Source organism: Aquamicrobium sp. LC103, assembly GCF_001014615.2.
Classification (GTDB): domain Bacteria; phylum Pseudomonadota; class Alphaproteobacteria; order Rhizobiales; family Rhizobiaceae; genus LBCQ02.
On sequence record NZ_LBCQ02000007.1, the window covers coordinates 55,852 to 113,522 of the forward strand.

Annotated in this window: 47 protein-coding genes and 2 tRNA genes (2 of these 49 only partly in view); 32 read left to right on the forward strand and 17 right to left on the reverse strand. The window is 63.8% G+C overall.

Features of this window, described 5'->3' with window-relative positions:
• The 6 genes from XW59_RS14760 to XW59_RS14785 all read left to right on the forward strand — a co-directional run.
• Positions 1-250, forward strand: partial view of a hypothetical protein gene (locus tag XW59_RS14760; protein WP_052958194.1) — the 3' end only. The gene continues 1,418 nt to the left of window position 1, outside the view; only the last 250 of its 1,668 coding nucleotides appear in the window; the start codon falls outside the window, past its left edge; the stop codon is at positions 248-250.
• Entirely contained in the window at positions 247-1,218 is a 972-nt protein-coding gene (locus XW59_RS14765) for an FAD-dependent oxidoreductase (protein ID WP_170990158.1), read from the forward strand. The genes XW59_RS14760 and XW59_RS14765 overlap by 4 nt, the downstream gene beginning before the upstream one ends.
• Positions 1,215-1,907 carry a GntR family transcriptional regulator gene (locus XW59_RS14770; protein ID WP_047146302.1) on the forward strand — a complete coding sequence of 231 codons (693 nt, stop codon included), beginning with the start codon at positions 1,215-1,217 and terminating at the stop codon, positions 1,905-1,907. The genes XW59_RS14765 and XW59_RS14770 overlap by 4 nt, the downstream gene beginning before the upstream one ends.
• 166 nt (positions 1,908-2,073) lie before the next feature.
• A complete protein-coding gene (locus XW59_RS14775) occupies positions 2,074-3,120 on the forward strand; it encodes an extracellular solute-binding protein (RefSeq protein ID WP_082137626.1) in 1,047 nt (348 codons plus the stop codon).
• 110 nt (positions 3,121-3,230) lie between these two features.
• Positions 3,231-4,973 carry an iron ABC transporter permease gene (locus XW59_RS14780; RefSeq protein WP_047146300.1) on the forward strand — a complete coding sequence of 581 codons (1,743 nt, stop codon included), beginning with the start codon at positions 3,231-3,233 and terminating at the stop codon, positions 4,971-4,973.
• Positions 4,973-6,040, forward strand: a complete 1,068-nt coding sequence (locus XW59_RS14785; RefSeq protein WP_047146299.1) for an ABC transporter ATP-binding protein — start codon at positions 4,973-4,975, stop codon at positions 6,038-6,040. The genes XW59_RS14780 and XW59_RS14785 overlap by 1 nt, the downstream gene beginning before the upstream one ends.
• Positions 6,041-6,203: 163 nt before the next feature.
• Here XW59_RS14785 and XW59_RS14790 read toward each other — a convergent pair whose 3' ends face one another.
• Positions 6,204-8,057, reverse strand: a complete 1,854-nt coding sequence (locus tag XW59_RS14790) for a feruloyl-CoA synthase (RefSeq protein WP_047146298.1) — start codon at positions 8,055-8,057, stop codon at positions 6,204-6,206.
• 103 nt (positions 8,058-8,160) lie between these two features.
• Between XW59_RS14790 and XW59_RS14795 the strand changes: the two genes are divergently transcribed.
• Genes XW59_RS14795 through XW59_RS14805 form a run of 3 tightly spaced genes read left to right on the forward strand, consistent with a single transcriptional unit; the run spans position 8,161 to position 10,361 of the window.
• Positions 8,161-9,000: a crotonase/enoyl-CoA hydratase family protein gene (locus tag XW59_RS14795; RefSeq protein WP_246666101.1), complete on the forward strand. Its 840-nt coding sequence runs from the start codon at positions 8,161-8,163 to the stop codon at positions 8,998-9,000.
• A complete protein-coding gene (locus XW59_RS14800) occupies positions 9,001-9,492 on the forward strand; it encodes a MarR family transcriptional regulator (protein ID WP_047146297.1) in 492 nt (163 codons plus the stop codon).
• Positions 9,489-10,361 (forward strand): amidohydrolase family protein, encoded by an 873-nt coding sequence (locus XW59_RS14805; RefSeq protein ID WP_047146296.1) that lies wholly within the window; start codon positions 9,489-9,491, stop codon positions 10,359-10,361. Before XW59_RS14800 ends, XW59_RS14805 begins: the two co-directional genes overlap by 4 nt.
• A 145-nt stretch (positions 10,362-10,506) precedes the next feature.
• On the opposite strand, the gene XW59_RS14810 is transcribed toward XW59_RS14805, so the two are convergent.
• The 6 genes from XW59_RS14810 to XW59_RS14835 all read right to left on the reverse strand — a co-directional run bounded on the left by XW59_RS14810 (position 10,507) and on the right by XW59_RS14835 (position 17,690).
• Positions 10,507-12,567, reverse strand: coding sequence for a TRAP transporter fused permease subunit (locus XW59_RS14810; protein WP_137327032.1), 2,061 nt, complete (start codon positions 12,565-12,567; stop codon positions 10,507-10,509).
• A complete protein-coding gene (locus XW59_RS14815; protein WP_047146295.1) occupies positions 12,561-13,055 on the reverse strand; it encodes a DUF1850 domain-containing protein in 495 nt (164 codons plus the stop codon). Before XW59_RS14815 ends, XW59_RS14810 begins: the two co-directional genes overlap by 7 nt.
• A gap of 13 nt (positions 13,056-13,068) precedes the next feature.
• On the reverse strand, positions 13,069-14,034 hold the full coding sequence (locus XW59_RS14820; protein WP_047146294.1) for a TAXI family TRAP transporter solute-binding subunit: 966 nt from the start codon (positions 14,032-14,034) through the stop codon (positions 13,069-13,071).
• 247 nt (positions 14,035-14,281) lie between these two features.
• Entirely contained in the window at positions 14,282-15,658 is a 1,377-nt protein-coding gene (locus tag XW59_RS14825; protein ID WP_047146293.1) for a sigma-54 dependent transcriptional regulator, read from the reverse strand.
• Positions 15,655-17,466: an ATP-binding protein gene (locus tag XW59_RS14830; RefSeq protein ID WP_052958192.1), complete on the reverse strand. Its 1,812-nt coding sequence runs from the start codon at positions 17,464-17,466 to the stop codon at positions 15,655-15,657. Before XW59_RS14830 ends, XW59_RS14825 begins: the two co-directional genes overlap by 4 nt.
• A 149-nt stretch (positions 17,467-17,615) precedes the next feature.
• Positions 17,616-17,690 (reverse strand) — tRNA-Asn (locus tag XW59_RS14835).
• A 215-nt stretch (positions 17,691-17,905) separates the two neighbouring features.
• Between XW59_RS14835 and XW59_RS14840 the strand changes: the two genes are divergently transcribed.
• Entirely contained in the window at positions 17,906-18,244 is a 339-nt protein-coding gene (locus tag XW59_RS14840) for a hypothetical protein (RefSeq protein WP_246666102.1), read from the forward strand.
• Positions 18,245-18,303: 59 nt separating this feature from the next.
• On the opposite strand, the gene XW59_RS14845 is transcribed toward XW59_RS14840, so the two are convergent.
• The 6 genes from XW59_RS14845 to XW59_RS14870 form a co-directional block, all read right to left on the reverse strand.
• On the reverse strand, positions 18,304-19,809 hold the full coding sequence (locus XW59_RS14845; RefSeq protein ID WP_170990159.1) for an FkbM family methyltransferase: 1,506 nt from the start codon (positions 19,807-19,809) through the stop codon (positions 18,304-18,306).
• 301 nt (positions 19,810-20,110) lie between these two features.
• Positions 20,111-21,073: a polysaccharide pyruvyl transferase family protein gene (locus XW59_RS14850; protein WP_047146291.1), complete on the reverse strand. Its 963-nt coding sequence runs from the start codon at positions 21,071-21,073 to the stop codon at positions 20,111-20,113.
• A gap of 159 nt (positions 21,074-21,232) precedes the next feature.
• Positions 21,233-22,663: a hypothetical protein gene (locus tag XW59_RS14855; protein WP_052958191.1), complete on the reverse strand. Its 1,431-nt coding sequence runs from the start codon at positions 22,661-22,663 to the stop codon at positions 21,233-21,235.
• 10 nt (positions 22,664-22,673) lie between these two features.
• Positions 22,674-23,987 (reverse strand): HlyD family type I secretion periplasmic adaptor subunit, encoded by a 1,314-nt coding sequence (locus tag XW59_RS14860; protein ID WP_047146287.1) that lies wholly within the window; start codon positions 23,985-23,987, stop codon positions 22,674-22,676.
• Positions 23,984-25,708: a type I secretion system permease/ATPase gene (locus XW59_RS14865; protein WP_047146286.1), complete on the reverse strand. Its 1,725-nt coding sequence runs from the start codon at positions 25,706-25,708 to the stop codon at positions 23,984-23,986. Before XW59_RS14865 ends, XW59_RS14860 begins: the two co-directional genes overlap by 4 nt.
• Positions 25,709-25,845: 137 nt before the next feature.
• Positions 25,846-26,226: a hypothetical protein gene (locus tag XW59_RS14870; protein WP_136068263.1), complete on the reverse strand. Its 381-nt coding sequence runs from the start codon at positions 26,224-26,226 to the stop codon at positions 25,846-25,848.
• A gap of 626 nt (positions 26,227-26,852) precedes the next feature.
• On the opposite strand from XW59_RS14870, the gene XW59_RS14875 reads away from it, so the two are divergent.
• From XW59_RS14875 to XW59_RS14920, 10 genes are all read left to right on the forward strand, one after another.
• Positions 26,853-29,219: a hypothetical protein gene (locus tag XW59_RS14875; protein WP_136068261.1), complete on the forward strand. Its 2,367-nt coding sequence runs from the start codon at positions 26,853-26,855 to the stop codon at positions 29,217-29,219.
• A 118-nt stretch (positions 29,220-29,337) separates the two neighbouring features.
• Positions 29,338-29,411: transfer RNA gene (locus XW59_RS14880), tRNA-Cys, on the forward strand.
• 101 nt (positions 29,412-29,512) lie between these two features.
• Positions 29,513-30,187: a protein-L-isoaspartate O-methyltransferase gene (locus XW59_RS14885; protein WP_047146283.1), complete on the forward strand. Its 675-nt coding sequence runs from the start codon at positions 29,513-29,515 to the stop codon at positions 30,185-30,187.
• A gap of 209 nt (positions 30,188-30,396) precedes the next feature.
• Positions 30,397-31,788 carry a TolC family outer membrane protein gene (locus XW59_RS14890; RefSeq protein WP_047146392.1) on the forward strand — a complete coding sequence of 464 codons (1,392 nt, stop codon included), beginning with the start codon at positions 30,397-30,399 and terminating at the stop codon, positions 31,786-31,788.
• A 195-nt stretch (positions 31,789-31,983) separates the two neighbouring features.
• Positions 31,984-32,652, forward strand: a complete 669-nt coding sequence (locus tag XW59_RS14895; protein WP_047146391.1) for a DUF2497 domain-containing protein — start codon at positions 31,984-31,986, stop codon at positions 32,650-32,652.
• Between the two features lie 249 nt (positions 32,653-32,901).
• Positions 32,902-35,685, forward strand: a complete 2,784-nt coding sequence (locus XW59_RS14900; protein WP_047146390.1) for a valine--tRNA ligase — start codon at positions 32,902-32,904, stop codon at positions 35,683-35,685.
• Positions 35,686-36,032: 347 nt separating this feature from the next.
• Positions 36,033-37,175: an outer membrane protein transport protein gene (locus XW59_RS14905; protein ID WP_047146282.1), complete on the forward strand. Its 1,143-nt coding sequence runs from the start codon at positions 36,033-36,035 to the stop codon at positions 37,173-37,175.
• A 285-nt stretch (positions 37,176-37,460) separates the two neighbouring features.
• The gene (locus XW59_RS14910) at positions 37,461-38,432 is read left to right on the forward strand and encodes a TerC family protein (RefSeq protein ID WP_047146281.1); all 972 of its coding nucleotides are present in this window, start codon (positions 37,461-37,463) and stop codon (positions 38,430-38,432) included.
• Between the two features lie 236 nt (positions 38,433-38,668).
• Positions 38,669-40,393: a dihydroxy-acid dehydratase gene (ilvD, locus tag XW59_RS14915; protein ID WP_047146280.1), complete on the forward strand. Its 1,725-nt coding sequence runs from the start codon at positions 38,669-38,671 to the stop codon at positions 40,391-40,393.
• Positions 40,380-41,192, forward strand: coding sequence for a tetratricopeptide repeat protein (locus tag XW59_RS14920; protein WP_047146279.1), 813 nt, complete (start codon positions 40,380-40,382; stop codon positions 41,190-41,192). The genes ilvD and XW59_RS14920 overlap by 14 nt, the downstream gene beginning before the upstream one ends.
• Positions 41,193-41,216: 24 nt before the next feature.
• On the opposite strand, the gene XW59_RS14925 is transcribed toward XW59_RS14920, so the two are convergent.
• The 4 genes from XW59_RS14925 to erpA all read right to left on the reverse strand — a co-directional run bounded on the left by XW59_RS14925 (position 41,217) and on the right by erpA (position 43,764).
• Positions 41,217-41,627, reverse strand: coding sequence for a GFA family protein (locus XW59_RS14925; RefSeq protein ID WP_047146278.1), 411 nt, complete (start codon positions 41,625-41,627; stop codon positions 41,217-41,219).
• Positions 41,627-42,406 carry an exodeoxyribonuclease III gene (gene xth, locus XW59_RS14930; RefSeq protein ID WP_047146277.1) on the reverse strand — a complete coding sequence of 260 codons (780 nt, stop codon included), beginning with the start codon at positions 42,404-42,406 and terminating at the stop codon, positions 41,627-41,629. The genes XW59_RS14925 and xth overlap by 1 nt, the downstream gene beginning before the upstream one ends.
• A gap of 164 nt (positions 42,407-42,570) precedes the next feature.
• Positions 42,571-43,269 (reverse strand): SH3 domain-containing protein, encoded by a 699-nt coding sequence (locus XW59_RS14935; RefSeq protein WP_047146276.1) that lies wholly within the window; start codon positions 43,267-43,269, stop codon positions 42,571-42,573.
• Positions 43,270-43,413: 144 nt separating this feature from the next.
• A complete protein-coding gene (erpA, locus tag XW59_RS14940; RefSeq protein ID WP_047146275.1) occupies positions 43,414-43,764 on the reverse strand; it encodes an iron-sulfur cluster insertion protein ErpA in 351 nt (116 codons plus the stop codon).
• Positions 43,765-43,851: 87 nt separating this feature from the next.
• Between erpA and XW59_RS14945 the strand changes: the two genes are divergently transcribed.
• The 12 genes from XW59_RS14945 to surE form a co-directional block, all read left to right on the forward strand.
• Positions 43,852-45,075, forward strand: a complete 1,224-nt coding sequence (locus XW59_RS14945) for a deoxyguanosinetriphosphate triphosphohydrolase (protein ID WP_047146274.1) — start codon at positions 43,852-43,854, stop codon at positions 45,073-45,075.
• A gap of 62 nt (positions 45,076-45,137) precedes the next feature.
• Positions 45,138-46,895, forward strand: coding sequence for an arginine--tRNA ligase (gene argS, locus XW59_RS14950; RefSeq protein WP_047146273.1), 1,758 nt, complete (start codon positions 45,138-45,140; stop codon positions 46,893-46,895).
• Positions 46,896-46,999: 104 nt separating this feature from the next.
• The gene (locus XW59_RS14955; RefSeq protein ID WP_047146272.1) at positions 47,000-50,275 is read left to right on the forward strand and encodes an SPOR domain-containing protein; all 3,276 of its coding nucleotides are present in this window, start codon (positions 47,000-47,002) and stop codon (positions 50,273-50,275) included.
• A 105-nt stretch (positions 50,276-50,380) separates the two neighbouring features.
• The gene (gene nagZ / locus XW59_RS14960) at positions 50,381-51,400 is read left to right on the forward strand and encodes a beta-N-acetylhexosaminidase (protein WP_047146389.1); all 1,020 of its coding nucleotides are present in this window, start codon (positions 50,381-50,383) and stop codon (positions 51,398-51,400) included.
• 69 nt (positions 51,401-51,469) lie between these two features.
• Positions 51,470-52,282: a ScpA family protein gene (locus XW59_RS14965; RefSeq protein WP_170990163.1), complete on the forward strand. Its 813-nt coding sequence runs from the start codon at positions 51,470-51,472 to the stop codon at positions 52,280-52,282.
• The gene (scpB, locus tag XW59_RS14970) at positions 52,275-53,003 is read left to right on the forward strand and encodes an SMC-Scp complex subunit ScpB (RefSeq protein WP_047146271.1); all 729 of its coding nucleotides are present in this window, start codon (positions 52,275-52,277) and stop codon (positions 53,001-53,003) included. The genes XW59_RS14965 and scpB overlap by 8 nt, the downstream gene beginning before the upstream one ends.
• A gap of 60 nt (positions 53,004-53,063) precedes the next feature.
• On the forward strand, positions 53,064-54,167 hold the full coding sequence (locus tag XW59_RS14975) for an ABC transporter ATP-binding protein (protein WP_047146270.1): 1,104 nt from the start codon (positions 53,064-53,066) through the stop codon (positions 54,165-54,167).
• 50 nt (positions 54,168-54,217) lie between these two features.
• Entirely contained in the window at positions 54,218-54,442 is a 225-nt protein-coding gene (locus XW59_RS14980; protein ID WP_047146269.1) for a twin-arginine translocase TatA/TatE family subunit, read from the forward strand.
• Positions 54,443-54,498: 56 nt separating this feature from the next.
• Positions 54,499-55,140, forward strand: coding sequence for a Sec-independent protein translocase protein TatB (gene tatB, locus XW59_RS14985; RefSeq protein WP_047146268.1), 642 nt, complete (start codon positions 54,499-54,501; stop codon positions 55,138-55,140).
• Entirely contained in the window at positions 55,137-56,015 is an 879-nt protein-coding gene (gene tatC, locus XW59_RS14990; RefSeq protein ID WP_047146267.1) for a twin-arginine translocase subunit TatC, read from the forward strand. Before tatB ends, tatC begins: the two co-directional genes overlap by 4 nt.
• 68 nt (positions 56,016-56,083) lie before the next feature.
• Positions 56,084-57,388, forward strand: coding sequence for a serine--tRNA ligase (gene serS, locus XW59_RS14995; protein ID WP_047146266.1), 1,305 nt, complete (start codon positions 56,084-56,086; stop codon positions 57,386-57,388).
• A 9-nt stretch (positions 57,389-57,397) separates the two neighbouring features.
• Positions 57,398-57,671 carry the beginning of a 5'/3'-nucleotidase SurE gene (gene surE, locus XW59_RS15000; RefSeq protein ID WP_047146265.1) on the forward strand. Its footprint extends 485 nt past the window's final position, so the window shows 274 of its 759 coding nt (coding positions 1-274); the start codon lies at positions 57,398-57,400; the stop codon falls past the right edge of the window.

A 57,671-nucleotide genomic window follows, 5' to 3' on the forward strand; every position in this document is an offset into this window, starting at 1 on the left:
ATTCGAGACGGCTCGGATGCCGGCGGGCCGCTTCTGGGACCTCCAACTGGTCCAGAACTACATCTATCCGCGCGCGACGTTCGGCGAAGAGCCCTTGGCCACGAAGCTGAAGGCGGCACCGGACGAGCTTATCCCGATCTTCCAGGAGAAGGACATCAACGTCGTGGTGGTCGGCGGCGAGACGAACGGCTACTGGCAGATCATGGGCGCGCATTATCGGACGACCGTGTCGGTCGACGAATGGCGATGAGCATGCGGGAATTCGACGTCGTCGTGATCGGAGCGGGGGTCGCGGGGCTCAACGCGGCGACCACCGCCGCCCGGCACGGACTGTCGACGCTGCTTGTCGACAGTCTCGGCGCCGGCGGCCAGATCGGCACGGTCGATCGTATCGAGAATTTCCCGGGTCCCTCCGAAGGCGTCGCCGGATACGAGCTGGGCCCGATGCTGCAGATTCAGGCCGACGAGGCAGGGGTCGAACTCATGCTCGACACGGTCGAGCGGGTCGCCGCGGATGGCGACGGTTTCATCGTCACCGCCAGCGAGGGTGAATTCCATGCCCGCGCCGTGATCGTGGCCGCCGGGTCCGTGCGGCGCAAGCTCGGTGTCGAGGGTGAGGAAGCATTCGAGGGCAAGGGCGTGTCGCATTGCGCGTCCTGCGATGGGCCGATACTGCGCGGGCGGCAAGTGTGCGTCGTCGGCGGCGGGGATTCCGCGCTCGACGAGGCGCTGTCGCTGGCGGCTCACGTCGCGAAGGTCGTGATCGTTCATCGAGGCGCGGAACCGACCGCGCGCCGCTCCTTGGTCGACAAATGCCAGGCGGAAGAAGCGATCGGGTTTCTGGCCCATACCGAGGTCGAAGCGATCTGCGGCGACGTCGGGGTGAGCCATGTGCGGCTGCGTTCGGCCGCTGGCGACGTCCGCGACCTGCCTTGCCACGCGGTCTTCGTCTATGTCGGGCTTGAGCCTGCCGCCGGCTTTCTCGGCGAGCTCGTGCGGCGCGACGGCGACGGGCGCATCGCGGTCGATCTCGGCATGAACGCCTCGCGGCCCGGGATATTCGCGGCCGGCGACATCCGCTCGCAATCAGTCGCACATCTGGCCGCGTCCGCGGGCGACGGCGTCACGGCCGCGATCTCGGCAGCCCGCTATCTGCGACTAGGCGTCAAGGGCGACTCGACGGCCGCCGGTTCGCAATTGCAGAAAGACGCGATATGAACGTCGGAACGAAGGCCCTGAAACAGGCGAAGGTCAACGTCCGCGACGCAATCGAACAGGACATCGTGACGGGCCACCATGTGCCGGGCGACAGGCTGGACGAAGTCAAGCTGGCGACCCGTTACGGCGTTTCGCGCACTCCGGTTCGCGAGGCCATCAATCAGCTTTCGGCGATGGGGCTGGTCGAGATAGCGCCGCATCGGGGGGCTTTCGTGACACGGCGAAACATCGGCGAACTCGTTGAGATGTTCGAGGTGGCGAGCGAACTCGAGGCGATGTGCGTCCGCCTGGCAAGCCGGCGTATTCAGCCTGATCAGCTTGAGGAACTGGAAGACGCGCAGGCGGCCTGCATACGCGCCGAGGAGGAGGGCGCGCCCGACGACTATTATTATGCCAATGAGCGCTTCCACCAGCTTATCTACGAAGCAAGCGGCAACAGCTTTCTCGCCGGGCAGGCTTTCGCGCTCCAGCGCATGCTGAAGCCGTATCGGCGCCTCCAGCTTCGCGTTCCCGGACGGATCGGGCGCTCGCGCGCCGAGCATGGCGCCGTGCTGGAGGCAATCCGCAATCGTGACGCTACGGCGGCGCAGCATGCGATGCGGGCGCACGTCGTGATTCAGGGCGAGTCCTTCGGAGATTTTCTCGCCGCGATACGCCGCGTGGATACCGCGCTGAAAACGAAAACCTAGCGCGAAAGGCATGCAAGCGCACTCGCGCTGTGTGGGGAGGTCGGTTCTAGTTCGGTCGGGAGGCCGCCGAACCTGGTGAGGAAGGATCGGATTGGAGCGGCCGGTCCTATCGAGCGACGGTGAATAGGGCGCCAAGAAGGGGCCCGGTTTTTGGGAGGAGACTGAAATGACTTGTTTGAAGTCGATCGCTGCCGCAGCGCTGATAGTTGCGCTGCCGCTCGGAGGGGCCGCCGCCGGCGAAATGACGGCTGCCGAGACCGAGCTCTACGAAGCAGCCAAGGGCGAGGGTACGATAACCTGGTACGTGTCGCAGACCACCACGGAATTCGCCGACGGTATCTGCGCGCAATTCATCGAGCGATATCCGGGTGTGGGCTGCAATGCGGTGCGTGCCTCGGGCCAGGTCGTCTTCCAACGCATCCAGCAGGAACTGCAGGCCGGCGCGTTGCAGGCCGACGTGATGTCGACGAATGACGACGGCCAGATGTACAGGCTCAAGGAACAGAACGCCCTTGCGCAATACGCGCCGGAGAACCTCGAGCACATGGTTCCGGCGATGCGCGAAATGGCGGACCCGGAAAACTACTGGATCACGTCGGGCGTGTCGCCGCTCGTCATTGCCTACAACACCAGGCTGGTGTCGGAAGAGGAAGCGCCGAAGAACTGGACCGATCTCTACGATCCGAAATGGAAGAACCAGGTCGCGATCGGCCATCCCGGCTTCTCCGGCAGCGTCGGGCTGTGGACAGTCATGATCGAGGATCTCTATGGCTGGGAGTTCTTCGAGAAGCTCGAAGAAAACGCACCGCAGATCGGGCGGTCCGTCGCCGATGGACACAATCTCGTCGTGACGGGCGAACGCAAGGTCGCCCTGGCGCCGCTCTCGCTCATCGAAGCCGATGCACGCGGCAAAAACTCGCCGATCGCAGCGGTTTTTCCGGAGGATGGCGCGCTGATGCCGCCATCGGTAACCGGCGTGATGTCTGATGCGCCGCACCCCAATGCCGCCCGCCTCTTCGTCAACTTCATCCTCGGGCCGGAGATTTCGGAGTATCTGGCGTCGGACTATCGCTACCCGCTGCGCGAAGGGGTGCCGCTGGCGGAAGGCATGCGGCCGCTCGACAGCTACCGCACCAATGTCATTCCGATCGAGGAAGGCATGGCGCGCGTGCCCGAAATCCAGACGAAGTTCCGCAACACGTTCGGCATCTGAGCCGCCGCTCTTTGGCAATCCGTCCTTTCCGGCGATGCCGGCAGCATCGCGCCGAGCGGTCGGATTGGCCCGGCGCGTCCCGTCGCGGCGAAAACATGTGAGTTCATGCGATGACGTCCTTTCAAAGCACATCGGTGGAGTGGAGCGGCGAAACGCCCGTGCCGCAGAAGCTATCCTGGTTCCAGCGTCTTCAACCTTCGAGCCTGCTGTGGCTGTTTCTCGCCGCCATATTGGTGGTACTCGTCGTGGCTCCGATGTCCATGTTGCTGGTCACGAGCTTCACCGACGGCGCTACCGGGGGATGGACGCTCGGCAACTATGTCGAAGCCTATGGCCACGAGCGCCACGTCACCGCCTTGACCAACACGCTCAAGATGGGCGCGGCGGTGGTGGTGCTGAAACTTCTGTTCGGTGTTCCGCTGGCCTGGGCGTGCACGCGCACCGACATGCCCGGCAAGAACTTCGTCCGCTACGGCGTCTTCGGTGCCTTCATTCTGCCGCCCTATCTGGGCGCGGTCGGATGGATATTGCTGGCTGGCCCGAACACGGGATGGATCAATCGTGCCTGGTACGCGCTGAGCCAATCGAGCGAGCCGCTGGTCAATGTCTTCAGCTTCTGGGGCCTGGTCCTGGTCACGTCGATCGGCGGCTTCTTCCTGGTCTTCGTTTTCGTCAGCACCGCATTCGAGATGATCTCCTCCGAGATGGAGGACGCCGCCAACATGCTCGGCGCGGGGCCGGTGAAGACGGCGATGAAGGTGACCTTTCCCCTGGTGCTGCCGGCAATCATCGGCAGCGCGATGATCTCGTTCCTCGGGGCGATCGCGCTCTACGGCGTGCCCGCGCTGATTTCCATTCCGGCGCGTTATCCGGTGGTCGTGATCCAACTCGCCGAGTTCTTCAGCTTTCCGCTGCGCGTGGAAGTCGCGGCCGCCTATTCGATTCCGCTGCTCCTGATCACGATGAGCCTGCTCGGCCTCCAGCGCCTCGTTCTCAACCGCAAGGGTTATACGTCGATCAGCGGCAAGGGTGGTGAGCGGCGTCTGGTCAAGCTCGGCAAATGGCGATGGGCGATGTTCGGCTATTGCTTCGTCGTGGTGGCGCTCGCGGTGCTGATGCCGCTGATCGTTCTGTTGATGGCCGCTTTCAGCAAGAATTGGACGTCCTTTTCGTTCGACGGGCTGACGCTGTCGAATTTCTATTATGTGCTCTTCCAGCATTCGAGTTCGCAGAAGGCGCTGATCACCAGCGTTTCGGTCGGCGCGGTCGCGGCCACTGCGGCGATCCTGCTGGCGCTGTGCATCGGCTATATCGTCCAGCGCAAGCTCCTGCCTTTCTCGAGCGCGCTCGCCTTCATCGCGGTATCGCCCTTCGTCATTCCCGGCATCGTTTTGGCGATCGGCTTCTATGCGGCCTACGCTTTTCCGCCGCTGGCACTCTACGGCACCTATACGATCCTCGTTCTGGCCTTCGTAACCCGGTTTCTCCCCATCGCCTTCACGACGAGCGCCGCCGGGATCCGTGCGATCCATCCCGAGATGGAAGACGCGGTGCGCATCCTCGGCGGCGGCCGACTCGAAGCGGTGCGCAGCGTGGTGGCGCCGCTGCTCAAGCGCACGCTGGCCGGTGGCTGGCTTCTGATTTTCGTGCCCGCCGCCCAGGAATTGTCGACCGCGATCTTTCTCGTCGGGCCGACGACGCGGGTGGTCTCGGTGGTGCTGCTCGATCTGAGCGAGGAAGGTCAACTCGAAACACTTGCGGCGCTCGGAACGCTGCTTCTGCTGATCATCGTCGCGGTCGTCGCGGTCGGCTTCCGCTATCTCGGACGCGATTTCATGCTGAGGAGGCAATAATGGAAGGTCTTGTCCTGAGAAAACTCGGACGCCGGTTCGGAACGTTCGACGCGGTGCGTGATGTCAATCTGCATATAAAGCCGGGAGAATTCGTCTCGCTGCTCGGCCCGTCGGGCTGCGGAAAGACGACGACGCTGCGCATGATCGCCGGTTTCATCGATCCGAATGCGGGCTCGATCGAGCTCGACGGCAAGGTGTTGTCCGATCCGTCGGGCTCGCTCCCGCCGGAAAAGCGCGGCATGTCGATGATCTTCCAGAGCTACGCGATCTGGCCCAACATGACGGTTGCGCAGAATGTCGGCTTCGGGCTCAAGCTACGCAAGCTGCCCGGTCACGAGGTGAAGCAGCGTGCCGGCGAAATGCTGGAGGTGGTGCGCATGAGCCATCTGGCCGATCGCTATCCTTCGGAGCTGTCGGGCGGCCAGCAGCAGCGCGTGGCACTCGCCCGCGCGATCGTCATCCGTCCCGCGGTTCTGCTGCTCGACGAGCCGCTCTCCAATCTCGACGCCAATCTGCGCGAGGAGATGCGTTTCGAGATCAAGCGGATGCACGACGAGTTCCGCATTACCTCCGTCTATGTAACGCACGATCAGGCCGAAGCCATGGTGACGTCGGATCGCATCGCCGTCATGAACAATGGCCGCATGGAACAGGTCGACACGCCTTACGCACTCTATACGCGGCCCAAAACCCGCTTTGTCGCCAGCTTCATCGGTCGCACCAACTTTGTTTCCGGCACGCGCACCGGCGACATCGTCGACTTCAACGGGTTCAGCGTTCCGGTCGGTCAATTGCCCGAGCAGGTGACGGCCGGTCCGGTCACCGCGTCTATCCGTCCCCAGGCCATGCGGCTATCGGCAAGCGAGCCGCACGACGGTTCCGGCATCAAGCTGCCGGGCTCGGTCAAGCAGTCGGCCTTCCTGGGCGAGACCTGGGACTACGTCTTCCAGGCAAGCAACAGCGATGCGGAATTCAAGGTGGCGGCACCTCCGGCGGATGTGCATGAAGTCGGAGCGCCTGCCTGGCTGGAGATCGACCCCAAGCAAATCGTCGCGATCCAGGAATGAAGTCGACCGGGGCGGCCGGTCACGGCGTTGCGCGTCCCGCCCGTCGTCGGGGCGCGGCATCCTGTTCCCGCTCTCGTTCCTCTGGTTGCCAAGCCACGATGTGAAAGTATTGGCCGGCATCGGGCGATCGCGGCGGGATTCTCGCACGGTCAGGGCGGGGCCCTTACCTTCGAATGTCGATGACCCGCGGATCATCGCCGTATAACGCTTCGACGAGGTCCATCCGGTTGGTGCGCACGGCGCGCTGGTTGACCGACCCCTTGTCGGTCACTTCGCCTTTGTCGAAGCTGAGCGGCCTATCCAGGAACAGCGCCTTGACGATCCGGCTTGCCGACCCGGTCGCCGCCGTGGCGTGCTCATTCAGTCGTTCGGCGATCCTGTCGCGCACGACGGGCAGCCGTGCCAGGGCATCGATCCCCGCGTCGGCGGGAGCGTCGGCCAATGTCCGCAACGCGGGAAGAAACGGGATCAGGATGGCGCCCAGCTTCTCGCGGTCCTCGCCCACGATGACCGCGTCGGAGACGAGCCCCTCCATCCTGTTGACCAGTTCCTCGCGCAACGGGCCCACGGCCACCCAGACGCCGGTCTGCAGCTTGAAGTTCTCCGCGATGCGGCCGTCGAAGACGAATCCTCCGGCGGCGTCGCCGGGCACCGCGTAGCGCAGGGCGTCGCCCAGCCGGTAGAAACCTTCCTCGTCGAACGCCTTCGCCGTCAATTCCGGATCGCGCCAGTAGCCCGGCGTCACCAGCGGCCCCTTGATGCGGGCCTCCAGCCGTCCGTCGGACGGGACGAGCTTGAGCGTGACGCCGCGCGCGGGCACGCCGATATTGCCCGGCATGTCCTGTGGTTCCATGCACATCATCGCGAAGGGCGAGGTTTCCGTGGCGCCGAGCCCTGAGCCCAGAAGCACCGTTTTTCCGGTTTCGGCGAAGGACATCTCCTTCAGACGATCCCATACCGGCTTCGACATTCCGGCGCCCGCATAGAGCATCATGCGAAGCCGCCGGAAGAAGCTGCGCCGCAATTCCGGATCCGATTCCATGGATTCGACGAGCGCCTCGTAGCCGGCGGGCACGTTGAAATACCAGGTCGGCGAAATCTCGCGCAGGTTGCGGATCGTCTCGCCGATCGCCGCCGGCCGGCCTTCGTCGATGTAATAGGTGCCGCCGTTGAACAGCGCCATGTTGAAGACCTTCGTCCCGCTGGCGGTGTGGTTCCATGGCGCCCAATCGACGATCACCGGCGGTTCGCGGCGCAGGAAGGCGTAACAATCGGCGATCATTTCCTGATTTGCGCAAAGCATTCCGTGCGTCTGGATCACCGCCTTTGGCGCACCCGTCGTGCCGGACGTGAACAGGAATTTGGCCGGCATGTCCGGCGTTATCGCCTCATGGGCCGCATCGACGCGAGGCCCGGCCGGCTTTGCCGCGAGATCCTCGAATTTGAGCGAGAGCCGGTCCTCCACTTCGCTGCGTGTCGAGACCAGGGGGACGTCGTTGCCGAAGACGGTGTTGATCGCGCGGGCGTAGCGAGCGCCGTCGGCGGCGAACAGGAGGCCTGGCGTCAGTTGATCCCTGACGAGGCGCAGCTTGGCGAAGTCGTCGGAGACCAGCGAATAGGCGGGCGCGATCGCCGCGGAAGGTATGCCGACATGCTGCGCGGCCAGCGCCAGAAGCGCATGCTCGATGTCGTTCTCGGACAGGATCAGCAATGGGCGTTCGGCCGAAAGGTCGAGATCGATCAAAGCCTGCGCCAGATTTCTGATGCGGGCGAGCGCCTCGGCATAGGTCACCTTGCGCCACGGTCCACCGTCGACGCGCTGCGCCATCCAAACGCGATCCGGCGCGGCTTCGGCCCAATGCAGCATCGGCGTCGTCACCCGGTCGGGATAAGGGCCGAGCGGATCGATCTGCCGGATGATGATGCTCCGATCGGCCCGCGTTTCGCTTTCGATGCGCGGCGACCAGAACAGGTTTTCTTGCTCCCGATCGACGGCGTCATGCCGGTTGATGGACATTCGAGCTCCTCCCGGCCATCGAACGAAATTTCATTTCGGCCCAAGCCATCTTGATGGCGGGATGGAAATTTGTCTACATGGAAACAAATTACGGGAGTGGATTTTGTCGAAGAGTGAAAAACCCGCCGGGGCGCGCCCCGAAAATCCGGCCGATGACGAGCGCGAGCCGGTCGGTTACGTGCTGGACGGCGACGTCGCGATCGTAACCCTCCAGAGATCGCAGAAACGCAACGCCATCAGCGACCGGATGGTCGAAGCCCTTGCCGTGACCGTGCAGCGGGCAGACGGGGAAGCGAAGGCGGCGGTCATTCGCGGCGCGGGCGATCATTTCTGCGCCGGTCTCGATCTCGCCGAACATGTCGACAAGACGCCGATCGAAGGGGTCCGCGGATCGCGTCGCTGGCATGCGATCTTCGATATGATCGAACATGGATCGATCCCCTGGATATCGGCGCTGCACGGCGCGGTGATCGGCGGCGGGCTGGAACTGGCCGCTTCCACCCACATACGCGTCGCCGACCGCGGCGCCTTTTTCGCCCTGCCGGAAGGACAGCGCGGTATTTTCGTCGGCGGAGGCGGGTCCGTGCGGATTGCACGGCTGATGGGTGTCGCGAGGATGACCGATCTCATGCTCACGGGGCGGGTGGCGAGCGCCGACGAAGCCGCAAGCTGGAACCTCGCGCAGTATGTCGTGGACGAGGGCGCGGCGCTGGCGAAAGCCTGCGAGCTGGCACGCAAGGCGGCTGGAAACGCCGAGTTGTCGAATTACGCCGTGATAAACGCCCTGCCACGCATTCAGGACATGTCGCGGGCGGATGGGCTTTTCGTGGAATCGTTCATTTCATCCTTCACGGCCGCTTCTCCCGAGGCGGAAGCCCGGCTGCGCGCGTTTCTGGAGAAGCGGGCGGTTCGGCTGGACGTTCCTCGAGGCGGAGACAAGTGAATGGCCGCGCCGCGAGGTCGGCCGTCCGAGGGCGCGCTCGTCGATGACGGGGTCGATCTGGGACGGCTTCCCGAAACTCTCGGATTCCTCCTGCGGATCGCGCAGATCCGGGAGTATGAGGTATTTTTCGGGAAATTCGGTGACATCGGCCTGAAGCCCGGCGAGTTTTCCGTCCTGTGGGTCATCCATCTCAATCCGGGGATCAGGCAGGGCGTCGTCGCGCGTCGGCTTTCCATCAAGCGCGCGCACATGACCAAGCTGGTCCGCAATCTCCATGCCCGTGGCGTGGTCGAGAGGACGGTGCCCGACGACGACCGGCGCGGCCTTGCGCTGACCCTGACACCTGCCGGCGCGAAGCTCGTCAAGGTGAACGCATCCGCGTTTTTCGATCCTGCGCCCGAAGCGACGGGAAAGCTGTCGCGAAGCGAGCAGGCCGAGCTCATCAGCTTGCTGCGCAAACATATCGGACTTGAAACGGAGGAAGACCAGTGAACGTCGACGATCTCGTTGCCATCGACTTTCATACCCATGCGGAAGAGCCTTGCTGCGGTCCTCGCGATGACGGCTATGACGAATTCCAGGCCGGAATGGCCAGGTATTTTCGCAATCCGGCGGGCGGCGATCATCTGCCGACGGTGCAGCAGACGGCCGACTACTATCGGCAGCGCAAGATCGGCGCGGTGATCTTTCCGGTGGATGCCGAGCGCGAAACCGGCTTTCGCCGCTACGACAACGAAGAGGTCGCGCGTATCGCGGCCGAGAACTCGGACGTCCTGATTCCCTTCGCCTCGATCGATCCCGCCAAGGGGCGGGTGGGTGCGAGGGAGGCGCGCCGGTTGGTGCGCGAATTCGGCGTGCGCGGTTTCAAATTTCATCCGACGATGCAGGCATTCTATCCCAACGATCGTTTCGCCTATCCGCTTTATGAGGCGATCGCGGAGGAGGGCGCCATCGCCTTGTTCCATACCGGGCAGACCGGGGTCGGCGCGGGGATGAAAGGAGGCATGGGCATGCGCCTCAAATATTCCAACCCCATTCATCTCGACGATGTGGCCGCCGATTTTCCCGACATGCCGATCGTCGCCGCGCATCCCTCCTTTCCGTGGCAGGAGGAAGCGCTGTCGGTCGCCACCCACAAGCCCAACGTCTATATCGACCTGTCGGGATGGTCGCCGAAATACTTTCCGCCGATCCTGGTTCAATACGTCAACACCATCCTGAGGAAGAAGATGCTTTTCGGCTCGGACTGGCCGGCGATAACGCCCGATCGATGGCTGGCCGACTTCGAGAAGCTCGATATCCGCGACGAGGTCCGGCCGCTCGTCCTCAAGGATAATGCCAGACGCCTGCTGAACATCTGACATCGGGAATGTGAGTGGGTGGCCTGAAGCTTGCGATCAGCCATCAGGCAAGTGCGGGCACAAATGCCCGCACCATGATCGCGATGTGGCTACAACCGACCGCATCCCGGCGCCGATGGCACGCCGGGCATATGGCGGTGCCGGGTCAGGCCGGGGCGAGCGCGCCGGTCCGGCGCGCCGTCATGTAGTTCCTGCCGAGGATAGCAAGGATGGCGATGACGCTGACGATCTCGGCCGGAACGCTCGGCCACAGGCAGCCGATGCCGGCGGCGGCGAGGATCGCGCGCTCCACCCAGCCGATGCGCTCGAACAGGTAGCCTTCGAGCAACGCCACGAAGGCGACCAGCGCGATCAGGGCCACGAAGCCGTTCCAGATGACCAGCGGCACCGGCCCGCCGACGATGATCTCCGGATTGAAGACCATGAAGAGCGGGATGATGTAGAGGCCCTTGGCGAATTTCCACGCCTGGAAGCTCGTCTCGACCGGTTTCGACCCCGCTATCGCCGAGGCCGCGAAGGCGGCGAGCGCTATCGGCGGGGTGACGTTGGAATCCTGCGAGTACCAGAACACGACGAGGTGCACGATCAGGAGCGGGATGCCGAACTCTGCGCTCATGGCCGGGCCGACGAGGATGATCAGCACGATGTAGCTCGCCGTCACCGGCAGGCCGAAGCCGATCACCAGGCTCGCGATCAGCACCAAAAGGAGCGCCAGCACGATGTTGCCCTGCGAGAAGCTCATCATCAGCGACGAGAACTTCAGGCCGAGCCCGGTGAGGCCGATGACGCCGACGATGATGCCGCCCACCGCGCAGGCGAGCGACACGGTCAGCGCCGAGCGGACTCCCACCTCGCACGCCTCGACCAGCTTGGAGGCGGTGCCGCGCGTCACGCCGAGCGTTCCGCCATATTCGGCGAGCTTTTCGGCCGGCGTCGAGCCGTGCCGGCGTGCCGTCGCGACCTCGACCACGAAGCGAAGGGCGGTGACCGCCAGGATCGCGACGATGGCGTAGAAACCGACGCGCATCGGCGACAGGCCGAGCACCAGCAGCCAGATCAGCAGCGCAAGCGGCGCGAGGAAATGCCAGCCCTCGCGCATGACCTGCGGCACGGAAGGCAGTTCGCTCGCCGGCAGGCCTTTCATGCCCTGTTTGATGGCGATGATGTGGACGAAGAGATAAACGGTCAGGAAGTAGAGCATCGCCGGATAGATCGAGACCATGACGATCTCGATGTAGGGGATGCCGGTATATTCGGCGATCAGGAACGCGCCCGCGCCCATCAGCGGCGGCGTGATCTGGCCGCCGGTGGAGGCGGCGGCTTCCACGCCCGCGGCCTGCGACGGCTTGTAGCCGAGGCGCTTCATCAGCGGGATCGTGAAGGGGCCGGTCGTCGCGACATTGGCGATGGCCGAGCCGGTGATCGAACCCATGCCGCAGGAGGCGACGACGGCGGCCTTGGCCGGTCCGCCGCGCTTGCGGCCGGTGGCGGCATAGGCGAGGTCGATGAAGAATTTGCCCGCGCCCGTCACCTCCAGCACCGCGCCGAACAGCACGAAGATGAAGACATAGGTTGCCGCCACGCCCAGCGGCAGGCCGAATATGCCTTCCTGGCCGAGATAGAGCTGGGCGACCAGCCTTTCGACATTGTAGCCGCGATGCGAGAGGATGCCCGGCAGGAATTCGCCCAGCCAGGGCAGGGAGCCGCGCGGCCCCGCCAGCGCGTAGAGGATGAAGACGAGGCCGATGATGGTGATGCCGAGACCGACCACGCGGCGGCTCGCCTCCAGCAGCGTCACGACCGCGAGCACGCCCACCGCTATGTCGGTCTGCGTCCAGAAGCCCGCGCGCGCGAAGATCGCGTCGAGATTGACGGTGATGTGGAAGCCGGAGACGATCGCGGCCGCAAAGAAGGCGATGTCGATCAGCGCGCCCGAGATGCCGCGTTCCCTGTGCCGGCCATAGGCCGGGAACATCAGGAAGGCGATCATCATGATGAAGGCCAGATGGATCGAGCGCTGGTAGAAGAGGCTCAGCGGCTGGATGCCCGCGCCGTAGAGCTGGAAGAGGCAGAGGCCGACCGAAAGGACGATGATCAATTTGGCGACGAGCCAGGGCTGCGCGAGCGCGGGCGGCTCGACGAGGCCGGCACCCGCGTCGCCCGCCGCGGCTTTCGGCGTCGCCGGTTTCAGAAACCTGTTCAGCATGTTCGATTTCCCGTTTGGGCACTTCCGGCGCGTATGGCGACGCTTTCGCCCGCTGCCAGTGCCGTGAGGCTGATATTCGTGTCGCCCGCGACGAGCCGGTGATCGACGGAGGCCGAGCCGACGCGCAGGCGGTAGCAATTTCCGGGGACGGCTTCGCCGATACCCTCTATCCGGTATCCGCCGGCGCCATCCGAGCGCTGGGTTCCCCGGCCGGGAATGTGGCCGAGGCCTGCCGCGAAATCCGGCTGGTGGCTATGTTCCAGCACCATCCTGCCGTCGCGGAGCGCGTAGCAGTCGCGCACTTCGAAGCCCGCGACCGAATGGTTCCAGGCGATGCACCATTCGTCGGCCTCGACGCGCGCGATCGGCGCGCCCGATGCACCGACGACCTCGACGATGCCGGCAGCGGCGGCCTGACCCGCCCAGGCGCAAAGGGCGAGGGCGGGCATGAGCCCGCCGCCCGCACGGCGTGATATGCGCTTCCGCATGACCGAGAAGGTCTCAGGGACGCAGATGGTCGGGAATGTCCGCGCCGATCTCCTCGTAGTAGCGCAGCGCGCCGGGATGCAGCGGGACGGGGCTTGACGCCATGGTGAACTCGACCGTCGTGTCGTTGGCCGCCGGATGGATGGCGACCAGGTCGGCATGCCGGTCGTAGATCAGCTTGGTGATCTCATAGGCGAGGTCGTCGTCCATCTCTTCGCTGACGAACCAGACGTTCGGGATGCCGACGGTGCCGACATCCTCGCTCACGCCGTCATAGATGCCGGAAGGCAGCGTATAGGGCGCGAAGATCGGCTCGATCTCGCGCGCGGCCGCCACCTGCTCCTCGGAAACCGGGATCAGACGGATGTTGCGCGTCGCGGCGAGGTTCATGATCGACGAGGTGGGTGGACCGACGCTCCAGATGCCGGCGTCGATGTCGTTGTCGCGCAGCGCGTCGGCGGTCTCGTTGAAGTTGAGGCGCTGCGCGGCGGCGAGGTCCTCGTAGCTCATGCCCACGGCCTGGAGCAGGGCGCGGGAATTCAGCTCCGTGCCCGAGCCCGGCGCGCCGACCGAGACGCGCTTGCCGCGCAGATCCTCGATCGACTGGATGGCCGAGTCGGCCGGAACGACGATCTGCACCGCGTTCGGATAGACCGAGGCCAGAACGCGCATCGAGGCGGCCTGGCGGCCCTCGAACTGGCCGGTGCCGGTGTAGCCCTGATAGACGCTGTCGCCCAGCCCGATGGCGATGTCGCTATCGCCGCGATGGACCAGGGCGACGTTCTCGACCGAGGCTCCGGTGACTTCCGCGACGGCCGAATAGCCGTCGAGATGCCGGTTGATGAGTTCGGCGAGACCGCCGCCGATCGGATAGTAGACGCCACCCGTTCCACCGGTCGCAACCGACAATTGCTGCTGCGCGAAGGCAGGAGCGGCAAGTGCGACAGATGCGGCGACAAGCGCCGCTTTCACGATTTTCATTCGGAACCCTCCCTGGGTTTTTCTTTGACGGCGTACGGACGGACATGGAGGGGGCGCTCGGAGAAATCCGACCTGACCGGCACCTGCCGGTCTCCTCCCATGTCGTGCCGCGACGCGCGCCGGCAAGATCGAAGGCCGCGGATGGCCCTCGCCGAACCTCGCAGCAAGGGGCGTGCCAAACGGAAAAGCCAATGGATTCCGGGCAGGGCGAGTGAAGGAGGAGCAGGTTTCCGCCGATCGCGGCGTATCAGTCGGCGGAATCTTGCCGAGTATCGTCGGGCTGCCCAGGCCGCGACAGGCCATGGCGGGCCATCTTCTCGTTGAGGGTCCGGCGCGGAATCTGCAGCTCTTCCATGACGGTCATGATCGAGCCGCCCGCGCGGGCGAGGCTGCGCTCGATGACGGAGCGTTCGAACGTTTCCACGCGTTCGGCAAGAGAGCGGCCGGGGCGCCCGCCTTCCGGCGGGGCGAGGGGGTCGACCGCTATCGATTTCGAGAAGCCCAGCGCGTAACGCTCCGCGGCGTTGCGCAGCTCGCGCACGTTGCCCGGCCAGTCATTGGCCATCAGCGTCGCGGCGACCGGCGCCGTGATCTGCTTGGGTTCCCGCCCATGGGCCTCGGCGGCGCGGGCGACGAAATGCTCGAACAGGAGCAAGAGGTCGTCCTTGCGCTCGCGCAGCGGGGGGATGCGCAGTTCGACCACGGCGAGACGGTAGAAAAGGTCGCTGCGAAACGTCCCCGCCCGACCCGCCTCGACCAGGTCGGTCTTGCTGGCGGCGATGGTGCGCAGGTCCACCGGCACGATACGGTTGGAGCCGAGCCGCTCCACCTCGTGGTCCTGAAGCGCGCGCAGCAGCTTGGCCTGCATGGCCAGCGGCATGGATTCAACCTCGTCCAGGAACAGCGTTCCGCCGTCGGCATGCTCGATCTTGCCCATGCGCGCGCGAACGGCGCCCGTGAACGCGCCCTGCTCGTGGCCGAACAGCTCGCTTTCCACCATCGTCTCGGGAATGGCAGCGCAGTTGATCGCGACGAAATTGCCGTCGGCGCGTCCGCTCGCCTCGTGGATGGCGCGGGCGACGAGATCCTTGCCCACACCGGTTTCCCCGTGCAGGACGACGCTGACGTCCGTCGCGGCGATCTCGGCCACCGCATCACGCAGATCCTGCGCGGCGCGCGAGGTGCCGAGGATGCGCCCGGCCAGCGCCCCGTCCGAAGCGGCCTGCCGGAGCCTGCGGTTTTCCAGCACCAGCCGCCGCTTCTCCGCCGCGCGGGACAGCGTTTCGGAGAAGCGGGCCGGATCGAATGGTTTTTCGATGAAGTCGTAGGCGCCGCGCCGCATCATCTCGACGGCCGTCTCGATGTCGCCATGGCCGGTGATGACGACGACGGGCAGTTCCGGATCGATCGCCTGCGCCTGCTCGAGGAGCTCGGCACCCGTCATTCCCGGCATTCTCAAGTCGGTTGCGACGATGCCCGGATAATCCGCCGACAGATGCGACAGCGCCTCCTTTCCCGACGCGACGATGGTGAGGGTGAAGCCGGCCAGCCGCAGGAACTGCTCGACCGATTCGCGCATGGCGGGATCGTCGTCCACGAACAGCACCCTTGCCTTCCGGTTCATAGCCTCTCCTCCGCGCGTGCCGCGTCGAGCCTGACGGTTACCCGCGCTCCTCCGCCCGGCAGGTTTTCCGCGCGAATGGAGCCCGAGAACTCGCTGATGATCCCATACGAGATGGAAAGGCCCAGTCCCATCCCCTCATTGACCTCCTTCGTGGTGAAGAACGGATCGAACACCTTGTCGAGGTCGGCCTCCGGGAAGCCGGGTCCGTTGTCGGCAACCGTCACGACCACGTGCCGGCCGTCATGCGCCGCCGTGACCTGGATCCGGGGATCGGTGATGCCCTTGACGGCGTCGATGGAATTGCGGACCAGATTCGCCGCCACCTGCTCGAACGGCACCGCGCTTCCTAGCGCGGTGATCGCCGGGGCGTTCACCGCCAGCGTCAGCCCCGCCTCCCGGATCGCGTTGCGGGAGAGATCGATCGCGCGCTCGAGAGCGATGTCCACGCGGAAGGGCCGGCGTGCCGCCTGCCCGCCCTTGCGCGCGAAGGCGCGCAGATGGCCGGTGATGGCGGCGGCGCGGGCGGCGAGCTGGCCGATGCGGTCCAGCGTGGCGGTGACCTCGCCTTGTTCCCCGCGCGCCACCAGCATGGCCGCGCTCGCCGCCGAGGTCCGGATCGCACCCAGCGGCTGGTTGACTTCGTGCGCGATCGCGGCCGACATGCGCCCGAGGGCGGCGAGCTTCTCGGCCTGAAGCAATTCCGCCTGCGCGGCGCGAAGCCCGGCCTCGGCACGCTCGCGTTCGCCGATCTCCGTCATGAGCTGCCGGTTGGCGTCGGTCAGCTCGCGTGTGCGCAGGTTCACGCGGTCTTCCAGGAGCACGCGCGCGTTGCGCTCGTCGGTCAGGATGCGCTGGCGTTGCATGAAGGCGAGAACGAGCGCGAGCATCAGGGCGGATGCGCTGGCGCCGATGATCATGCCGTCGCGCCGCGCCGCGCGCACCGGTTCCGTTCCGGTCATGTGGTGCACCACCCAGCCGAGCTCCGGCAGGCGCGCGGACTGGGAGAGGAACACGCGTTCATTCCCATCGACGCGCAGATGCGGATTGTCCGCGTCGCCGCCCACGGTCTCCAGGGGCAGGGGAGGCGGCGGCCGCCCCGCATATTGCTGGGTCCGCGCGATTTCGTCCTGGGCGTCTTCCGAAAGCGGCGAGAGCGCCCGATACTTCCACGCCGCGTCGCTCGCCAGGAACACGATATCGTTCGCGTCGGTCACCAGCACGGATTCGTCGGCATCGGCCCAGACGGCTTCGACTTCATCGAATTCGACCTTGACCACCGCGACGCCGACGACCCTGCCATCGGCCTCCACGGCCTGCGAGAGGAAATATCCCGGGCGGCTGGTCGTCGCGCCGATGGCGTAGAAGGCGCCGTGCTTTTGCTCCATCGCCAGCGTGAAGTAGGATCGGAAACTATAGTTCTGGCCAAGGAACGATGTCGGCTCGTTCCAGTTGCTGGCCGCAATGGTCAGCCCGTTGGCGTCCATGACGTAAAGGGCGGCCGCGCTCGAGGCATTGCTCAGGAGATCGAGCTTGCCGTTAAGTTTGTCGATGATCCGCGGATCACGGGGCGACAGCAACGCATCGCGCGAATCCGGGTCGAGCGCCACGGCGAGCGGCAGATGGCTGTTCTGCAGGACGGTCGACCGCACCGAGGCGGCAACCAGACTGAGGCGTTGCTCGCCGGCCTGGCGCAGCGCGTGTTCCGCCGCTCTCTCCCAGAAGAGACCGGTTACGATGGAGGATCCGACAATGAGGCCCAGCCCGGCCGGAAGGAGCGCCGCACGCCCGGCCCTGAAGATGTTTAGCACGGGGCGAGTATAGGGTGGGCGAGCATTCCGTGGCAATTGAACATGCGAACCAGCTCCCGCCGCCCTTCATTTCGCCGATGAGATTTGTCCGTCCGTGCGGAGCCGCATGGAGACAGCGAGGCTGGAAATTCGTGATTGTTGAACCAAAGTGGCTCCCCGGGCCGGATTCGAACCAGCGACCAACCGGTTAACAGCCGGTTGCTCTACCGCTGAGCTACCGGGGAACAGCCTGCTCGCGAGAACGAGGCTGCCTATAGCAAACAGTTTTCCGCTTTGCAAAGCTCCAATCTTCAATTTGCCGACATAAATTGCCGGGCAGGGCGTTTTGGCCGCATCCTCCCAAGATTCCGGGCTGGTAACGCCACAATTCAATGTGCATATCGATGTCGTGCGGACGCATGGCGGCGGCACGCTTCGAAACATCGTAGAAACGACGGCAATGCAGGATCAGGAAACCAGTCCAAAGCGCAAGATATCGGTGTTAGGCCGCGATTTCTCGATGCCGCGGTCGCGCCGCGGCCGCATCGCGATCGGGGCGGCGCTCGTCGTCCTCGGCTGTTTCGGCTTCCTGCCCGTGCTCGGCTTCTGGATGATTCCGCTCGGCATCCTGGTGCTTTCCTATGAATTCGCCATGATCAGGCGCGCGCGCAGGCGCTCCGTCGTCTGGTGGGCGAACCAGCGCGGCCGCCGCAACGGCGAAAATTCGCGTGCCTCCGCCGGCAAGGCGCGAGGCGGAACGGCGCGCGATGCCCGTTCCGAGGGAAACCTCCCGGAATGATTCGGTGGCTCGAACAACCGGACGTTTCGCGTCGCGCGCGGATGCCGTGGGCTAGGCACTCAGTGAGGAATCGGGCGCCAATCCGATCCGCCGGACCTGCTTTCCCAACGTTGCTGCAATTCGGGTTGCGCCTGCGGCTTCGGTTTGTTCCACCGGAGGTCCGCTGTCGCTTTCCATGTGTCCTCCGTAGCCGTTTCCGAACGACGGAATGCAAGGAAAATTCCAGATGAATGTGCGGGTTCGTAGACGAGTCCGTTGGTGTGCATCGCATCGAACACGGTGCGAATGCCGGCTGCATGAATGATGGGCGGGTGAATTTCGATCAAGGCGAAATCGAACATCGAGAGGTCGGCTCCGCGCAACAACTCCACTTCAGCGCCCTCTATATCGCAGAGAAGCACATTGGGTCGCGCTAGCTGGACCATCTTTTCGAGCGAAACGACCGGAACTTCTACCTCGCTGCGCCCGATGCCGACGGTTTTTGTAGAGTTCGCGGTGTAGTTGGGAGCCAGGGCAAAACGTACCGAACCTTGCTCGATTTGTTGGGGGTCCGAGGTAACAATGCAATTGTGGACTTCGATGTTGGAAACGCCGTTCAGTCGATGTGTTTCCTTCATCACGGGAATTAGCCTCGCGTCGGCTTCAACCACGTGATGCGCCGCGATCCTGTGCGCTTTGTTGATGGCTGAAGAAACCACCCCAACACCGCCTCCAAGTTCAAGAATGCGCTCGCCGCCGGTCAGCATCGCAATCATCGCTTTTGCTTCATTGACCTCGTAGTTACCGGCCTTGAAGGAATTCTTCAGTCGGTCCGAAATCAACGGGGAATCGGCAATTACGACGTCGAGCGCCGTGTGATGGTGACTGGATTTCTCGTTCGGCGTGTCCTCGATTTTTTCGGCGGGGGTTTTCGCGTTTCGACTAAAAATCTTCACTTCGCTTCTCCCGGTTCTTTCCCGAAGTTTTAAATCGTCCTTTTCGAGAATGAAGAAAGTATTGCTGTCTAGTTTGCTTGCTGACCCTTCTGGAATATTATGGCGAGCCATCTTTTCCAGCATTGCGCCGTGCAATTTGTAGGGTCTCAAATTAAAAGCCATCCCCAGCACTCTGTCGAAATCCTTGGGGCCATATCTGCGCACATGATCGAACTGCCCAAAACGCGCGGTGCGCTCCTCCCTCGACAAGCTTCCGAAGTCAGCGGCATAGTTTCCGGGCATGATCGGCACGCAGAAGATATGCTTGCCTTCGGGTTTCAAAGCACGATGAAGATGCCACATCACCGACGTTATGTCGCAAGGAACGTGCTCCATGACGTGGCAATGAAGGATGAGATCAAAATTCTCAGTTGGAAGTTTTTCTGCATCGGTTACAAGGTCGAATGATTGGACATTTAGGTCGTCTGGGTACATCTTTGGATTGAGATCGTACGCGTTATAACCGCTTCCGACGATCTTCTTTATGTTTCTTCCGAGACCTGCCTCCGGTGCCAGATGAAAAACCTGCTGACCTCGCCGTAGAATATTTTCTTCATCGAGAATAAGCTGAAAAATTCGGGTTCTTTCCATCGAAAGACATTCCGAGCATCTTGCATTTGGCCGCGTCCTGAATCTCTCGAAGCGGGTGCTTCCACACACATTGCACATCGGCGTCAAGGCGCGGGCACTCTCGGGCATGTGTACCTCCCAACGAAACAACCCAATAGGTGATCGTGGCTACCTTCTGGAAAGTCAATTCACTAATCAAGACCGTCTGATCGGTTTTGAGACCGGCGAGTTATTGCCATAAAAGATAGATTTTCTTAGTTGGCTCTATTTTTACACAACCGAAGGGTGTTCGTTGCATTGCAGAACGGAGGTTCATCTCCCCTTACCGGCGCGCCGTCGCGATTTTTTGTCTGGCCGCCTGCAGGAAGTCCGCTCGCACCGCACTCACATCGACAGCGGGCGGATACCAATCGATCTGTTCAAATTTGTCAGGCGTGTAGATAGGCGCCCATTTTTCTATCAGGCTGAAACGCGCATCGTTGCGCACCCTGCAGATGATGGTCGGGATGCCAAACGCCATGCACGGTGTCGCGACGTGGTGAAGCGACGTCAAGACCAGCGTCGCCTCCCGCCGATATCGGGCGAACAGCGCCTCCTCATGGCGTTCCGCTTCTCGCTGCATTTCCGCGTCGAGCGGAAAGCGGCTTTCGTGGAAACGGTGGTAGATAAGGTCCGCGTCGGCGAGAAGACGTTCGGGTATGCTCCTGAACACCACCGGCGGCAGGCGACCGGCATTGCGCCCGTAGACGATCAGCAGCTTCGGCGTCTTCGGCTCCTCCTCTCGACGCGGAAGGGTCAAGGTCGCGCAACCCGTCGTGAAAGCGTCGATACCGTGCTTTTTCATCCGTGCGGTCGTCGCCTCGTCGCGGCAGCCGATGGGTTGGTGCTTTCTAAGCAGTTCCTGTTGTTCCTTGATCACCTGTTCTGAAGCGTGGAACCCTATGAAAACGGGCGTGATCGCGGCCGGCAACGGGAAACACGACGAATAAAACACGCCATTCATCAGCAGAATGGCAGGTTCGCCGTCATACTGAGGCAGCGCGTCGCGATTGATGTCGACCATCTGATCGTCGTGAATGCCGAGCTGCCGGTAGACATGGCGGACGGCGATCGACTGGGCGTTGTCGCCGAGATTTGTCTCGTAATAGCCCTGGCTGGAAAGTTCTTCGCGGAAATTGGCGAAGCTGTCGTAGCCGAAGGTGAGAACTCCGAATTTCACTTCGGCTCGCACGTCGCCCCGTTTGCTGCCGTCGATATCTCGGAACCACTTCTTCCAGAAATTCATCTCTCTTCACATGCGCATAAGTAGCGGTCTCAATACCAGCGGCGCGGGGAGGGGCAGCGAGCCAGACCGAATCGCGAGGCCGCCCGCGCGTGGCTTGGCGCGCATCCTGCCCTTCGCGCGCCGAAGCGGCAATGCCGCTCCGTGGGCGAAACGGTAAATCTAGGTTAGTCCGTGTAACAGGGAGCCGTGGGAATTGCCGAGATCGGGATGCTCGGCCGCATCGAAGTTCGGCTGGCCTATGAACGTCAGCAATGGAGCGAGCGTCCCCAGCAGCCCTTCCGTAAGCTGCAAGGCCTGATGGGCCGCCTCGAATATATCCGGTTGGTCCCCGGCCGATGCCGAAACGGAGGCTTCCGTCGTGGTCAGGCTCGGTTGCGCCGTCTGGTCGCTCGAATCCGCACCAAACCCGTCAGTCACCGACGATATGCCCTTGGTCAGGGCGTCCACGGTTCCTCCCAGGAGATTTCCCAGTCCGGAGACGGTGGAAACGAGCGTGTCGCCGACCTTGCCGGCCGTGTCCGCGACGGATCCGACCAGATTGGGCAGAAGTCCGTCCTTGCCGGCCACGACGTCGACCACGCCCGGCAGGAGGCCGTTCTCGCCGGCAACGGCGTCGACAACGCCGGGCAGGAGCCCCTCTTCGCTGGTCACCGCGCCGACCACGTTGGAAAGCAGGCCATCGTCGCCGGCCACGATATCCACCACACCGGGGAGAAGGCCATTCTCGCCGGCAACGGCGTCCACCACTCCCGGGAGAAGTCCGTCTTCGCCGGCCACGATGTCGACCACGCCGGGAAGCAGGCCGTCTTCGCCGGCGACGATATCGACCACACCGGGGAGGAGACCGTCTTCGCCGGCCACGGCGTCAATTACACCCGGGAGAAGACCCTCTTCTCCGGCTACGACGTCGATCACTCCGGGCAGGAGGCCCGACTGACCGTCCGAACCGTCGTTTCCGCCGATGATATCCGTTATCGGATCGATAATCTCCGACCCCGATCCGACGGGCTCGGTGACCTGGGTCACGGGAGCCGCCACATCCGGCAGCAACGCGCTGCCGCTGCCGCCTCCGGCGCTCGCTGCCGGGCCGGACTCGGTCCCGACCGCCGCGACGAGCTGGGCCGCGTCCTGCGAGCTCTGGGCCGGCATGCCGTTGCCTCCATCCTCCTGCTGGATCGGAGGCGTTGCGGCTTGCGCATCGCTCGCAGCCGTTTCCGCCGCCGCGACATCCGCCGGCTGCGGCATGTTCAGGGCCGCCATGTCGACGCCTGCATTCATCGCCGCTTGGTCGGGGTCCGCCGCGGTCATGCTGACGGCGATCTCCTGCCCGTCATATGTCGCATGTCCGACGATCGTCGGTTGAGCTTCGGCTCGCAGCGATTCGTCGGGCGAGCTCGCGTTTTGATGGTCGTCCTGGCTCAGATTGGCGGCTGCCGCCCTTTCCTGCTCGAGGAGACTGATTCCGAGGCCGAGGGCGCCAGCCGTCAGGGTGAAGGCCAGGGTACCGTCTGATTTCGCGGGAGCGGATTTGCCGGCTTCCGATTTGGAGTCCGCCCGACGCCCCTTGTGATTGCTCGCCTTGCTCGACATTTGATGAACCTCACTGTTCCCGAAATGCGTATCCTATTTCGTCAAGCAGTGGTCCGAGCAGATAGGCCGCGAGCGTTCGCGACTTTGTCGTCACCACCACTTCCGCCGGCATTCCCGGCTGCAGTCTCACTTTCGATTTCTCGGCATCTTCCACATTGAGCTTGGTCCGCACGGAGAAATAGCTCGCCCCGGACGTCGAATCGGTGAGCTTGTCCGCCGATACGCTGATGATCTCGCCCCTTAGTTGCGGGCGGTCGTTCCTGGGAATGCCGATCAGCCTTATGTCCGCCTCCAAGCCCGGTTGGACATAATTGATGTCGGACAGGGGCAGCCGCGCCTCGACGATCATCGGGTTGTCGTCCGGCACGATATCCATCAGGCGGGCGCCGGCCTGAATGACGCCGCCTTCGGTGAAGACGGACAGGCCGACGATAGAGCCGCTCACGGGGGCCTTGAGCACCGTTCGGTTCATGACGTCCTGCGCGGCGTCGAACCTCGGCCGCGCCTCGGCCAGGGAAGATTGCGTCCTCCGAATCTGGTCGGTGATATCGCTTATCCATCCGCGGTCGAGCTTGGCGACCGCCAGTTCAGCCTCGCTGATGGCTTCCTTGGCGCTGGCTATCTCGGCCATCTGCGAGCCTTTGTCGGCGAGCATCTGCGCCGAGGCTCTTTCCAGCTCCAATATGCGCGTTCTCGGCGTATATCCGGAGACAAGCAGTTCCCGCGCGCCGGCGATCTCCTCGTCCAGCGACGCACCCCGCCTCGAAAGACCTTCCACCTGGGCGCTCAGTCCGGAGATCTTCTCCCGAAGCTGCACGACCTTCGAGCTGAGCATTCCCTTCTCGGCATCGTATTGCTGCTCGCGTGCGAGCATGACGGCGCGCTCGTTGGCGATCGCTTCCTCCATGCCGGGGCGCGGCTGGTTTTCCTTCTCGAAATCCTCCAGGCACGCAGGCCCGGCGCTGTCGCGCTCGCATATCAGTCGGGCCTGTTCCGCGAGCAGCGCCACAACCTCTGCATTGGCGATATCGAATTTCGCCCGCGCCTCCGTGACATCGAGCTCGATCAAGGCTTGCCCGCGTTCGACATGCTGGCCTTCCGCGACCAGCAGCCGCGAGATCACGCCGCCGTAGGGATGCTCGACCGACTGCCTCTGCCCTTGCACCTGAAGGCTGCCTTCGGCGATCGCGGCGCTCGAGAGGGGCGCCATATAACCCCAGGTGAGGAACAGGATCGCGAAGGCGAGCAGAGCCGCCAGTCCCCACAGCGCCGGTCGCAGCGGGTCGCGGTATGAGGCGATATCGGCGCGCGCTGCGATGCTCATTGGGGCACCGGCAATTCCATGGCCTTGGACCTGAATGTCTCCGGTGGACCGATCTGGTCGACCTTTCCGGATTTCAGAACAAGCACGTTGTCGACGATGTTGAGAACGGCGGGCTGATGCGTGATCACCACGATCGCCGTGCCCTGCGCCTTCATGACGAACAGCGCCTTGCTCAGCGCGCTTTCGCCCGCCACGTCCAGATGCGCGTTGGGCTCGTCCAGAACGAGCAGCTTCGGCCGGCCGAGCAGCGCCCTTGCCAGGCCGATGCGCTGGCGCTGGCCGCCTGAAAGGCCGAGGCCTCCCGGTCCGAGCATCGTGTCGTACTGTTTCGGCAGTTCCAGTATCATCTCATGGATGCCCGCGAGGGTCGCCGCTTCGATCACCTGGTCGATGGAGGTCTCGCCGAAGCGCGAGATGTTTTCGCGAACGGTGCCGGCAAACAGTCCGACGTCCTGGGGCAGATAGCCCGTGATGCGGCCGAATTCAGCCGGTTCCCAATGCGCGTAGTTCAGCCCGCCGAACCAGATTTCGCCCTCGGAGGGCTGCAGGGCGCCGATCAGCAGCTTGGCGAGCGTGCTTTTGCCGGAGCCGCTCGGACCGACGATCCCGAGCGCCTCGCCTTCGCCGATCTTGAACGATATTTCGTCGAGCACGGGCTTGGACCGTCCCGACACGTTGTAGGAAAGCTCCTTCACGTCCAGCGCGGTCTGGGTGACGGGAACGATGGTCTTCAGATCGGCCGCCGGATTCTCGTTGAGGATATCCCTGACCCGCCTGTAGCCGATGCGCGCCGCTGCCGCCTGCTTCCAGGCCGCCACCGATTGCTCGACGGGCACGAGCGCCCGGCCCATGATGATGCTGGCCGCGAAGATCGTTGCCGGCATGATGATGTGATCGATGGCCAGCCACGCGCCGGCGCCCAGCATCAGCGACTGGAGCAGCAGCCTGGCAAACCTGATGCCGGCGGAGACGAGCGCGTTGCGATCGCTCGCGAAAGCCTGCCGCAGAAGCATGCCGGCGCGGCTGCCTTGCCAGTGACGTTCGACCGCGGACTGCATGCCCATGGCCCGGATGACGTCCGCATGCTGCATGATGTTCTCCGTAAAGGCGAACGATCGTCGTGCAGCGGTCTGCGCATCCTCCATCGGCTTTCTGGTTATGAACTCGTTTATGAAGGCGAGCCCCAGCAGGATCGCGGCGCCGATCGTCGCCACGATGCCCAGAACCGGATGGATGAAATAGAGAATGGCGAGATAGATCGGGATCCAGGGCAGATCGAACGCGAAATAGATGCCGGGTCCCGTGATGAAGGTGCGAAACTCGTCCAGTTCCCGCAAGGGCTGGGCCCCGAGGGAATAGCCCTGCCTCGACGATTTCTGGACCAGCGCGGAAAAGAGCCGGCCGGCCAGCTTCTGGTCGAGCAGGATCCCGCACCGTATCAGCATTTGCGTGCGCGCCGCGTCCAGCACGGCCATGACGAGCAGCGCGACGACAAGGATGAGGGTGAGCAGGGCGAGCGTGGGAACGCTCTCGCTCACAAGCACGCGATTGTAGACCTGCATCAGATACAGCGGCGAGCTGAGATAGAGCAGGTTGATGGCGCTCGAAAAGACGCCGACGATGAGGAAATGCAGGCGAAGGGATCTTATCGCCGTGCTGATCTCGCTCTCCGCCTTCCTTTGAGCGGGACGAAACAATGCGGTCGCGTCAGCCACGGACATCAGGCAGCCCAGCCTGTCTTGATTGAATGCAAATCGAGGAAGCCCGCCAGAACCCGTTCTTTCCACCGACTTGATTTGCTTCGATTAGCGCCTCGGGAATGCGCGTGCGTCATCCCCGAGGCGTATGGTCTGTGAAGTTAGCCGAGCAGGCCACCCTCGCCACCGAGAACGCCGCCGAGCAGGCCGCCATCGGTGCCGAGCAGGCCGTCGGCGGTTCCGAGAACGTTGTCGACGAGGCCTTCGAGGCCCAGGCCTCTGCCTTCACCGAGATTATGGATCAGGCTGCCAGGACCGACGATGTCGTCATAGACGTCTCTGACGGCGCCGGTGAGGTCGCCGCTTTCCAGTCCGGTGATGAGATCGTCGGTCAGGCCTTTTCCGCCGATCAAATTACCGATTGCCGTGTGGCCATCGGTCGAACCCGGCGAAAGCGCCTCCGCTACGCCGTTAACGGCATCGTTGGCGCCCCTAAGGATGGAGCCCACTCCTCCAAGCAATCCAGTCAATCCACCAAGCATTTGAGTCTCTCCTCATTTCCGATGGTCATGGTCGACCATCTTTACCAGCAGTTGAGCGCGTTAATAATTACATGCAAAACGATCAAGCGCAATATTGACAAACAAGAGAATGAGAAAGAGATTTCTTCCACATGATAGACAACAATAAAATTGTAATTTAGTTTCATCTAATATTAATTTTGCTAATGAATTTAAAGCGTGCATATTAAGGTTCAGCAGATTTTGAACTGTGCTTTTCTGAAACATGATTCTGGAAGGGACGAGGAGGAATCCACGAATATTTTACGTAGCCGCGGATCGCCTTTTATCCTGGACGAGGCGGGATAGGGCCATCGCCGGCGGAGTGCTGGGCCGGCATATCGGACAGGAGTGCGCGGCCGGCGAGAACAATCGCCGACCATGGGAATTCGACCGATCCCGGGGGTGGGATTCCGAGGCCTGATGTGTATGTGTGCGCTTGGGCCCATCGCTTCCGGCGAAGGGGAAGCCGCCGGAAAGGTACGCACCCGTCGCCAACCCGCTCCGTATAAGCCGATCAGAGAGCTATGAAGATCATAATAGCAAATGATACGACGGATGAGGAACGCTACGGTTCCTTTGCGGCGATGAATGCGCTTCGAATAGGTTTGAGCGAGCACGCCATAGTCGGCGTTTTACACAAAGCCCAACTTAACTACGATCAGTTGGGCAACAGGCTGGTGGACGGCGAACATCTCGCCCGCCTGTTGAAGGGTTCGGACATTCTGCTGATCAACGGCGAGGATGCTTTTCTTTCGGCGCGATCGCCCGAGCTGGAATGCCTTGTCGACCTGGCGATCGAGAACTCCGTTCCGTTTGCGCTCATAAATTCGGTCTTTCGAGACTATGCGTTTTTTGCCGATCGACTGAAGCGGGCGGAATTCCTGACGCTTCGCGACGACCGATCCGTTGACGAGGCGAAGGCGGCGGGCCTGCCCGCCATGCGTTGTGCCGACGCCGCCTTGTATGCCGCCTTCGATCCTCCCGCGCCGCCGGCAAGGCCCTCCGGTACCGTGGTGGCCGACTGGCATCGGCAGGCTCGTGGCGAACGCAGGCTTGTGCGGGAAGTGCTTGCCAAGGGCGGAGCATTCCTGCCTTTCACGGGCAGGCACACGCTCACCGAATGGCCGGCCTTGCTCAATCTGCTTGGCCAGTACGAATATTCCGTTTGCGGAGGCAGCCGCGGAATTCTCTTTTCGGTGCTGGCGGGCAACAATGTCCGCTTCCTCGATTGCGATGAAGACGAGATCGCGCAACTGGCGATCGAGCTCGGCCTCGCCCATCGCCGTCTTGAGCCCGATATGCCGTTCGAAGACGCCGGGCTATCGGCGGTTCGCGATATCGAGCAGGCGAGGGAGATTCTGCTGTCCTGGCAAAATGATCCCCGCCTCCATCCGCTCGCGCCGCTCGGGCAGGCGGTCGTAAGCGCCGTTACTGCGGGCAAGGTCGATGGCGACGACGAGGCAACGGGTAATTCGGGCGTCGAACATCTTCCACGAGAGAAAAACGTTTCGCTGTCCAGGATTGCCGCCGACGAAGTCGTCCTCGCGGTTAAAAGCAAGAAAAGCCCAAAATACATCAGGAGCTTGATTTCGAGCCTTGATAACAGCCGTATCAATCAGGCCTTCGAACTGTGCTTGCAGGAAAGCGCGTTTGACGCGTGCCTGTACTTTATAAGAGTGCTTTTTGAAAAGGATGAGCTGCACGACGCCAATTCGTTGATCGTGCGGCTGCTTCGAAAGAAGCCCGATCTGCCCGGCGGCAATGCACTCGCCGGCGCCATTGCGTTCCATCTCGGCGATTCTGCCCTGGCGGCGACATATTATGAAATGGCCGATGCGGTGGGCGAACTCGACGGGCGTTCCCTCGCGAACTTTGCCCGCGCGGCCGGGCGCATGGGGCTTCATCATGAGAAGTCTACAATTTTCGAGAGATCGATTCATCTCCGCGGCCGGACGAAACCGATGCTCGTGGAACTGGTCAGATCAATGGCGGCGGCCGGGAACCCGATGGAGGCGCGGTCGCTGGCCGAGGAGGTTGCCGCCGCCGACACGTCGGATCTCGCTCCTCAGCAGGAGGTGGATCTGGGGAACCTGCTCACCGCGACGGGAAGTTTCGCGGACGGATTCAGGCTGATGGCCGCCGGGTGGCGGCGCGGCAGCACCCAGTTCCAGACCGTTCTCGAACAGCGGCACGTCACTTCCGCGCCCGAGGAATACCTGTTCGTTCCCGAGGAGATCGGGGTCGGCTCGGCCGTTCTGTCGAGCTGCTTTCTCGATTCGCGGGAAACCGGAAGGCCGACCACCCTCGTGATCGATCGCCGGCTCCACGGCATTTTCGGGCGTTCCTTCCCGGAACTGCGCACCATCGACATGCATGCGTTTTTGGAAAGTGACGAGCGGGGTGTCTGCACCGACCTCTTCACCTGGATCGGATCGCGCGCGACCGTCGCGGATATCGGATCGAAGAGCGCGAGGCTCATTCCGGATCCAGTGAAGGTCGAGCTTGTCAGGGAAAAATATAGGAGGCGCTTTCCCGGCAGGAAACTCACAGGTTTTACCTGGTTTACGCCTAACCCCAGGAGCGGGCCGTCGCGGAACATTCCAATCAGCGAGATCAGGCGGATAATCGACGAGAAGCCTGATGCGACATGGATAAGCTTGCAGCCCGTGCTGGCTTATGCGGGCCGCGCCATCGCGACCTTCGACCGGCCGAACGTCTTCGTGGATACCGAAATCGATCCGATCGGCGACATCGAAATGCAGATCGCGCAGATCGCCGCGCTGGACGAGGTTCGTTCGATTGATTGTTCGGCGGCTCTCTTCGCGGGCGCCATAGGGAAGAGCACCGAGTGCTATTTGAATTATCCGCCAATATGGCAATGGCCGCGGATGGCCTCGTGGCACGAAACGGTAAATTGCGTTCCGCCCTCCAGTGCGCGCTCGCCGTACAGGGAAGATCCCCGTACGGCATGAACATTTTGAAAGCGGCGATTCAGAATGCGCAGAGGATATTTTTCGGAATGGCATCACACCGCTTGACCAAAAAATTCCGCTAACCTATTGAGGCCCCGTAGAACGCCGCCTGCGGCGAGGCCTCGTGGCGGAGTGGTTACGCAGAGGACTGCAAATCCTTGCACCCCGGTTCGATTCCGGGCGAGGCCTCCAATCTGCCGCGCCATGGGCGTCGTGTTCTACCCGGCTTTGGACCGCGCACATGCGCCCGTCCGGCCCGGCCTTGGATCGCGCACGCACCATCGGGTTGAGACATGACCGCAGATTTCCAGCAACTCCGCATCAAGATGGTCGATGGCCAATTGCGCACGACCGACGTGACCAACATCGCGCTGCAGGACGCCATGCTGGCGGTGCCGCGCGAGGAGTTCGTCTCGGCCGGCAAGCGCGACCTCGCCTATATCGACGAGGATCTGGAAATCCTGCCGGCGCGCGACGGCATGCCGCCGCGTTTCCTGATGGAACCTTCTCCGTTTGCCCGTCTCGTCCAGCTCGCGGACGTCACCTCCGCCGATTTCGTGCTCGATGTGGGCTGCGGCACCGGATATTCCTCAGCCGTTCTGTCGCGGCTGGCGGGCTCCGTGGTGGCTCTCGAAAGCGAGGCCGCGCTCGCCGAATCGGCCGCCGCCACGCTGGAGCGGCTCGGCTGCGACAATGTTGCGGTCACGCAGGGCGCGCTTTCCGCCGGATACCCCGGCGAGGCGCCTTTCGACGTGATTCTCATAAACGGGGCGGTGGACCAGGTCCCCCAGGAGCTTCTTGCGCAGCTCAAGGACGGCGGGCGCCTCGTCGCGATCGTCGGCACGGGCAATGCCGGTCGCGCCATGATCTTCGTGCGCGAGGGCGAACTCTTTTCCAGCCGCACGGTCTTCAACGCGGCGGTGAAGCCGCTCGCGGAATTCCGTCGCCAGCCCGAATTCGAATTCTAGCGTCGGAGTGCCGGGGCGGGGCGCGCAAAAAATTCTGAAATGTTACCAATGTGTAACTCCCTCGGCGCGACTTTTGATGTAACGTCCCCCTCGATTTGTCAGGCTTAAGTGTGCATTCGTGCGGCATTGAGCCTTCGCCGTTGATTCGGCTAGATTTTCAATTCGGCGCGCCGCGAGAGGCGGTGCGGCCGAAAGTAGAGAGGTGGATCGTGTCGCTTGTTCGCAAGAATCTTCTGGCAGCGGTGGTTTTGGCAGCGACGGTGTCCATCCCGGCCCTCGCTTCCGCCGAGACCATTCAAGGCGCGATGGCCAAGGCGTATTCCAACAATGCCAGCCTGAACGCCGAGCGCGCCGGCGTGCGCGCCACCGACGAAGGCGTGCCGCTGGCGAAGTCGGGCTGGAGGCCGATAATCGCCGGCTCGGGGAGTGCCAGCTACGCATCGCAAGGCACATCGCAAAGCAGCAACCAGATCACCACCGGTTCCTTCGGCGTGCAGATCCAGCAATCCCTGTTCGATGGATTTCAGACGCTGAACAACGTGCGCGCGGCGGAAGCCCGCGTCAGAGCTTCCAATGAAAGCCTGCGCAACACGACGCAGGACATCCTGTTCAACGCCGCCAGCGCCTATGTGGATGTGATCCGCGACCGGCAGATCGCGGTGTTTCGCGAGCGCAACCTCGACTTCCTCGGCGAGCAGGTGAGGGCGGCGCGCTCCCGCTTCGAAGTGGGCGAGGGCACGCGCACCGACGTGGCGCAGGCTGAGGCGCAGCAGGCCGCCGCCGTCGCGCAGTTGAGCGCGGCACGGGCGCAGGCGCGCGCGACCGCCGCCCAATACCGCCAGATCGTCGGCGACGAGCCCGGCAACCTCTCCCCCGCCAGCGCCGTGGGTAAGTTTTTGCCCAAAAGTATCGAGAACGCGGTCGCCGCGGGGCTTGGCGAGCATCCCGCGATCATCGCCACGCAGCATCTGGTCGATGCGGCCGGCTTCGTCGTGAAGGCTGCTGAAGGCCAGATGCTTCCGCAGGTGACCGCGCAGGCCGGTGTTTCGAGGTCGTACCGCGAAACCGCCGGCACGGCGCTGCCCGGCGTGAGTGGCAGCGACGGCTGGTCGGACACCGCTTCGGTCGGCCTCAACCTGACCGTTCCGATCTACCAGGGCGGTCGGACCTCGGCGCAGGTGCGCCAGAACAAGGAATTGCTGGGCCAGGCCCGCATCCAGGTTGACGTGACGCGCGACCAGGTGCGCCAGGCCGTCACTTCCGCCTGGACGCAATATGTCGCCGCGCGCGAAGTGGTCGCGGCCAACCGCGAACTGGTCTCGGCTGCTCAACTCGCCCTCAACGGCGTGATCGAGGAGCGCAATGTCGGCCAGCGCACGACGCTTGACGTGCTCAACGCCCAGGCCGACGTCATCACCGCGCAGATCAACGTCGCGAGCGCGGAGCGCGACGTGGTCGCGGCGAGCTACGCCATCCTTTCCGCCATGGGCAGGCTAGCGCCCAGCCGGCTGGGCCTCGCTGTCGCGGAATACCAGCCTCGCGAGCATTACGACGCAGTGCGCGACAAGTGGATCGGCACCCGCACGCCCGACGGGCGCTGAGCGCGACGTCTCATCGAAACGGCTACGGACGCACCCTTCGGGGTGCGTTTTCGTTTTCGGCCAAAGCTGTGCGAAACCGGGGCAATCACCGTTGGGGGATTCTCTCTTGTCGCGGCGTCGGTTAGCCTAGTGATTGATTCGGCAGGTCGATGGGGCTTCCTGCCAGCGAAGGTCACAAGAGGCGGCACAGTGACGATGGCACAACCAAGCAGCGCGCAGCGCGAACCGTCCATGGAGGAAATCCTCGCGTCGATCCGCAGGATCATCGAGGACAGCGATGCCGTGCGCAAAACCGCGGACGAGTTCGGCGATGCGGAACTCGAAGCATCCAATGACGTCGAGGGCGACGTCACGACGTTCCGCGCCGAGTTCGAAACCGACGCCGAGGCTCCTTCGCCCGCCAGCATGGCCGACATACAGGCGGCGTTGAACGAAAGCGCGTCCGCTTTCGGCGACGCGGAAGCCAGGCCCGCCGCGGAAATTCATCGCTTCCGCTCGGCGGAGGTCGAACCGGCGATGGAGGCAGCCGCAGAACGTGTCGAGGACGAGCAGGTTTCGCTCGAGGCCGCGCCTTCCGAGGATGCGCCTTCGTTCGACCTGCCGGCATCCGCGGCGGAGCCGACCGAACCCGCCATCGCTTCCACTGCGAAGCAGTCGATCCTGTCCGAGCAGACGGGCAAGCAGGTTGCCGCCTCCTTCGGCGAATTGTCGGATGTCTTTGCGGCCAGTCGCCGTCGCAGCTTCGACGAAATGGCCGAGGCCATGCTGCGTCCGATGCTCCAGGAGTGGCTCGACAACAACCTGCCGACGCTGGTGGAAAAGCTCGTCCGCGAGGAGATAGAGCGGGTCGCTCGCGGCGGGTAATCGCCTTTTCGCAGTCATCGGAAATTGGTCGAAACCGCGTCCGGCACTCGTCGCGATGACGCCCGGCTTTGCGGCCTGGCTGCATCTTCTCGTAAATCGCGCGACGGGTGACCTTCAACCGCTGCTCGTAAAGCCTATATTCGCCGGGGATGCCGCCGTTCCTCCTGCCTGGGCCGGCGGCTGTTGACTTGGCTCCGGCCTTCCGGTTTACACCGTGGCCAAAGCTTCCCCGAATTGCGGATCGTTTCCATGCTTGAGAAGACCTACGACGCGAACGCCGTCGAGCCCAAAATCGCCAAACGCTGGGAGGACGACGACGCCTTCGCCGCGGGTGCGGGTTCCAAGCCGGGTGCGGAAGCCTTCACGATCGTGATCCCGCCGCCGAACGTCACCGGCTCCCTCCATATGGGCCACGCGCTCAACAACACGCTCCAGGACATCCTCGTGCGTTTCGAGCGCATGCGCGGCAAGAACGTGCTGTGGCAGCCGGGCATGGACCATGCCGGCATCGCGACGCAGATGGTAGTCGAGCGCAGGCTGATGGAGAAGCAGATCCATCGCCGCGACCTCACGCGCGATCAGTTCGTCGACAAGGTCTGGGAATGGAAGGCCGAATCCGGCGGCATGATCTTCAACCAGTTGAAGCGCCTCGGCGCCTCCTGCGACTGGTCGCGCGAGCGCTTCACCATGGACGAGGGCCTGTCGAAGGCCGTCATCGAGGTCTTCGTCACGCTTTTCAAGCAGGGGCTGATCTACAAGGACAAGCGTCTGGTCAACTGGGACCCGAAGCTCCTGACCGCGATCTCCGACCTCGAGGTCGAGCAGGTCGAGATGAACGGCAACCTCTGGTATTTCCGCTACCCCGTCGAAGGCGTCGCCTATGACGCGGAAGACCCGGGCACCTACATCACGGTGGCGACGACGCGCCCGGAGACGATGCTGGGAGATACCGGCGTGGCCGTTCATCCCGACGACGAGCGCTACCGCCATCTGATCGGCAAGAACGTCGTCCTGCCGATCGTCGGCAGGAAGATCCCGATCGTCGCCGACGAATATTCCGATCCGGAAAAGGGCACGGGCGCGGTCAAGATCACGCCTGCGCACGATTTCAACGACTTCGAAGTCGGGAAGCGGCACAAGCTGCGCGCGATCAACGTGCTCACCGTCGAGGCGGCGATAGACATCAGGGACAATGAGGACTTCCTCGAAGGCGTCGAGCCGACGCCGCTGCTCGAGGGCGTCTGGAACCGGCTTCACGGGCTCGACCGTTTCGAGGCGCGCAAGCTCGTGGTCGGGATCATGGAGGAGGGCGGCTTCCTGGAAAAGGTCGAACCGCACCGCCACACCGTGCCGCATGGCGACCGCGGCGGCGTTCCGATCGAACCGTTCCTGACCGACCAGTGGTATGTCGATGCCAAGACGCTTGCTCGTCCGGCGATCGCCTCGGTGCGCGAGGAGCGCACGAAATTCGTGCCGAAGAACTGGGAGAAGACCTATTTCGAGTGGATGGAAAACATCCAGCCCTGGTGCGTTTCCCGCCAATTGTGGTGGGGCCATCAGATCCCGGCGTGGTACGGACCCGACGGCCATGTCTTCGTGGAGAAGACCGAGCAGGAGGCGCTCGACGCCGCGGTCGAATACTATCTCGCGCTAGAGGGCCCCTGGAAGGCCTGGGTCGAGGAGAAGCTGGAGAATTTCAAGCCGGGCGAGATATTGACCCGCGACGAGGATGTGCTCGACACCTGGTTCTCGTCGGCACTTTGGCCGTTCTCGACGCTCGGCTGGCCGGACGAGACGCCGGAGCTGAAGACCTACTACCCGACCAGCGTTCTGGTCACCGGCTTCGACATCATTTTCTTCTGGGTCGCCCGGATGATGATGATGAGCCTGCATTTCATGGACGAGGAACCATTCCATACGGTCTACGTCCACGCGTTGGTGCGCGACAAGAACGGCGCCAAGATGTCGAAGTCGAAAGGCAACGTCATCGATCCGCTGCAGCTCATCGACGAGTACGGCGCCGATGCGCTGCGCTTCACGCTCGCCATCATGGCCGCGCAGGGACGCGACGTTAAGCTCGATCCGGCGCGCGTCGCCGGCTACCGCAATTTCGGCACCAAGCTGTGGAACGCCACCCGCTTCGCCGAGATGAACGGCGTGGCGCGCAACGACGAATTCTGGCTGCAGGACGCCAAGCTCACCGTCAATCGCTGGATTCTCACCGAGCTCTCGCGCGCGACGCGCGAGGTGACGGAGGCGATCACCTCCTACCGTTTCAACGAGGCGGCTGGCGGGGCCTACCGCTTCGTCTGGAACCTCTTCTGCGACTGGTATCTGGAGCTGCTGAAGCCGGTCTTCATGGGCGATGACGAGGACGCCAAGGTCGAGAGCCGCGCGGTCGCCGCCTTCGTCCTCGACGAGATCTACAAGCTCCTTCACCCGATGATGCCGTTCATGACCGAGGAGCTGTGGGCGCATACGGCGGGCGAGGGCAGGGAGCGCTCGACACTGCTCTGCCATGCGGCCTGGCCGGAACCATCCTTCGAGGACGCGGAAGCCGCGGCCGAGATCAACTGGCTGGTCGAGCTCGTCTCCGGCATCCGCTCCGTGCGCTCGGAAATGAACGTGCCGCCTGCCGCGATCGCCCCGCTCGTGATCGTCGGCGCCGACGCCAAGACGCGCGAGCGCGTGGCGCGCCACGAGGCTGCGATCGGTCGCCTGGCGCGGGTCGGCGAAACCAGCTTCGAAACTCAGGCTCCCAAGGCGTCGGCTCAATTCGTGCTCGGCGAGGCGACCGCCTGCCTGCCCCTCGGCAGCCTGATCGACCTGAAGGCCGAGGAAGCGCGGCTTTCCAAGGAAATCGGCAAGACCGGCGACGAGATCGCCCGCATAGAGAAGAAGCTCTCCAACGAGAATTTCGTCGCCAAGGCGGCCGAGGAGGTGGTGGAAGCAGAGCGCGAGAAGCTGGCCACGTTCACCGAAGCGCGCGCCAAGCTCGAAATCGCTCTGTCGCGGGTCCGCGACGTGGAATAGATGCACGAGTAGAGAGTTGAGGCGAATCGGCGCGGAAGAAAACGCGCCGATTTACCTTACGGAATACCTCGAAGGGGCGACTTGCCTACTTCGACCGGACGAGTTTCGGGCACTTTTTCGGTCGAATGTTGCCGCAATGCGACAATCTTCTAAAATACAAGCAATATCAATGCGTTGTTTGGCCATTGGATGGCTTTTTGTCGCATAGGGAACGCCAAATCGCCTACTCTACCTGAGCCGGCGTCCAAAAGTGACGCAAACAGGACTTTTCCAATTCTGACGCTCCATGCATTCTCTTCTTCAATCCGCAGCCATATCGCTGCGCAAGTGGGAGGGGATTTTAATTCATGAAGAAATTGGGACTGGCAAAACTGGTTCTGGGCGGCGTTGCTGTTCTTGCCGTTGCCGGCATGGCGAACGCCGGGGGATTTTCGCGGGGCACTGCCGACACCGACATTTTGTACGAACCCGGCAATTTCAACATGCGCGCCGGCGTGACGATCGTTAATCCGTCGCGCAAGTTCTCTTCGCATGTCGACCCTGGACTGGTCGGCAAGAACTACACGGACATGTACGCGGTTCCGTCGGTCGCCTTGAAGTTCGGCTTTTTCGATCCGCTGGCCTGCGCCGGAACCTATGTTCAGGCTTACGGCGGCGACGTGAACTATGAAGGTCGCCTTACGCCGGGCAAGCTGAAGGAAGAATTCACCGTCGACGAATTCGGCGTGACCTGCTCGGTCAAGTTCAATGTCGGCAAGGGCAATCTTCACCTCATCGGCGGCGGCTTCGTCGAGCAGTTCAACTACGACCGCACCAATTTCTTTTCTCCTCTCCTTCCCAACGGCACGCTGGAACTGTCGGGATCCGACGGCGGCTATCGCATAGGCGTCGGCTACGAGATTCCCGAGATCGCCCTTCGCGCGCAGCTCATGTACCGGAGCGGCACCAGCTACGGTGCTTCCGGAACGCTGTCGCTGCCTGGGCCTCTGGTCGGAGCGCCTCCGGGAGTGATGGTTCCGATCGATGCCGTCGGCGAGGGCAATCTGCCGCAAAGCGTGAAGTTCGATTTCCAGACCGGCATCGCGCCGGGATGGCTGGCGCTGGCCAGCATCAAATGGACCGACTGGAGCGTCCAGGAAGCGCTTGTCGTCAGGAACGCCGCGAACGGATCCATCATCTCCTTGGATCCATATAACTGGAAGGACGGCTGGACCATCACTGCCGGTGTCGGGCACGCATTCAACGACCGTGTCTCCGGCCTTGTCGCCGTCACCTGGGACCAGGGCGTGAGCACCGGTTACGATCATTCCAGCGACACCTGGACGCTTTCCACCGGCGCTTCCGTCAAGGACAATCTGGGCGGCGAGTTCCGGGCCGGCCTCGGCCTGTCCTATCTGACTTCCAAGTCGGCTCCGCTGGCCCCTGAGCCGAGCTCCGTCGACAGCGGCTGGGCTTTCGCCGTCAATGGCGGGTACAAGTTCACCTGGTAGGTGCAAAGGTTAACGTCGGGGGACGTAAAGCGGCTGCCTTTCGATGAAAATCGGAGGCGGCCGCAGCCTTTTTGGAACCTCCGCGCAAGGTGTCGTTGCCGCGCCCGACGACGGGAAAAGATGGGACGAACGGCGTAAACGCCCGTTTGCCCCTTGAAAAAGCGCGCTTTCTCTCGCAAATATATGGGCGTCACCCGGGCCGGGCCCCTCTGGCAGGCGAGGCGTCGCCTGTGATGTCGGACCGATCGACGATGCGCGGACGCAGCGCTACCGAAACGCTCCCCAATGATAGAACATGAGTGGCTTTGGCCCGGCTTTTTGGCGTTCGTCGCCATCATCCTCTTTTTCGACCTCTTCGTCCTCCACCGCAAAGACCATGTGATCTCGACGCGTGAAGCGTTGTTCACCGTCGGTGGCTATGTCTCGCTCGCCATGATCTTCGCGGCGGGCGTCTTCTATTTCGCCGGTCCGCAGCGCGGTTCGGAGTTCCTGACGGGCTATCTCGTCGAGCAGGCTTTGTCGCTCGACAACATCTTCGTCATCGCGCTGATTTTCGCCTATTTCCAGGTGCCGCAGGAAGCGCAGTACCGGGTTCTCTTCTACGGCATCGTCGGTGCCATCGTCATGCGCCTGTCGCTGATCATACCGGGCGTGAAGCTGGTCGATCAGTTCTTCTTCATCGGCATGGCGCTGGGCGCGCTGCTCATCTTCTCCGGCTACAAGATGATGACGTCCGGCGACGAGATGATCGATCCCGGCGAGAGCCGCGTCGTGAAGTTCCTCAAGCGCACCGGTCGCGTCACCGAGGAGTATCACGGCTCGAAATTCCTCATCAAACGCAACGGCCTGCTCTACATGACGCCGCTCTTCGTGGTGCTCGTGACGGTGGAGCTGACCGACCTCGTTTTCGCGATCGACTCGATCCCCGCGGTGCTGGCGATCTCCAACGATCCCTTCATCGTCTTCTCCTCGAACGTCTTCGCTATCATGGGTCTGCGCGCGCTCTTCTTCGTGCTCTCGGGCATGATGCGTGAATTCCGGTATCTGAAGACCGGGCTTTCGCTGGTGCTGATCTTCATCGGCTTCAAAATGCTGATGGCGCATTGGTACAAGATACCGTCCGTCTTCGCGCTCGGCGTTACGGCGGCGCTGATCATCGGCTCCGTGCTTCTGTCGATTCTCCTCAAGGAGAAGGCGGACGAGGAGGGCGTCGTGGATAAAACGCCCGAGGAAGAGGCCGCCGAACTCAGGCGCTAGAAAGCCTTTTTCCGGCGCCCTCGGGCGCCATCGAGAACATGAAACAAGCCGCGATGCCCCATCGCGGCTTGTTGCGTTTCGGCAACACATTCTCTGCCACTAATGCGCTATACCGTGCCGGGGGACCGACTGCCTACTTCCCGCCATAAACACGGCGCACCTCGAAGACCTCTTCGACAAAGTGCCGGATATTGCTCGTCGAAGGGGGAGCCGCGTTGCCTGCGGCGAGGACGATTATGGACGCAAAAGCGATTTCAAAAGCCAATTTGCCGAGCCGTCATGTGACGGTTGGTCCGGCGCGCGCTCCGCATCGCTCCTACCTCTACGCAATGGGCCTTTCGGAGGCCGAGATCGCCCAGCCGCTGATCGGCGTGGCGAGCTGCTGGAACGAGGCGGCGCCCTGCAACATCTCGCTGATGCGTCAGGCCCAGGTGGTCAAGAAGGGCGTCGCGGCGGCAAACGGCACGCCGCGCGAATTCTGTACCATCACCGTCACCGACGGCATCGCCATGGGCCATCAGGGCATGAAGGCCTCGCTGGTTTCGCGCGACGTGATCGCCGATTCCGTCGAACTCACCATGCGCGGCCACTGCTATGACGGCCTTGTGGGCCTCGCCGGCTGCGACAAGTCCCTGCCGGGCATGATGATGGCGATGGTTCGCCTCAACGTGCCGTCGGTCTTCATCTATGGCGGCTCGATCCTTCCGGGCAGCTATCGCGGCCGCCAGATCACCGTCCAGGACGTTTTCGAGGCGGTCGGCCAGCACTCCGTCGGCGCGATCAGCGACGAGGACCTGTTGGAGGTCGAGCAGGCCGCTTGCCCGTCGGCCGGTTCCTGCGGGGCGCAGTTCACCGCAAACACGATGGCGACCGTCGCCGAGGCGATCGGCCTGGCGTTGCCTTATTCCTGCGGCGCACCGGCGCCCTACGAGATGCGCGACCGCTTCAACTACGCCAGCGGCGAGAAGGTGATGGAGCTCATCGCCAAAAACATTCGCCCGCGCGACATCGTCACCCGCAGGGCGCTGGAGAATGCGGCCGCGGTCGTCGCCGCCACCGGCGGCTCCACCAATGGCGCGCTGCACCTGCCGGCGATCGCGCACGAGGCTGGCATCGAGTTCGATCTCTTCGACGTCGCCGAGATTTTCAGGAAAACGCCCTATATCGCCGATCTGAAACCCGGCGGCAGATATGTCGCCAAGGACATGTTCGAGGCCGGCGGCATTCCGCTCCTGATGAAGACGCTGCTCGATCACGGCTATCTCCACGGCGACTGCATGACGGTGACCGGCCGTACTCTTGCCGAAAATATGGAGAAGATAGCCTGGAACGATGCGCAGGATGTCGTCTACCCGGCCGACAAGCCGATCAGCAGAACCGGCGGCGTTGTCGGTCTGAAGGGCAATCTGGCTCCTGAAGGCGCGATCGTGAAGGTTGCCGGGATGAAGAACCTGAAGTTCACCGGTCCGGCGCGATGCTTCGATTCCGAAGAGGCGTGTTTCGAGGCCGTGACGAACAGGACCTACAAGGAAGGCGAGGTTCTCGTCATTCGTTACGAGGGCCCGAAGGGCGGCCCGGGCATGCGTGAAATGCTCGCCACGACCGCCGCGCTCTACGGACAGGGCATGGGCGACAAGGTGGCGCTGATCACGGATGGGCGCTTCTCCGGCGCGACCCGCGGCTTCTGCATCGGCCATGTCGGGCCGGAAGCGGCCGTTGGCGGCCCGATCGGCCTTCTCGGGGATGGGGATATCATCACGATCGATGCCGTCGAGGGCACGATCGACGTGGCGCTCGGCGAGGATGAACTGGCTGCCCGCCGGACGGAATGGAAGCCGCGCCAGACCGACTATCAGTCGGGCGCGATATGGAAATATGCGCAGACCGTCGGATCCGCCCGCTTCGGCGCGGTGACGCATCCCGGTGGAGCGAAAGAAACACACTGCTATGCGGACGTTTGACGTGTTCAGGGCTGGTTTGTTTTCGGCGGCCGTAGCCGGCGCGCTCGCCGTCGAGCTGCCGCGCGCTTTCGCGTTCGAACAGACGATCCAGGGCAATTCCGCCGAGCCGCGCAGCCCCTGGGCGGTGTTCCGCTTCGGCTATTCCGCCTATCAGAGCGGCCACAAGGATCAGGCCGTCGAAGCCTATCGCTACGCGGCCGAGAACGGACAGCTCGGCGCGCGCTGGAAGCTCGCCCGCATGTATGCCGAGGGCGACGGCGTCGCGCGCAACGACTACGAAGCGTTCAAGTTCTTCCAGGAGATCGCCCAGCAGGATGTCGAGCCCGGCTCGCCGGAAGAAAGCTACGTTTCCGACGCTCTCGTGGCGCTCGGCGCCTATGCGCAGGCTGGCATTCCCGGAACGCCGGTGAAGGCCAATCCCCAGGCCGCGCAGGAATATTACATGCGAGCGGCAGCGACCTATCGCAATCCGGTCGCCCAGTACGAGATCGGCAAGATGTTCCTCCAGGGCGAGGGCGGCATGAAGGCCAGTATCCAGCAGGCCGGCCGCTGGCTGCAGCTTGCGGCCGAAAAAGGCCATGCCGGCGCGCAGGCCACGCTTGGCAACCTGCTCTTCCAGAGCGGCAAGGTCGTGCGCGGCCTGGCGATGATGACGGCCGCGCTGGAGCGCGCCGCGCCGACCGATCGGGGCTGGATCCGCAGCATGCAGGAAGAGGCCTTCGCGCTTTCCGAGGAGGCCGACCGCCGCACCGCGATCGCGCTTGCCGAGGACATTCTGACGAAGGGCGGCAACCGCTAGCAGGCCGCGCCGCACGAGGCGGCATCAGCTTCGCGGCGAAAACTGCCGGTGCTCCGGCAAATCGCCGTCGAAGCCTTTCATCAGGGGCAGGCGTTCCTCGACCCAGATGTTGTCGAGAGCGGTGACGGAACCGGCATCGTCGAGCGTCCCGACCGACACGTCGATCGTGCCGGACCCCCGATAGTCCATGTAGATCTGCGCACCGCAATCCGGGCAGAAGGCGCGCTGCGCCGTCGCCGAGGATCGCCTCGGCCGAGGCGTGCCGGCGGTCAGGCGGAAAGCCTCCCGGGGCAGGCACACCCAGGTCATGAAGGCCGCACCGGAACTCTTCCGGCACATCGAGCAATGGCAATGAACGGCGTAGCGATAAGGCTCGTCGCAGCGATACCGCACGCTGCCGCACAGGCAGCCGCCGGTTATCGCCGCCGACGGCATCAGTTGATCTCGATCACCGCCGGCACGTGGTCGGACGGCTTCTCCCAGGCGCGCACATGCTTTTCGATGGAGGCCGACGCCAGCCTGTTGGCCGCTTCCGGCGACAGCATCAGATGGTCGATGCGGATGCCGTTGTTCTTCTGCCAGGCGCCAGCCTGATAATCCCAGAAGGTGTAGATGTCCGGCGCGCCGCTGACGGCGCGGACCGCATCGATGAACCCCATATATTCGAGCCGCCGGAAGGCCCGGCGCGTTTCCGGCTGGAAAAGCGCGTCGTTGACCCAAGCCTCGGGATGGCGCGCGTCGGCGGCTTCGGGAATCACATTGTAGTCGCCGGCGAGAATGAGCGGCTCCTCGAGCGCCAGACGGTGGAACGCCCAGTTTTCCAGCCGCTCCATCCAGCGCAGCTTGTAGGGAAATTTCTCGGTGTTAATCGGATTGCCGTTGGGCAGATAGAGCGAGACGAAGCGGATGGCGCCGCTTTCGGTCGAAAAGACGCCCTCGATGAACCGCGACTGCTCGTCCGCGTCGTCGCCGGGAAGGCGGCGGTTGACCTCGTCGAAAGGCAGCTTGGACAGGATGGCGACGCCGTTGAAGCCTTTCTGGCCATGGGTTTCGACGTGATACCCCAAAGCTTCGATCTCGGCGCGCGGAAAACCCTCGTCGACCGACTTGATTTCCTGAAGCCCGACGATGTCCGGCGCGCTTTCCTTCAGCCAGTGCACGAGATTGTCGATCCGCGCCTTGACGCCGTTGATGTTCCAGGTCGCGATCTTCATGAAAAAAACTCGTGGCTTCGGATTCTCGGAAAGCCGGACTTTGCAACATCGCGGCGGCGAAAGGAACCCGATTCGCGGGGGCTGCGACCGGCGCGCCGGATCTACTGACAGAAAAGCCGCCGGAAGCGTTCCGGCGGCTCTGATATCGACGATATTGGAGCGGCTTAGCGCGAGCCGCGGAGGCCTGGTTCCGGGTTGCGGTCGTTGGGCGGCTGGACCCAGACCGGCCTATCCCTGTCGCGGCCCCGATCCCGGCCCCTGTCGCGATCCCGGTCCCGGTCGCGCGGACGTTCGACCACGTCGCGGCCACGATCTCTATCCCTGTCCCTCGCATTCTCGCGGCGATCCCGCTCGCGTTCCCAGCGGCCGCGGTCCCTGTCACGGTCGCGCTCCCAGCGATCCCGGTCGCGCTCACGGGCCCAGCGGTCGCGATCCCGGTCCCAGGGACCGTCGTCGCGGTAGCGCGGACGGTCGAGATAGCGGTCGCGGTACCAGGGCCGACCGACATAGTAGCGGCGGTGATAGTCATACGGCTCGAAGCCGACGATCGGCAGCCCGATCGAAACGCCGACACTGGAGATCGGGCGCCGGTAATAGCGCTCGCCGAGATAGGCGAGATATTTGCCGGACACCCAGCCGCGATCGCCGCCAAAGTTCACGTCGCACCAATTGTAGCCGCTGAGGCAGCCATAGACTGTTACCTCGTAGCCGGCGGGAATGGTGCCGAAGCGCTGATAGCCCGAGCCGGGGCCGGTGCGGATGTTGAGGTCGGTGGTGACCACGGCGGAGGTTGCCGCAGCCGCAATGCCAGGGACGAGGAGCCCGCCGACGAGGGCCGCGGCCTTCAACACGTCTTTAAGCATGGTGTTTTTCCTTGTTGTTGAGAAGTCGCTTGAAAAACCATCGCCCGGCAGAATGGTTCCGTCGCGCTGAACGGGCCTTGAAGCAGGCATTCATCGGACGTTCATCTTCGCCGGCGTGGCGATCGAATCCCCGTGCCCCAACTGCTAAATGGAAAAACTCGTGCCGCAGCCGCAGGAGGCGACCGCATTCGGATTCCTGATCTGGAAGGATTGCCCCATCAGGTCGTCGACGAAATCGATGACCGATCCGCCCATATAGACGAGCGAGAGATCGTCGATGAACACACGGGCGCCATCCTTCTCGATGACGATGTCGTCGTCATTTGGCTGGTCGACGAGATCGAACTTGTAGGAGAAGCCCGAGCAGCCGCCGCCTTCGACGGAGACGCGCAGGGCCGACTTGCCGGGTTCGGCGGCAACGATCTTGGCGATGCGCTTGGCAGCCGCGTCGCTGACTTCCACATTGTTCATTCCGGTCTTTGCATCCACGCCCATGGCAGGTCACCTTGCGTTCGCGTCTTCACAATAGGTATGAAGCGCCGGACTGCAAGTCAACAATGCGGCAACGGGACAGCGAGTGCGATGACCGGAGGTTCCGGCGGGTTCGAGAACATCGGCTTCGGCTACAGGCCGAGGGCGCCCTATGCCTGTGATCCGGCGCTTTCGCGCGGCCGCTTCCACGACGAGCCGGAAAGCCCGACACGCACGCCCTTTCAGCGCGACCGCGACCGGATCATTCATTCCACCGCCTTTCGCCGCTTGAAGCACAAGACCCAGGTCTTCGTCGCGCATGAGGGCGACCACTACCGCACCCGGCTGACGCATTCGATCGAGGTGGCGCAGATCGCCCGGGCGCTGGCGCGCGCCCTGCGGGTCGACGAGGACCTCGCCGAGGCGGTGGCGCTCGTCCACGATTTCGGCCACACGCCCTTCGGCCACACCGGCGAGGACGCGCTCAACGAGAAGATGGCCCGTTGGGGTGGCTTCGACCACAATGCGCAGTCGCTGCGCGTCGTCACCAGGCTCGAAAGCCGCTATGCGGAGTTCGACGGACTGAACCTCACCTGGGAAACGCTGGAAGGGCTGGTCAAGCACAATGGCCCACTGACCGACCGGAAGGGCGAGGGGCTGAAGGGGCCGGTGCCCGAGGCGATCCTGAACTATTCCACGCTGCACGATCTCGAGCTTTCGAGATTCGCTTCGATCGAGGCGCAGGCCGCGGCCATCGCCGACGACATCGCCTACAACACCCATGACATCGATGACGGCCTACGGGCGGGGCTCCTGACGCTGGAAATGCTGGAAGAGGTGCCGCTGCCCGCCGGGATATTGGCGCAAGTGCGCGAGCGGTATCCGCATCTCGACGCGATGCGAACCGGCCACGAGCTGATGCGGCGGCAGATCACGGCGATGGTCGAGGACGTGATTTCGGCGGCCCGGAGCAACCTCGAGGCGATTGGACCGCAAAGCGTCGAGGACGTGCATGGCGCCGGCCGCACGATCGTGACCTTTTCGCCGGAAATGGCCGAAGCCGAGCGTCGGCTGAAGGCGTTTCTCTACAAGAACCTCTACCGCCACCCGAGCGTGATGGCGGTGAGGGCTCGCGCCGAAACCATCGTGCGCGACCTGTTCGACCTTTATTTCGACGATCCGAGGCAGATGCCGGAAGGTTGGCGTGAAGGGCTCGACCGGGCGGAGGAAAGGGTTAGGGCGCGCCATGTCGCCGATTTTCTCGCCGGCATGACCGACACCTATGCGGTCAAGGAACACCGCCGCCTGTTTGACCATACACCCGATTTGGGCTAGGCGAGGCGCTATCGCGGGCGCTGAAGTCGCCCGATTTTTCCTGCAAGACCGAGACGCAGTTCATGAATATTTTCGCCGAATTCAGCGCGCGCATCATCAAGGCGTTGGAAGGCCTTGATCTTAAAACGCAAAATGGCGAGAGGCCGGACCTCGGCCGCGTGACCGTCGAGCCGCCGCGCGATGCAAGCCACGGCGACCTCGCCACCAATGCCGCCATGGTGCTGGCCAAGGCCGTGGGCGAGAACCCGCGTGCTCTCGCCGAAAGAATCGCCGCCGCGCTGCGTGCCGATGCCGATGTCGCCGCGGTCGACGTGGCGGGACCGGGCTTTGTGAACCTGCGGCTCTCGGACGGCTATTGGCAGGCGCGGCTCGGGGATATCCTCGACGCTTCGACCGATTACGGCCGTTCGACCGTCGGCGGGCGCAGGAAGGTCAACGTCGAATACGTCTCGGCGAATCCGACCGGTCCGATGCATGTCGGCCATTGCCGGGGCGCCGTGGTGGGCGATGCGCTTGCCAACCTGCTCGCCTTCGCCGGTTACGACGTCACCAAGGAATATTACATCAACGACGCCGGCGCGCAGATCGACGTTCTGGCGCGCTCGGTGATGCTGCGCTATCGTGAGGCGCTGGGCGAGGAGGTCGGCGAGATACCGGCCGGCCTCTATCCCGGCGATTATCTCGTTCCCGTCGGCAAGGCGCTTGCGGACGAATTTGGCCGCGGCCTCAATCAGATGCCGGACGAGGAGGCGCTCGCCCTCGTCAAGGACCGGACGATCGACGCGATGATGGTGATGATCCGCGAGGATCTGGCGGCTCTCAACGTGCATCACGAGGTCTTCTTCTCCGAGCGCACGCTGCATGCCGACAATGCGGCCGCCATACGCTCCGCGATCAACGATCTGACGCTCAAGGGCCATGTCTACAAGGGCAAGCTGCCGCCTCCCAAGGGCCAGCTTCCCGAGGATTGGGAGGATCGCGAGCAGACGCTGTTCCGCTCCACCGACGTGGGCGACGACATCGACCGGCCGTTGGTGAAGTCGGACGGCTCCTACACCTATTTCGCCGCTGACGTCGCCTATATGAAGGACAAATACGCGCGCGGCTTCGAGGAACTGATCTTCATCCTCGGCGCCGACCACGGCGGCTACGTCAAGCGCCTGGAGGCGCTGGCCAAGGCGATCGCCGGTGACAAGCTGGAAGTCACGGTGCTGCTGTGCCAGCTCGTGAAGCTCTTCCGGGGCGGCGAGCCGGTGCGCATGTCGAAACGGGCAGGGGAGTTCGTCACCCTGCGCGACGTCGTCGACGAGGTCGGCCGCGATCCGATCCGCTTCATGATGCTGTACCGCAAGAACAGCGAGCCGCTGGATTTCGACTTCGCCAAGGTCACCGAGCAGTCGAAGGACAATCCGGTCTTCTACGTGCAATACGCCTCGGCGCGCTGCCATTCGGTGTTCCGGCAGGCGAAGGAGCAGCTCGGCTCCGACTGGATCGAACGCTCGACCATGAAGGCGGCCGCCCATCGGCTGACCGACGAGGGCGAGCTCGGCCTCGTCCGCAAGCTCGCCGAATATCCGCGTCTGATCGAAGGCGCCGCGCAGGCCCATGAGCCGCATCGACTGGCTTTCTACCTCTACGATCTCGCTTCCGCCTTCCATGCGCACTGGAATCGCGGCACGGATACGCCGGACTTACGTTTTGTTAAGGTTAACGATCCAGAATTGACCCATGCCAGACTAGGGCTGGTGCAGGCCGTTTCGGATGTGTTGACCTCCGGCCTGGCGCTGATCGGGGCGGAGGCCCCCTCTGAGATGCGCTAAGGTTCGCGGAACGTTCCTGTCACCTTTTGCCCACAATGCGCTGGTAAGGGCCGACCTTAAGTGACGTCGCCGGCGTCCGACCGAGTGCGAGTGCGGGAAAAAGCATGGCAGACAGCAATCATCTCAAACGCGATGGTTCAGAATTCGCGGCGAATGATCCGTTCGCGGAATTGACACGCATCATGGGGCATGATCCCCGTCCGAGGCAATCCTCAATTGCGCCTTCCGATGAAGATTTCGGGATCGACCTGGAGAAGGAGCTGCTCGGCGGCCTGGACGATGATTTCGGCCTAGCCCACGCATCGGCTCCGGAAACGGCGGTTGCCTGGAAGCAGGTCGAGGACCAGCCGGGCGCGGGATACGCCCAGTTCGATCAAACCGCCTATGCGGAAGCCGTAACTCATGGCCATGGCTCGGAAGCGCCGTCAGGCGATGCGGCCTATGGCGAGCCGGAGCAGCCGGCAGACGATTTCGATCTCGACCTTGAGAGCGAGTTCGAGGCGGCCCTTGCCGATGATGCTGGCGATGCGGTCGAACCGGTCGCGGAATATTCCAGTTATGAGGCCGAGCCCGCGTCTCCCGAGACGTACGAGGCCGCGTCCTGGGCGCCCGAGGAGCCGACTGCGGCGTGGGAGCCCGAAGGCGAGGCCTATGCTTCTGCCGAGTTCGCCGCCGGGGAGTCTTCCTCCGACGATGCCGAGGTAGTCTCCACCCATGAAGCCGCCGTTGCTTCGTACGAGGCCGCCGAGAGCGACGATCAATTGTCCTCGTGGTCGCCCGAGGAGCCGGACGAGCTTTCTGCCTGGATGCCCGAAGACGTCGATCAGCCGATCGCGGGCGAGGCGGACAACGGTGCCGAGGCCACCGCGCGCGAGGATGACGGCGGCCTAGCCGAGGTCGACATGGATTTCGGCTCGCTCGAGGACGAGCTTGCGGCGATGTCCGAGCAGGCTGAAGAAACCGTGGAGACGCCGGCGAACATCTCGGACGAGGCCGATGCGCCGCAGCCCGAGTATTCCTATGAGGGATACGAGGACGATTACTCCGAGGCCGAAGCCTTGCAGGAAGGACCTCATATCCCGCTCAGCCCCCTTGGCGCGGAGCAGGAACCGGCGCCCGCCTACGAGACGGAACCCGGCCCGGCAGCCGACGAGCCGAGTCTGGAGGACGAATTGGCCGCGCTTCTCGCGGGCGATCATGCCGCCGACCGTGAGGCGGTCCAGCCGTCTCACGCCTACGTCGAGGAAGGTGAGGCGCACCCCGAGAATTCCGAGCTTTCGGCGCCGGAAGATTCTGATTGGCAACCCGCCGTCGACACGTTCGGACGCATCCCGCATCCAGAGGATTGGACGGATGAGGATGAAGGCGCGGAAACTGCGGAAACCGTCCCGGTCGTCGCCGCACCGGAGGAGGTTTACCTCTCCGACGAGCCGTACGAGGCCGAAGCTCCGGTAGAAATCGCCTCTTTCGAGGGCGAGCCGGCTTATGAGCGGAACTTCGAGAGCGAGCCTGCCGCCTTCCGGGAAGACGCCCACGCCCATGAGCACGAAGCCTATGCGGAACCGGCTGTGCAGGACGATTCCTACGCTTCTCATTCCGCTGGCGACGATTTGGGCTCCGTCGATCTGGGCGAGGATTTTTCCGCTGCCTTCGACGACGCTCTGAGCGAAGAGGAGACGGCCGCTCCGTCTGCCGGGACAGAGCCGGCCGGAGATCCCTTCGCGGTGCTTGCCTCGATCGCTCCTTCCTATGAGCATGAGCAGCCGGAATCCGGCAGCAACGTTCAGGATTTCGCCCTCGACGATGTTGCGAATGAAGGCGACTACGCGGCTCCCGACGTCGAGACCGTCGAGATCAACGAGGGCGCCTATGCGGTTGCCGACGATCTCGACATTCCGGAACTGACCTTCGAGGAGGACGCGCCTTCGACCTCGACCTATGACGAGATCGATGCGGAGATCGCCGAGGCGTTCGGAGATTTCGGCACGGAAGAGCCGGAACCGGCGGTCCAGCACGTCGAAAGCCGGTTGCCCGAGGGCAACTGGGGCGCCGCGCAGGATGCCTACGCGGCCGAGCCGCAGACCTTCCGTCCCGAGCATTACGGCTCGGTGGCCGCTGGCGCGGCGATGGCCGGCATGGCGACCATGCATGCCGGGCGTGCCGCCGCCGATCCCTTCCAGTCGAACGAGACGCCGCAGCGCAACGCGTTCTCGCAGGTCGGCGCGCTGCCCGACGATTTCGATTTCGACGACGATCTCAACCAGTCCATCGACCAGGAACCGGACGAGCGCCGTAACCCTATCCAGGGGAGCCGCAAGCGGTCCCTGCTGATCGGTGCGGTTGTCGGTGGCGTGGTGTTGCTCGGTGCTGCCGGCATGTTCGGCATGTCGCTCTTCGGCGGCGGCTCGGACGGCGAGCCGGCGGTCGTGCGCGCCGATACGGACCCGATGAAGGTTCGTCCCGAGAACCCGGGCGGCGCCAGCGTTCCGAACCAGGACAATCAGGTCTATCAGCGCGTGACGGGCGGCGCGTCGGACGCCGCGCCCGAACAGGAGCGCCTGATCACGAGTTCGGAGGAGCCGGTCGATCTCGCCGCCCGCGCCCAGCCGCAGCAGCCTGCCCCGGGCAGCGCGCCCGAAGGCGGGGAGGCCGCGCTGGAGGCCAGCGAAGCGGACGGCGACACGCCGGCGATCGGCGGCCCGGCGAAGTCCGAGGATCGGATCGCGCCGACCAGCGAGCAGGCCGGAACCGGCATGAACGACGATCTGGTTGCGGTCGCGCCGCGTCGCGTCCGTACCATGGTGGTGCGCCCCGACGGCACCATGGTGCCGCGCGAGGAGCCCGCGCCAGCCGCCGCCGGACAGAACCCGTCAAGCTCGGGCGATCTCGTCGCCGCCGCGCCCACGGCAAGCGGTGTGCCCACGATCGAGGGCGCGGCAGGCACCGGCGCCGCTGCGCTGGAACTGCCGGCCGGCGGTCAGGATATCGTGACGCCCGACACCGTCGGTGTCGTCCCGACGCAGCGCGCCGAGCCGCAGGTGGCCGCGGCGCAGCGTCCGGCGAACCCTGCTCCGGCCAATCCGGCGCCTGCTCCGACGCAAGCCGCCGCACCGGCTGCAGCGCCGTCGGCCGCCACCAGCGAATGGTCGATGCAGATCGCGTCGCAGCCCACCGCCGAGGGTGCCCAGACCGCCTACCAGGATCTGGCGCGTCGCTACGGCAGCGTGCTCCAGGGCCGTGGTGTCAACGTCGTGCGCGCCGAGATCGAGGGCAGGGGCGTCTACTACCGCGTGCGCATCCCGGCATCGAACCGCGACGACGCGATCCAGCTCTGCACCGACTACAAGGCCGCGGGCGGAAGCTGCTTTGTCTCGCGCTGAGGCCGTACACGCCTGAATCAAATGGGACCGCCATGCGAAAGCACGGCGGTCTTTTGCTTTTCACGCAAGGTGCGCCGCGCGGCGCTTGGGGATATGTTGGTGGACATGAGCGAATCAAAAGCAGTGATTCTGGGCGCCGCCGGGACGAGCCTGACCGATGAGGAGATCGCCTTCTACAAGGGCGAACGCCCGTGGGGATTCATCCTCTTTGCCCGCAATATCGCCGAGCCGGGCCAGGTCCGCGACCTTGTCGCGGCAATGCGCGATTGCGTGGGCAATCCCGATGCACCGGTCTTCGTCGACCAGGAAGGCGGGCGCGTGCAGCGTTTCCGCGCGCCGCTGGCGGCGGAGTATCCGCCGGCATCTGCCCTGGGCGCGCTGTATCAGCACGACCCTCAGGCGGGGCTGCGCGCGGCCTGGCTGATGTCGCGCCTGCATGCCTTCGATCTCCGCAAATATGGCGTCAACGCCGATTGTCTGCCGGTGCTCGATGTTCCTGTCGAGGGAGCGCATGACGTGATCGGCGGCCGTGCCTATGCGAAGCGGCCGGAGATCGTCGCCGCGATGGGCAAGGCCGCGGCGGAGGGGCTCGAAGCCGGCGGCGTGCTGCCGGTGATCAAGCACATGCCGGGGCACGGCCGCGCCTTTTCCGACAGTCACCACCAGCTCCCGGTGGTCGAGGCCTCTCTCGACGTGTTGCGGGCGCATGATTTCGTGCCGTTTCGCGCGATGAGGGACGCGCCGATGGGCATGACCGCGCATGTCGTCTATACATCGATCGATCCGGAAAAACCCGCGACGACCTCGGCCAGGGTGATCGAGACGATCATCCGCGGCGAGATCGGTTTCGACGGCCTGTTGATGAGCGACGACGTGTCGATGCGGGCACTTTCTGGGGATTTCGGAACAAGGGCCGAAGCGATACTTGCGGCGGGCTGCGATGTGGTACTTCACTGTAATGGCGTGATGAGCGAGATGAGCGCGGTCTGCGAGCGCGTGCCGGCATTGGCGGGCAGATCGCTCGAACGCGCGAAGGCGGCGGTGAAAGGGCTTGCCCGCAGGGACGACACGCTGGAAGCGGCGGTCCGTGCGGAATTCGACGCGATGTTCGCGGCGGTTGCCTGAACGAGGATGGTCCGGAAGGACGGGAGAGTGGGCGAAGCGATCGACAGGAAAGCCGCGGCAGCGGCCCCGATGGAAAAGCTCTGGAGCGACACGGATGCCGAGCGCGGCGTGTCGGAGCCTTCGCTCGTCGTCGACGTCGCCGGCTTCGAAGGTCCGCTCGACCTGCTCCTGCACCTTGCCCGCAACCAGAGGGTCGATCTCGCGCGCATCTCCGTGCTCGCGCTTGCCGAGCAGTACATCGCCTTCATCGAACGGGCGCGCGCTCTGCGGCTCGAGCTTGCGGCCGACTATCTGGTGATGGCGGCGTGGCTCGCCTTCCTTAAGTCGAAGCTTCTGATCCCCAAGCAGGCGAATGACGAAGGCCAGAGCGGCGAGGAAATGGCCGCCGTCCTGCAGTTCCGCCTGAAGCGGCTGGAGGCCATGCGCGACGCGGCGGCGCGGCTCGTCAACCGCAACCGGCTCGGCCGCGACGTCTTTGCCCGCGGCATGCCGGAAACGGTGATCGTGGACAAGCGCAACGTCTATTCGGCGACGCTCTACGATCTTCTGACCGCTTATGCCTCGCAGCGTCAGCGCCAGGCGATCACCAATGTCCGCATCGCCAAGCGTGGCGTCTGGTCCTTGAAGGAGGCGAGGGAGATCCTCAACCGCCTGATCGGCGAGTTTCGCGACTGGACCGCGCTCGACGCCTTCCTCGTCGAATATCTCGCCACGCCGGCGGAGCGGGCGACGGCGATCGCAAGCTCCTTCGCCGCCAGCCTCGAACTGGTGCGCGAGGGCGCGATCGAGATGCGCCAGACGGAGGCTTTCGCGCCTCTCTACATGCGGGCGAAGCAAAAGGCCGCGGCGCACACCGCCGCCAGCGAGGTGGTTCATGACTGAAGGCGGCAGCGCGAGGATCATCCCGCTTTCCTTCGACGAGGAGGCGGGCGCGAGCCAGATCGTCCAGATCCATATGGCGGAGGCCGTGCGCATGGCGGAAGCCATCGTCTTCGCTTCCGCCGAGCCCGTGTCGCGCAAGGCGCTGGAGGCGAGGCTGCCCGAAGGCGTCAACGTGCCTTCGGTGATGGCTGAGCTGGAGCGCGTCTACGAAAAACGCGGCGTGAACCTGGTCAGGGTCGGCGAGGCCTGGGCCTTCCGCACCGCCGGCGACCTCGCCTTCCTGATGAGCCGCGACACGGTCCAGCAGAAGAAGCTTTCGCGCGCGGCCCTCGAAGTGCTTGCGATCATCGCCTACCACCAGCCGGTCACGCGCGCCGAGATCGAGGAAATCCGGGGCGTCGAGACCTCCAAGGGCACGATCGACACGTTGATGGAGACGGGCTGGGTCAGGATGCGCGGCCGCCGACGCACGCCGGGGCGTCCCGTCACATACGGCACGACCGAAACCTTCCTCGACCATTTCGGCCTCGAGGAAGTGCGCGACCTGCCGGGCATCGACGAACTGAGGGGCGCAGGCCTGCTCTCCTCGCGCATGCCGACGAACTTCGCCGTCCCTCAGCCCCCTTCCGATCCCGATCTACTGACCGAGGACGAGGATCCGCTGACCGACATCGATCTCGAGGAGCTCGGCCTGTTGACACCCAGGGTCGAGGATGATTGACCACTGACCCAGGAACGAGGCGGCTGGAGCCCTGGGCTCCGATCCTGAGGTTTGGGTGCGATGGCGGGTGAGACGAAGAACGGGACGCGGGTGACGGCGGGCGTCACATTCGCGGCGCGGCTCGCCTTCGAACGCATCAGTCATGAATTCTCGCCCAGCGCCGTGACCTTGCGCGACGTCTCGCTTTCCGCCGAACCGGGCGAGGTGCTGTGCCTCCTGGGACCGTCGGGCTCCGGCAAGACGACGCTCCTGCGGATCGCCGCCGGCATCGAGCCGCAGACGCGCGGCAGGGTGCTGCTCAACGATCGGGAAATCGCCGGCCCGTCGGTGTTCCTGCCGCCCGAGCAGCGGTCGATCGGCCTGGTCTTCCAGGATTTCGCGCTGTTTCCGCATCTGACGATACTGGACAATGTCCGCTTCGGCCTCACCGCGCTTTCGCGCGAGGAAGCCAGGAAGGAAGCGATAATCTCGCTGGGGCGGGTGGGGCTGGAAAGCTACGCCAACGCCTATCCGCACGTCCTTTCCGGCGGCGAGCAGCAGCGCGTCGCGTTGGCGCGCGCGATCGCGCCGCGCCCGGCTGTGCTTCTGATGGACGAACCCTTTTCCGGCCTCGACTCGCGCCTCAAGGACAGCGTGAGGGCCGAAACCCTCGCCATTCTGCGCCAAAGCCGCGCAACCGCCATAGTTGTCACCCATGATGCGGAAGAGGCGATGCGCATGGGCGACCGCATAGCCCTGCTCAAGGATGGCGGGCTGGTGCAGGTGGGCACGGCGGAGGAGCTTTATCAGCGCCCGGCCGATCTTTTTGCGGCAGGATTTTTCTCGGAATTGAATATTTTCGATTCCCGTGCGTTTGAAGGAGCGGTAGATACTCCCGTCGGCCGGTTTGCGGCACCGCATCTGGCGGAGGGCGCGAAAGCTTCGGTGGCGCTTCGCCTGTCGGCCTTCGACGTGTCGGACAAGGACGGCGAGGTGCCCGCTCGTGTGGTCTCGCGCCACTATCTGGGAGTGGTCGAACTGCTGGAGCTTGCCGTTCCGGGAGCCGACAAGCCGGTGCGGGCGCGCGTGAGGTGCGGCGCTTTGTCCGGAACGGATCGTGACATCTGGCTCACGGTCAGAAAGTCTGATGTGCTTGTGTTTGAAAGAACAGGCGAAAGCGCATAAATCAATCGGGTCCTTCGCGGGACTTGGGAAACATTCGAAAGAGAGTGATCATGGGTAGCTTCTCAATCTGGCACTGGCTCATCGTCCTGGTGGTCGTGCTGTTGCTGTTCGGCCGTGGCAAGATCCCCGAGCTGATGGGCGACATGGCCAAGGGCATCAAGAGCTTCAAGAAGGGCATGGCCGACGAGGACGAGGCGGAAAACGCCAAGACCGTCGAGCATCGCACCGACGAAACGGTCGCATCCTCCAAGGAAAAGGCCAGCAAGACCTCGTAACGTGCGGGGGCTTCCTTTTTCCCGCGCCAAATCGATTGCTGACCGGATAAAGAGCGATGTTCGAAATCGGCTGGACTGAGATGCTCGTGATCGCGATCGTCATGATCGTGGTCGTGGGCCCGAAAGACTTGCCCAAGATGCTGCGCACCTTCGGCAAAATGACGTCGAAGATGAGGTCGATGGCGGGTGATTTCCGCAAGCAGTTCGATGAGGCGATGAAGGAAGCCGAGCTCGACGACCTGAAGAACCTGGCGGACGACGCGCGAAAGCTCAACCCCGCCAGTGAGATCAGGAAGGCGCTTAATCCGATGGAGAAGGCAGCCGCCGACGTGCGCGCGGGTCTCGACGCGGCGATGAAGCCGAACAAGGCGGCGCCGGGCGAGCCTGCCTCCGAGGTCGCGCAAGCCGCCGAACCGCTCAAGGCCGGCGCGGCTGCCATGCCGGGCGCGGACGAGGCGGCGAAAGCTGCGTCGGGCAACGGTGCCGCGCCGACGACCTCGGCCCAGGCTGCCGCCAGGGGCAAGGCCGCTTCCACGGCCAAGGCTGCGTCCGTCGCCAAACCGGGCGCTTCGGCGAAGACGCCCAAATCCGCTGGCGCCGCCGCGAAGCCTGTCAAGGCGACGGCCGCGAAGCCCGCGGCGAAGAAGACGGCCGCTGCCAAACCGGGCAAGGCGAAATCAGGCGGGGCTGCCAAGTGACCACCGAAGACGACGAAATCGACAAGTCTTCAGCGCCTCTGATCGAGCATCTGATCGAGTTGCGGTCCCGGCTGATCTGGTCGCTGGGCGGCTTCTTCGTGGCCTTCCTGGTATGCTTTTTCTTCGCCAAGCATCTCTTCAACCTCCTAGTGCTGCCGTTCCAATGGGCGACGCGCTGGGCGGGGCTCGACGCTTCCAAGGTAGATCTCATCTACACGGCGCCGCAGGAATTCTTCTTCACGCAGATCAAGATCGGCATGTTCGGCGGCCTGGTCCTGGCCTTCCCGCTGATCGCGGCGCAGATCTACAAATTCGTGGCTCCCGGCCTCTACAAGAACGAGCGCGCGGCCTTCCGGCCGTTTCTCATCGCGTCGCCGGTGCTCTTCCTCATCGGCGCGGCGCTCGTCTATTTCTTCTTCACCCCCATGGTGATGTGGTTCTTCCTGTCGATGCAGCAGGTGGGGCCGGAAAACGAAATCCAGATATCGCTCCTGCCGCGCGTCTCCGAGTATCTCGGGCTAATCATGACGCTGATCTTCTCCTTCGGCCTGGTGTTCCAGTTGCCGGTGGTGACGACGCTGATGGCCCGTGTGGGGCTGCTTTCTTCCGAGGCGCTGATCGACAAGCGCAAATGGGCGATCGTTCTCGCCTTCGTGGTGGCGGCGATCCTGACGCCGCCCGACCCGGTCAGCCAGATCGGCCTTGCGGTTCCGACCATCATTCTCTACGAGGTCTCCATCTGGCTTGCACGCAGAGTCGAACGTCAGCGCAAGGAAGATCAGGCAGCTAGGGACGAGCAGGAGGCCGGAACGGCCGAAGCGGCGCAAGCCGAGGCGTCCGAGGCCGACAAGGCAGAGCAACCTTCCGCGTCCTGATCTCCGGCAATGTGTCGACGTCGCGTGGGGCCGGTCTAACTTGTCGCCCGCGTTCGGATACCTGACCCATGCTTGACATCAAATGGATTCGCGAGAACCCCCAGGCCCTCATCAATGCGCTCGAGAAGCGCGGCCAGTCGGCATTGGCGGCGCAGTCCTCGGTCAACGACCTGATCGCGCTGGATGAATCGCGCCGCGCGCATCTCGGCAGGCTTCAGGAAGCGCAGGAGCGCCGCAACGCCGCCTCCAAGGAGATCGGCAACGCGATGCGCGCCGGCGATTCCGCGCTGGCCGAAAAGCTGAAAGCCGAGGTCAACGAGATCAAGGGCTTCATCCAGTCCGGCGAGGCGACCGAGCGGGAGCTCGACAAGAAGCTGGAAGACGCGCTCGCCGTCGTTCCGAACCTTCCCTTGCCGGACGTGCCGGTCGGCGCGGACGAGAACGACAATGTCGAGGTCCGCAAGGTTGGCGCGGTCAAGCAGCGGACCAACTGGACTCGCGAGCATTTCGAGATTGGCGAACTGCTCGGCATGATGGATTTCGAGCGCGCCGCGAAACTTTCGGGCGCGCGCTTCACCGTGCTCAAGGGCAAGCTCGCGCGGCTCGAGCGCGCGCTTGGCCAGTTCATGCTCGACCTTCACGTCACCGAGCACGGCTATACCGAGGTGCAGCCGCCGCTGATGGTGCGCGACGAGGCGCTGTTCGGCACCAACCAATTGCCGAAATTCGAGGAGGATCTGTTCTTCACGCCGCATTCGGGCGGGCGTCTGGGCCTGATCCCGACGGCCGAGGTGCCGCTGACCAATCTGGTGCGCGAGGAGATCGTGGCGGCCGAGAAGCTGCCGCTGCGCTTTACCGCGCTCACGCCCTGCTTCCGTTCGGAGGCCGGCTCGGCGGGGCGCGACACGCGCGGCATGCTGCGTCAGCACCAGTTCTACAAGGTGGAGATGGTCTCGATCACCGATCAGGACTCCTCGATTGCCGAGCACGAGCGCATGACGCAATGCGCCGAGGAGGTGCTGAAACGCCTCGGCCTGCCGTTCCGCACGGTCGTGCTGTGCACCGGAGACATGGGGTTCGGCGCGCGCAAGACCTACGACATCGAGGTCTGGTTACCGGGCCAGAACACCTATCGCGAGATTTCGTCCTGCTCGGTCTGCGGCGACTTCCAGGCCCGCCGCATGGATGCCCGCTACCGTCCCGAAGGCGGCAAGGGCACGGCCTTCGTCCACACGCTCAACGGCTCGGGCGTCGCCGTCGGGCGCGCCCTCATCGCCGTGATGGAGAATTATCAGAACGAGGACGGCTCCATTACCATTCCTGAAGTTTTGCGCCCTTACATGGGCGGTCTGGAAAAGATCGAAGCGAATTGAGGCTGTAAATTGCGCATATTGCTCACCAACGACGACGGCGTGCATGCCGAAGGGCTGGCCGTGCTCGAACGCATCGCCCGCAAGCTCTCCGACGATGTGTGGGTGGTGGCGCCTGAAACCGACCAATCCGGTTTCGCCCATTCGCTTTCGCTGTCGACGCCGCTGCGCATGCGCAAGGTGCGCGACAAGCACTACGCCGTGCGCGGCACGCCGACCGACTGCGTCATCATGGGCGTGCGCCATCTGATGCCGGAGCCGCCGGACCTGATTCTTTCCGGCGTCA

Coding starts and splice junctions, on each gene's coding strand:
- XW59_RS14925 (WP_047146278.1), bottom strand. CDS start 41,627: ATGCCGTCGGCGGCGATAACCGGCGGCTGCCTGTGCGGCAGCGTGCGG.
- XW59_RS14935 (WP_047146276.1), bottom strand. CDS start 43,269: ATGCTTAAAGACGTGTTGAAGGCCGCGGCCCTCGTCGGCGGGCTCCTC.
- XW59_RS14825 (WP_047146293.1), bottom strand. CDS start 15,658: ATGAACCGGAAGGCAAGGGTGCTGTTCGTGGACGACGATCCCGCCATG.
- XW59_RS14975 (WP_047146270.1), top strand. CDS start 53,064: ATGGCGGGTGAGACGAAGAACGGGACGCGGGTGACGGCGGGCGTCACA.
- XW59_RS14780 (WP_047146300.1), top strand. CDS start 3,231: ATGACGTCCTTTCAAAGCACATCGGTGGAGTGGAGCGGCGAAACGCCC.
- XW59_RS14790 (WP_047146298.1), bottom strand. CDS start 8,057: ATGTCCATCAACCGGCATGACGCCGTCGATCGGGAGCAAGAAAACCTG.
- XW59_RS14850 (WP_047146291.1), bottom strand. CDS start 21,073: ATGAATTTCTGGAAGAAGTGGTTCCGAGATATCGACGGCAGCAAACGG.
- XW59_RS14810 (WP_137327032.1), bottom strand. CDS start 12,567: ATGCTGAACAGGTTTCTGAAACCGGCGACGCCGAAAGCCGCGGCGGGC.
- argS (WP_047146273.1), top strand. CDS start 45,138: ATGAATATTTTCGCCGAATTCAGCGCGCGCATCATCAAGGCGTTGGAA.
- XW59_RS14765 (WP_170990158.1), top strand. CDS start 247: ATGAGCATGCGGGAATTCGACGTCGTCGTGATCGGAGCGGGGGTCGCG.
- XW59_RS14820 (WP_047146294.1), bottom strand. CDS start 14,034: ATGAAAATCGTGAAAGCGGCGCTTGTCGCCGCATCTGTCGCACTTGCC.
- XW59_RS14955 (WP_047146272.1), top strand. CDS start 47,000: ATGGCAGACAGCAATCATCTCAAACGCGATGGTTCAGAATTCGCGGCG.
- XW59_RS14920 (WP_047146279.1), top strand. CDS start 40,380: ATGCGGACGTTTGACGTGTTCAGGGCTGGTTTGTTTTCGGCGGCCGTA.
- XW59_RS14855 (WP_052958191.1), bottom strand. CDS start 22,663: ATGTCGAGCAAGGCGAGCAATCACAAGGGGCGTCGGGCGGACTCCAAA.
- ilvD (WP_047146280.1), top strand. CDS start 38,669: ATGGACGCAAAAGCGATTTCAAAAGCCAATTTGCCGAGCCGTCATGTG.
- XW59_RS14895 (WP_047146391.1), top strand. CDS start 31,984: ATGGCACAACCAAGCAGCGCGCAGCGCGAACCGTCCATGGAGGAAATC.
- XW59_RS14870 (WP_136068263.1), bottom strand. CDS start 26,226: ATGCTTGGTGGATTGACTGGATTGCTTGGAGGAGTGGGCTCCATCCTT.
- XW59_RS14840 (WP_246666102.1), top strand. CDS start 17,906: ATGCAGGATCAGGAAACCAGTCCAAAGCGCAAGATATCGGTGTTAGGC.
- tatB (WP_047146268.1), top strand. CDS start 54,499: ATGTTCGAAATCGGCTGGACTGAGATGCTCGTGATCGCGATCGTCATG.
- XW59_RS14885 (WP_047146283.1), top strand. CDS start 29,513: ATGACCGCAGATTTCCAGCAACTCCGCATCAAGATGGTCGATGGCCAA.
- XW59_RS14965 (WP_170990163.1), top strand. CDS start 51,470: ATGGAAAAGCTCTGGAGCGACACGGATGCCGAGCGCGGCGTGTCGGAG.
- xth (WP_047146277.1), bottom strand. CDS start 42,406: ATGAAGATCGCGACCTGGAACATCAACGGCGTCAAGGCGCGGATCGAC.
- XW59_RS14770 (WP_047146302.1), top strand. CDS start 1,215: ATGAACGTCGGAACGAAGGCCCTGAAACAGGCGAAGGTCAACGTCCGC.
- scpB (WP_047146271.1), top strand. CDS start 52,275: ATGACTGAAGGCGGCAGCGCGAGGATCATCCCGCTTTCCTTCGACGAG.
- XW59_RS14860 (WP_047146287.1), bottom strand. CDS start 23,987: ATGAGCATCGCAGCGCGCGCCGATATCGCCTCATACCGCGACCCGCTG.
- erpA (WP_047146275.1), bottom strand. CDS start 43,764: ATGGGCGTGGATGCAAAGACCGGAATGAACAATGTGGAAGTCAGCGAC.
- XW59_RS14980 (WP_047146269.1), top strand. CDS start 54,218: ATGGGTAGCTTCTCAATCTGGCACTGGCTCATCGTCCTGGTGGTCGTG.
- XW59_RS14800 (WP_047146297.1), top strand. CDS start 9,001: ATGGCCGCGCCGCGAGGTCGGCCGTCCGAGGGCGCGCTCGTCGATGAC.
- XW59_RS14900 (WP_047146390.1), top strand. CDS start 32,902: ATGCTTGAGAAGACCTACGACGCGAACGCCGTCGAGCCCAAAATCGCC.
- XW59_RS14785 (WP_047146299.1), top strand. CDS start 4,973: ATGGAAGGTCTTGTCCTGAGAAAACTCGGACGCCGGTTCGGAACGTTC.
- XW59_RS14845 (WP_170990159.1), bottom strand. CDS start 19,809: ATGGAAAGAACCCGAATTTTTCAGCTTATTCTCGATGAAGAAAATATT.
- XW59_RS14815 (WP_047146295.1), bottom strand. CDS start 13,055: ATGCGGAAGCGCATATCACGCCGTGCGGGCGGCGGGCTCATGCCCGCC.
- XW59_RS14905 (WP_047146282.1), top strand. CDS start 36,033: ATGAAGAAATTGGGACTGGCAAAACTGGTTCTGGGCGGCGTTGCTGTT.
- XW59_RS14865 (WP_047146286.1), bottom strand. CDS start 25,708: ATGTCCGTGGCTGACGCGACCGCATTGTTTCGTCCCGCTCAAAGGAAG.
- XW59_RS14775 (WP_082137626.1), top strand. CDS start 2,074: ATGACTTGTTTGAAGTCGATCGCTGCCGCAGCGCTGATAGTTGCGCTG.
- XW59_RS14910 (WP_047146281.1), top strand. CDS start 37,461: ATGATAGAACATGAGTGGCTTTGGCCCGGCTTTTTGGCGTTCGTCGCC.
- XW59_RS14945 (WP_047146274.1), top strand. CDS start 43,852: ATGACCGGAGGTTCCGGCGGGTTCGAGAACATCGGCTTCGGCTACAGG.
- nagZ (WP_047146389.1), top strand. CDS start 50,381: ATGAGCGAATCAAAAGCAGTGATTCTGGGCGCCGCCGGGACGAGCCTG.
- serS (WP_047146266.1), top strand. CDS start 56,084: ATGCTTGACATCAAATGGATTCGCGAGAACCCCCAGGCCCTCATCAAT.